The 55718-nt window shown below is 39.1% G+C and carries 71 protein-coding genes and 2 other annotated features (1 of these 73 running past the window's edge); of the genes, 69 read left to right on the top strand and 2 right to left on the bottom strand.

The window, feature by feature from the left end:
* From clpC to AC0L0O_RS28925, 67 genes are all read left to right on the top strand, one after another.
* Positions 1 to 2305, top strand: the 3' portion of a protein-coding gene (clpC, locus tag AC0L0O_RS29255) for an ATP-dependent protease ATP-binding subunit ClpC (RefSeq protein WP_000971179.1). 131 nt of this gene lie to the left of the window's left edge; only the last 2305 of its 2436 coding nucleotides appear in the window; its start codon lies off the left edge, out of view; it ends in the stop codon at positions 2303 to 2305.
* 96 nt (positions 2306 to 2401) lie between these two features.
* Positions 2402 to 3778: a DNA repair protein RadA gene (gene radA, locus AC0L0O_RS29250; protein ID WP_001085212.1), complete on the top strand. Its 1377-nt coding sequence runs from the start codon at positions 2402 to 2404 to the stop codon at positions 3776 to 3778.
* 3 nt (positions 3779 to 3781) lie between these two features.
* Positions 3782 to 4855 (top strand): DNA integrity scanning diadenylate cyclase DisA, encoded by a 1074-nt coding sequence (disA, locus tag AC0L0O_RS29245; RefSeq protein ID WP_428889997.1) that lies wholly within the window; start codon positions 3782 to 3784, stop codon positions 4853 to 4855.
* Between the two features lie 160 nt (positions 4856 to 5015).
* Positions 5016 to 6125: a PIN/TRAM domain-containing protein gene (locus AC0L0O_RS29240; RefSeq protein WP_000919684.1), complete on the top strand. Its 1110-nt coding sequence runs from the start codon at positions 5016 to 5018 to the stop codon at positions 6123 to 6125.
* 16 nt (positions 6126 to 6141) lie between these two features.
* Entirely contained in the window at positions 6142 to 6822 is a 681-nt protein-coding gene (ispD, locus tag AC0L0O_RS29235; protein ID WP_000288292.1) for a 2-C-methyl-D-erythritol 4-phosphate cytidylyltransferase, read from the top strand.
* A 114-nt stretch (positions 6823 to 6936) separates the two neighbouring features.
* The gene (ispF, locus tag AC0L0O_RS29230) at positions 6937 to 7413 is read left to right on the top strand and encodes a 2-C-methyl-D-erythritol 2,4-cyclodiphosphate synthase (protein ID WP_000488386.1); all 477 of its coding nucleotides are present in this window, start codon (positions 6937 to 6939) and stop codon (positions 7411 to 7413) included.
* Positions 7414 to 7502: 89 nt separating this feature from the next.
* Positions 7503 to 8960: a glutamate--tRNA ligase gene (gltX, locus tag AC0L0O_RS29225; RefSeq protein WP_000415156.1), complete on the top strand. Its 1458-nt coding sequence runs from the start codon at positions 7503 to 7505 to the stop codon at positions 8958 to 8960.
* A 47-nt stretch (positions 8961 to 9007) separates the two neighbouring features.
* Positions 9008 to 9255 (top strand) — a binding site (T-box leader).
* Positions 9256 to 9392: 137 nt separating this feature from the next.
* Positions 9393 to 10058 carry a serine O-acetyltransferase gene (gene cysE, locus AC0L0O_RS29220; protein ID WP_000476500.1) on the top strand — a complete coding sequence of 222 codons (666 nt, stop codon included), beginning with the start codon at positions 9393 to 9395 and terminating at the stop codon, positions 10056 to 10058.
* Entirely contained in the window at positions 10039 to 11436 is a 1398-nt protein-coding gene (gene cysS / locus AC0L0O_RS29215; RefSeq protein ID WP_000152268.1) for a cysteine--tRNA ligase, read from the top strand. The genes cysE and cysS overlap by 20 nt, the downstream gene beginning before the upstream one ends.
* Positions 11437 to 11438: 2 nt before the next feature.
* Entirely contained in the window at positions 11439 to 11846 is a 408-nt protein-coding gene (locus AC0L0O_RS29210; RefSeq protein WP_000564261.1) for a Mini-ribonuclease 3, read from the top strand.
* Positions 11843 to 12586, top strand: coding sequence for a 23S rRNA (guanosine(2251)-2'-O)-methyltransferase RlmB (gene rlmB / locus AC0L0O_RS29205; RefSeq protein WP_000093759.1), 744 nt, complete (start codon positions 11843 to 11845; stop codon positions 12584 to 12586). Before AC0L0O_RS29210 ends, rlmB begins: the two co-directional genes overlap by 4 nt.
* 3 nt (positions 12587 to 12589) lie before the next feature.
* The gene (locus AC0L0O_RS29200) at positions 12590 to 13102 is read left to right on the top strand and encodes an NYN domain-containing protein (protein WP_000997883.1); all 513 of its coding nucleotides are present in this window, start codon (positions 12590 to 12592) and stop codon (positions 13100 to 13102) included.
* Between the two features lie 67 nt (positions 13103 to 13169).
* Entirely contained in the window at positions 13170 to 13826 is a 657-nt protein-coding gene (locus AC0L0O_RS29195; RefSeq protein ID WP_000387199.1) for an RNA polymerase factor sigma-70, read from the top strand.
* Positions 13827 to 13957: 131 nt separating this feature from the next.
* Positions 13958 to 14104, top strand: coding sequence for a 50S ribosomal protein L33 (rpmG, locus tag AC0L0O_RS29190; protein WP_002070160.1), 147 nt, complete (start codon positions 13958 to 13960; stop codon positions 14102 to 14104).
* A 32-nt stretch (positions 14105 to 14136) separates the two neighbouring features.
* Positions 14137 to 14316 (top strand): preprotein translocase subunit SecE, encoded by a 180-nt coding sequence (gene secE, locus AC0L0O_RS29185; protein ID WP_001241321.1) that lies wholly within the window; start codon positions 14137 to 14139, stop codon positions 14314 to 14316.
* Positions 14317 to 14447: 131 nt separating this feature from the next.
* The gene (gene nusG, locus AC0L0O_RS29180) at positions 14448 to 14981 is read left to right on the top strand and encodes a transcription termination/antitermination protein NusG (RefSeq protein WP_000415794.1); all 534 of its coding nucleotides are present in this window, start codon (positions 14448 to 14450) and stop codon (positions 14979 to 14981) included.
* Between the two features lie 167 nt (positions 14982 to 15148).
* On the top strand, positions 15149 to 15574 hold the full coding sequence (rplK, locus tag AC0L0O_RS29175) for a 50S ribosomal protein L11 (RefSeq protein WP_001085872.1): 426 nt from the start codon (positions 15149 to 15151) through the stop codon (positions 15572 to 15574).
* Positions 15575 to 15751: 177 nt separating this feature from the next.
* Entirely contained in the window at positions 15752 to 16444 is a 693-nt protein-coding gene (gene rplA / locus AC0L0O_RS29170; protein ID WP_002020168.1) for a 50S ribosomal protein L1, read from the top strand.
* Between the two features lie 49 nt (positions 16445 to 16493).
* Positions 16494 to 16637 (top strand) — a sequence feature (ribosomal protein L10 leader region).
* Positions 16638 to 16676: 39 nt separating this feature from the next.
* A complete protein-coding gene (rplJ, locus tag AC0L0O_RS29165) occupies positions 16677 to 17177 on the top strand; it encodes a 50S ribosomal protein L10 (RefSeq protein ID WP_000048716.1) in 501 nt (166 codons plus the stop codon).
* Between the two features lie 67 nt (positions 17178 to 17244).
* Positions 17245 to 17604, top strand: a complete 360-nt coding sequence (gene rplL, locus AC0L0O_RS29160) for a 50S ribosomal protein L7/L12 (RefSeq protein WP_000159736.1) — start codon at positions 17245 to 17247, stop codon at positions 17602 to 17604.
* Between the two features lie 76 nt (positions 17605 to 17680).
* Positions 17681 to 18280 (top strand): class I SAM-dependent methyltransferase, encoded by a 600-nt coding sequence (locus tag AC0L0O_RS29155; RefSeq protein ID WP_000763279.1) that lies wholly within the window; start codon positions 17681 to 17683, stop codon positions 18278 to 18280.
* 293 nt (positions 18281 to 18573) lie between these two features.
* Positions 18574 to 22107 carry a DNA-directed RNA polymerase subunit beta gene (gene rpoB / locus AC0L0O_RS29150; RefSeq protein ID WP_000147554.1) on the top strand — a complete coding sequence of 1178 codons (3534 nt, stop codon included), beginning with the start codon at positions 18574 to 18576 and terminating at the stop codon, positions 22105 to 22107.
* Between the two features lie 37 nt (positions 22108 to 22144).
* On the top strand, positions 22145 to 25756 hold the full coding sequence (rpoC, locus tag AC0L0O_RS29145; RefSeq protein ID WP_000567936.1) for a DNA-directed RNA polymerase subunit beta': 3612 nt from the start codon (positions 22145 to 22147) through the stop codon (positions 25754 to 25756).
* A 113-nt stretch (positions 25757 to 25869) separates the two neighbouring features.
* Complete coding sequence (locus AC0L0O_RS29140) at positions 25870 to 26118, top strand: 50S ribosomal protein L7ae-like protein (protein WP_000121830.1); 249 nt, start codon at positions 25870 to 25872, stop codon at positions 26116 to 26118.
* Between the two features lie 114 nt (positions 26119 to 26232).
* A complete protein-coding gene (gene rpsL / locus AC0L0O_RS29135) occupies positions 26233 to 26655 on the top strand; it encodes a 30S ribosomal protein S12 (RefSeq protein WP_001142340.1) in 423 nt (140 codons plus the stop codon).
* A gap of 29 nt (positions 26656 to 26684) precedes the next feature.
* Positions 26685 to 27155 (top strand): 30S ribosomal protein S7, encoded by a 471-nt coding sequence (rpsG, locus tag AC0L0O_RS29130; protein WP_001137493.1) that lies wholly within the window; start codon positions 26685 to 26687, stop codon positions 27153 to 27155.
* Between the two features lie 207 nt (positions 27156 to 27362).
* Complete coding sequence (fusA, locus tag AC0L0O_RS29125; protein WP_000090364.1) at positions 27363 to 29441, top strand: elongation factor G; 2079 nt, start codon at positions 27363 to 27365, stop codon at positions 29439 to 29441.
* Between the two features lie 117 nt (positions 29442 to 29558).
* Complete coding sequence (gene tuf, locus AC0L0O_RS29120; protein WP_001029614.1) at positions 29559 to 30746, top strand: elongation factor Tu; 1188 nt, start codon at positions 29559 to 29561, stop codon at positions 30744 to 30746.
* Between the two features lie 398 nt (positions 30747 to 31144).
* On the top strand, positions 31145 to 31453 hold the full coding sequence (rpsJ, locus tag AC0L0O_RS29115; protein ID WP_001040596.1) for a 30S ribosomal protein S10: 309 nt from the start codon (positions 31145 to 31147) through the stop codon (positions 31451 to 31453).
* A gap of 34 nt (positions 31454 to 31487) precedes the next feature.
* Positions 31488 to 32120, top strand: coding sequence for a 50S ribosomal protein L3 (rplC, locus tag AC0L0O_RS29110; RefSeq protein ID WP_000160207.1), 633 nt, complete (start codon positions 31488 to 31490; stop codon positions 32118 to 32120).
* A gap of 25 nt (positions 32121 to 32145) precedes the next feature.
* Positions 32146 to 32769, top strand: a complete 624-nt coding sequence (gene rplD / locus AC0L0O_RS29105; protein WP_001127258.1) for a 50S ribosomal protein L4 — start codon at positions 32146 to 32148, stop codon at positions 32767 to 32769.
* Entirely contained in the window at positions 32769 to 33059 is a 291-nt protein-coding gene (rplW, locus tag AC0L0O_RS29100) for a 50S ribosomal protein L23 (RefSeq protein ID WP_001205558.1), read from the top strand. The genes rplD and rplW overlap by 1 nt, the downstream gene beginning before the upstream one ends.
* Positions 33060 to 33087: 28 nt before the next feature.
* The gene (rplB, locus tag AC0L0O_RS29095; protein WP_000511580.1) at positions 33088 to 33918 is read left to right on the top strand and encodes a 50S ribosomal protein L2; all 831 of its coding nucleotides are present in this window, start codon (positions 33088 to 33090) and stop codon (positions 33916 to 33918) included.
* A 60-nt stretch (positions 33919 to 33978) separates the two neighbouring features.
* Positions 33979 to 34257: a 30S ribosomal protein S19 gene (gene rpsS / locus AC0L0O_RS29090; protein ID WP_000124453.1), complete on the top strand. Its 279-nt coding sequence runs from the start codon at positions 33979 to 33981 to the stop codon at positions 34255 to 34257.
* A 17-nt stretch (positions 34258 to 34274) separates the two neighbouring features.
* Positions 34275 to 34616, top strand: coding sequence for a 50S ribosomal protein L22 (gene rplV / locus AC0L0O_RS29085; protein ID WP_001148025.1), 342 nt, complete (start codon positions 34275 to 34277; stop codon positions 34614 to 34616).
* A 3-nt stretch (positions 34617 to 34619) separates the two neighbouring features.
* Positions 34620 to 35279, top strand: coding sequence for a 30S ribosomal protein S3 (gene rpsC / locus AC0L0O_RS29080; protein WP_000529956.1), 660 nt, complete (start codon positions 34620 to 34622; stop codon positions 35277 to 35279).
* A 1-nt stretch (position 35280) separates the two neighbouring features.
* The gene (rplP, locus tag AC0L0O_RS29075) at positions 35281 to 35715 is read left to right on the top strand and encodes a 50S ribosomal protein L16 (RefSeq protein ID WP_000928969.1); all 435 of its coding nucleotides are present in this window, start codon (positions 35281 to 35283) and stop codon (positions 35713 to 35715) included.
* A complete protein-coding gene (gene rpmC, locus AC0L0O_RS29070) occupies positions 35705 to 35905 on the top strand; it encodes a 50S ribosomal protein L29 (RefSeq protein WP_000855718.1) in 201 nt (66 codons plus the stop codon). Before rplP ends, rpmC begins: the two co-directional genes overlap by 11 nt.
* Before the next feature lie 20 nt (positions 35906 to 35925).
* Positions 35926 to 36189, top strand: a complete 264-nt coding sequence (rpsQ, locus tag AC0L0O_RS29065; protein ID WP_000004106.1) for a 30S ribosomal protein S17 — start codon at positions 35926 to 35928, stop codon at positions 36187 to 36189.
* A gap of 43 nt (positions 36190 to 36232) precedes the next feature.
* Positions 36233 to 36601 (top strand): 50S ribosomal protein L14, encoded by a 369-nt coding sequence (gene rplN, locus AC0L0O_RS29060; RefSeq protein WP_000615912.1) that lies wholly within the window; start codon positions 36233 to 36235, stop codon positions 36599 to 36601.
* Between the two features lie 38 nt (positions 36602 to 36639).
* Entirely contained in the window at positions 36640 to 36951 is a 312-nt protein-coding gene (rplX, locus tag AC0L0O_RS29055) for a 50S ribosomal protein L24 (RefSeq protein WP_000558200.1), read from the top strand.
* Positions 36952 to 36977: 26 nt separating this feature from the next.
* On the top strand, positions 36978 to 37517 hold the full coding sequence (gene rplE / locus AC0L0O_RS29050) for a 50S ribosomal protein L5 (protein ID WP_001080831.1): 540 nt from the start codon (positions 36978 to 36980) through the stop codon (positions 37515 to 37517).
* 33 nt (positions 37518 to 37550) lie between these two features.
* Complete coding sequence (gene rpsN / locus AC0L0O_RS29045; protein WP_001085700.1) at positions 37551 to 37736, top strand: 30S ribosomal protein S14; 186 nt, start codon at positions 37551 to 37553, stop codon at positions 37734 to 37736.
* Between the two features lie 29 nt (positions 37737 to 37765).
* Entirely contained in the window at positions 37766 to 38164 is a 399-nt protein-coding gene (gene rpsH / locus AC0L0O_RS29040) for a 30S ribosomal protein S8 (RefSeq protein ID WP_000245511.1), read from the top strand.
* 32 nt (positions 38165 to 38196) lie between these two features.
* Complete coding sequence (rplF, locus tag AC0L0O_RS29035; protein WP_000086558.1) at positions 38197 to 38736, top strand: 50S ribosomal protein L6; 540 nt, start codon at positions 38197 to 38199, stop codon at positions 38734 to 38736.
* A gap of 31 nt (positions 38737 to 38767) precedes the next feature.
* Positions 38768 to 39130, top strand: a complete 363-nt coding sequence (gene rplR, locus AC0L0O_RS29030) for a 50S ribosomal protein L18 (RefSeq protein WP_000628816.1) — start codon at positions 38768 to 38770, stop codon at positions 39128 to 39130.
* Positions 39131 to 39151: 21 nt separating this feature from the next.
* Positions 39152 to 39652, top strand: a complete 501-nt coding sequence (rpsE, locus tag AC0L0O_RS29025) for a 30S ribosomal protein S5 (RefSeq protein ID WP_000554646.1) — start codon at positions 39152 to 39154, stop codon at positions 39650 to 39652.
* Between the two features lie 13 nt (positions 39653 to 39665).
* Positions 39666 to 39848, top strand: coding sequence for a 50S ribosomal protein L30 (gene rpmD / locus AC0L0O_RS29020; RefSeq protein WP_001085234.1), 183 nt, complete (start codon positions 39666 to 39668; stop codon positions 39846 to 39848).
* 33 nt (positions 39849 to 39881) lie between these two features.
* Positions 39882 to 40322: a 50S ribosomal protein L15 gene (gene rplO, locus AC0L0O_RS29015; RefSeq protein ID WP_000766080.1), complete on the top strand. Its 441-nt coding sequence runs from the start codon at positions 39882 to 39884 to the stop codon at positions 40320 to 40322.
* Entirely contained in the window at positions 40322 to 41623 is a 1302-nt protein-coding gene (gene secY, locus AC0L0O_RS29010) for a preprotein translocase subunit SecY (protein ID WP_000490114.1), read from the top strand. Before rplO ends, secY begins: the two co-directional genes overlap by 1 nt.
* 56 nt (positions 41624 to 41679) lie before the next feature.
* A complete protein-coding gene (locus tag AC0L0O_RS29005; RefSeq protein WP_001048992.1) occupies positions 41680 to 42330 on the top strand; it encodes an adenylate kinase in 651 nt (216 codons plus the stop codon).
* Positions 42330 to 43076: a type I methionyl aminopeptidase gene (gene map, locus AC0L0O_RS29000; protein WP_000582539.1), complete on the top strand. Its 747-nt coding sequence runs from the start codon at positions 42330 to 42332 to the stop codon at positions 43074 to 43076. Before AC0L0O_RS29005 ends, map begins: the two co-directional genes overlap by 1 nt.
* A gap of 68 nt (positions 43077 to 43144) precedes the next feature.
* Positions 43145 to 43363, top strand: coding sequence for a translation initiation factor IF-1 (infA, locus tag AC0L0O_RS28995; protein WP_001029884.1), 219 nt, complete (start codon positions 43145 to 43147; stop codon positions 43361 to 43363).
* 35 nt (positions 43364 to 43398) lie between these two features.
* Complete coding sequence (gene rpmJ, locus AC0L0O_RS28990) at positions 43399 to 43512, top strand: 50S ribosomal protein L36 (RefSeq protein ID WP_000868344.1); 114 nt, start codon at positions 43399 to 43401, stop codon at positions 43510 to 43512.
* A 21-nt stretch (positions 43513 to 43533) separates the two neighbouring features.
* On the top strand, positions 43534 to 43899 hold the full coding sequence (rpsM, locus tag AC0L0O_RS28985; protein WP_000090788.1) for a 30S ribosomal protein S13: 366 nt from the start codon (positions 43534 to 43536) through the stop codon (positions 43897 to 43899).
* A 24-nt stretch (positions 43900 to 43923) separates the two neighbouring features.
* A complete protein-coding gene (rpsK, locus tag AC0L0O_RS28980) occupies positions 43924 to 44313 on the top strand; it encodes a 30S ribosomal protein S11 (protein ID WP_000101799.1) in 390 nt (129 codons plus the stop codon).
* 180 nt (positions 44314 to 44493) lie between these two features.
* A complete protein-coding gene (locus AC0L0O_RS28975) occupies positions 44494 to 45438 on the top strand; it encodes a DNA-directed RNA polymerase subunit alpha (RefSeq protein WP_000569643.1) in 945 nt (314 codons plus the stop codon).
* 35 nt (positions 45439 to 45473) lie between these two features.
* The gene (rplQ, locus tag AC0L0O_RS28970; protein ID WP_000331490.1) at positions 45474 to 45836 is read left to right on the top strand and encodes a 50S ribosomal protein L17; all 363 of its coding nucleotides are present in this window, start codon (positions 45474 to 45476) and stop codon (positions 45834 to 45836) included.
* Between the two features lie 103 nt (positions 45837 to 45939).
* Positions 45940 to 46782 carry an energy-coupling factor ABC transporter ATP-binding protein gene (locus AC0L0O_RS28965; RefSeq protein ID WP_000711776.1) on the top strand — a complete coding sequence of 281 codons (843 nt, stop codon included), beginning with the start codon at positions 45940 to 45942 and terminating at the stop codon, positions 46780 to 46782.
* A complete protein-coding gene (locus tag AC0L0O_RS28960; protein WP_000406513.1) occupies positions 46758 to 47639 on the top strand; it encodes an energy-coupling factor ABC transporter ATP-binding protein in 882 nt (293 codons plus the stop codon). The genes AC0L0O_RS28965 and AC0L0O_RS28960 overlap by 25 nt, the downstream gene beginning before the upstream one ends.
* Positions 47627 to 48421: an energy-coupling factor transporter transmembrane component T family protein gene (locus AC0L0O_RS28955; protein WP_001186532.1), complete on the top strand. Its 795-nt coding sequence runs from the start codon at positions 47627 to 47629 to the stop codon at positions 48419 to 48421. The genes AC0L0O_RS28960 and AC0L0O_RS28955 overlap by 13 nt, the downstream gene beginning before the upstream one ends.
* A 14-nt stretch (positions 48422 to 48435) precedes the next feature.
* The gene (gene truA, locus AC0L0O_RS28950; RefSeq protein ID WP_001995175.1) at positions 48436 to 49179 is read left to right on the top strand and encodes a tRNA pseudouridine(38-40) synthase TruA; all 744 of its coding nucleotides are present in this window, start codon (positions 48436 to 48438) and stop codon (positions 49177 to 49179) included.
* A gap of 152 nt (positions 49180 to 49331) precedes the next feature.
* Positions 49332 to 49769 carry a 50S ribosomal protein L13 gene (gene rplM, locus AC0L0O_RS28945; RefSeq protein ID WP_001260793.1) on the top strand — a complete coding sequence of 146 codons (438 nt, stop codon included), beginning with the start codon at positions 49332 to 49334 and terminating at the stop codon, positions 49767 to 49769.
* A gap of 21 nt (positions 49770 to 49790) precedes the next feature.
* Positions 49791 to 50183 carry a 30S ribosomal protein S9 gene (rpsI, locus tag AC0L0O_RS28940; protein ID WP_000079986.1) on the top strand — a complete coding sequence of 131 codons (393 nt, stop codon included), beginning with the start codon at positions 49791 to 49793 and terminating at the stop codon, positions 50181 to 50183.
* Positions 50184 to 50345: 162 nt separating this feature from the next.
* The gene (locus AC0L0O_RS28935) at positions 50346 to 50774 is read left to right on the top strand and encodes a YbaK family protein (protein WP_001101006.1); all 429 of its coding nucleotides are present in this window, start codon (positions 50346 to 50348) and stop codon (positions 50772 to 50774) included.
* A 66-nt stretch (positions 50775 to 50840) separates the two neighbouring features.
* A complete protein-coding gene (cwlD, locus tag AC0L0O_RS28930) occupies positions 50841 to 51554 on the top strand; it encodes an N-acetylmuramoyl-L-alanine amidase CwlD (protein WP_000822436.1) in 714 nt (237 codons plus the stop codon).
* Between the two features lie 144 nt (positions 51555 to 51698).
* On the top strand, positions 51699 to 52763 hold the full coding sequence (locus AC0L0O_RS28925; RefSeq protein ID WP_000245068.1) for an Mrp/NBP35 family ATP-binding protein: 1065 nt from the start codon (positions 51699 to 51701) through the stop codon (positions 52761 to 52763).
* Between the two features lie 56 nt (positions 52764 to 52819).
* Here the strand turns inward: AC0L0O_RS28925 and gerD are convergent, their stop codons facing one another.
* Positions 52820 to 53437: a spore germination protein GerD gene (gene gerD / locus AC0L0O_RS28920; RefSeq protein ID WP_000827519.1), complete on the bottom strand. Its 618-nt coding sequence runs from the start codon at positions 53435 to 53437 to the stop codon at positions 52820 to 52822.
* A gap of 139 nt (positions 53438 to 53576) precedes the next feature.
* Here gerD and kbaA point away from each other — a divergent pair, with 139 nt between their 5' ends.
* On the top strand, positions 53577 to 54188 hold the full coding sequence (gene kbaA / locus AC0L0O_RS28915; protein ID WP_001088508.1) for a KinB signaling pathway activation protein KbaA: 612 nt from the start codon (positions 53577 to 53579) through the stop codon (positions 54186 to 54188).
* 104 nt (positions 54189 to 54292) lie between these two features.
* Here the strand turns inward: kbaA and pdaB are convergent, their stop codons facing one another.
* Positions 54293 to 55057 carry a polysaccharide deacetylase family sporulation protein PdaB gene (pdaB, locus tag AC0L0O_RS28910; RefSeq protein ID WP_000464710.1) on the bottom strand — a complete coding sequence of 255 codons (765 nt, stop codon included), beginning with the start codon at positions 55055 to 55057 and terminating at the stop codon, positions 54293 to 54295.
* A gap of 170 nt (positions 55058 to 55227) precedes the next feature.
* Between pdaB and AC0L0O_RS28905 the strand changes: the two genes are divergently transcribed.
* Positions 55228 to 55446, top strand: coding sequence for a hypothetical protein (locus AC0L0O_RS28905; RefSeq protein ID WP_000900295.1), 219 nt, complete (start codon positions 55228 to 55230; stop codon positions 55444 to 55446).
* Positions 55447 to 55718 lie beyond the last annotated feature (272 nt).

The raw sequence follows: 55718 nt of genomic DNA, 5'->3' as shown, positions 1-55718 counted from the left end.
AATTGCAGCAAAAGCGTTGATTGCTCTTGGATTAAGTCCAGAGAAGGTTCAAAAAGAAGTAGAAGCGTTAATCGGACGTGGAACAGAAGCTTCTCAAACTGTACATTATACACCGCGTGCTAAAAAGGTTATTGAGCTGTCTATGGATGAAGCTCGTAAATTAGGTCATTCTTACGTTGGAACAGAACATATTTTACTTGGTTTAATCCGCGAAGGTGAAGGGGTAGCGGCACGCGTTTTAAATAACTTAGGTGTTAGCCTAAATAAGGCAAGACAACAAGTATTGCAACTTCTTGGAAGTAATGAAGCAAGTTCAGGTCACCAAGGTGGTTCTTCAACAAATGCAAATACACCAACACTTGATAGCTTAGCACGTGATTTAACAGTTGTTGCACGTGAAAATCGTTTAGACCCTGTTATTGGACGTGGTAAAGAAATTCAACGTGTAATTGAAGTTTTAAGCCGTAGAACAAAAAACAATCCTGTATTAATCGGGGAGCCTGGTGTAGGTAAAACGGCAATTGCGGAAGGATTAGCACAACAAATCGTAAATAATGAAGTTCCTGAAACTTTACGAGATAAGCGTGTTATGACACTAGATATGGGTACAGTGGTAGCTGGAACGAAATACCGTGGTGAATTTGAAGACCGTTTGAAGAAAGTAATGGATGAAATTCGCCAAGCGGGAAATATCATTCTATTTATTGATGAACTTCATACATTAATCGGTGCAGGTGGAGCAGAAGGTGCTATTGACGCATCGAATATTTTAAAACCATCTTTAGCTCGTGGGGAATTACAATGTATCGGGGCGACAACGTTAGATGAATATCGCAAATATATTGAAAAAGACGCAGCTTTAGAGAGACGTTTCCAACCAATTCACGTTGATGAGCCAAGTTTAGATGAATCAACTCAAATTTTGAAAGGTTTACGCGATCGTTATGAGGCACATCACCGCGTATCTATTACAGATGATGCAATTGATGCAGCTGTAAAGCTTTCAGATCGTTATATTACAGATCGTTTCTTACCAGATAAAGCAATTGATTTAATTGATGAAGCTGCTTCAAAGGTTCGCTTACGCTCTTATACAACACCACCAAATCTAAAAGAGCTTGAAGTGAAGCTTGAGGAAATTAGAAAAGAAAAAGATGCAGCTGTACAAAGTCAAGAGTTTGAAAAAGCTGCTTCCTTACGTGATATGGAACAACGTTTACGCGAGAAGTTAGAAGATACGAAGCGTCAATGGAAAGAACAACAAGGAAAAGAAAACTCAGAAGTGACAGTAGAAGATATTGCAAATGTTGTTTCTACATGGACTCGTATCCCGGTTTCTAAACTTGCACAAACAGAGACTGATAAATTATTAAACTTAGAATCCATCCTTCACGATCGTGTTATTGGTCAAGATGAAGCGGTAGTAGCTGTAGCGAAAGCTGTTCGCCGTGCTAGAGCAGGATTGAAAGATCCGAAACGTCCAATTGGGTCATTTATTTTCTTAGGGCCAACAGGTGTAGGTAAAACGGAGCTAGCAAGAGCGTTAGCAGAATCTATGTTCGGTGATGAAGATGCAATGATTCGCATCGATATGTCTGAGTACATGGAGAAGCATTCTACTTCTCGTTTAGTTGGGTCTCCTCCAGGGTATGTTGGATATGAAGAAGGTGGACAATTAACAGAAAAGGTTCGCCGTAAGCCATATTCAGTTGTCCTATTAGACGAAGTAGAGAAAGCTCATCCTGATGTGTTTAACATTTTACTACAAGTATTAGAAGATGGTCGCTTAACAGATTCGAAAGGGCGTACGGTTGATTTCCGCAATACAATTGTTATTATGACATCTAACGTTGGTGCAGAGGCGTTAAAACGTAATAAGCATCTTGGATTTAACGTACAAGATGAGAGCCGCGATTATTCGGATATGAAAGGTAAAGTAATGGATGAGCTGAAAAAAGCCTTCCGTCCAGAATTCTTAAACCGTATTGATGAAATTATCGTGTTCCATATGCTTGAGAAAAAACATATTCAAGAGATTGTAACACTTATGGTAAATCAGTTAGTAAATCGCTTAAAAGAGCAAGAAATTGAATTGCATTTAACAGAAGGAGCAATTTCGGCTATTGCTGATAAAGGGTTTGATCGAGAGTACGGTGCTCGCCCGCTTCGTAGAGCGATTCAGAAACATGTAGAAGATAGACTATCCGAAGAACTGTTAAAAGGTGCTATTGAGAAAGGACAGAAAGTTATCTTTGATGTTGAAGGAGAATCATTTGTCATTCATAGTGCCGAAAAGGTAAAATAAGTATAGACAAACTAAGAGGGCTACGAGATAGCCCTCTTTCTTGTACGAGAAGGATAAACTGTCTATAGATGAAAGTGAAGTGAAATATAAAACGATATGGCTAAAAAGAAAACAAAATTCACATGTCAAGAGTGTGGTTATCAGTCACCAAAATATATGGGGAAATGTCCTGGATGTGGTCAATGGAATACGCTTGTTGAAGAGATGGAACCGGTTGTATCATCAAGACGCCTTAATTATGCCAATGCAATTCAAACAGAAGTAACAAAACCAAGGCGCCTAACCGAAGTGGAAACAAAGTCTGAGGCGCGTATTGAAACAAAATTCCAAGAATTTAACCGTGTACTTGGTGGTGGGATTGTAGATGGATCCTTAGTACTTATTGGTGGAGACCCCGGGATTGGAAAATCAACGTTACTATTACAAATATCATCGCAATTAGCGGATTCTTCATATGATGTACTATATATATCGGGTGAGGAATCAGCAAAACAGATTAAACTGCGTGCCGATCGTCTACATGTAAATGGTAGTAATCTATTTGTTGTATCAGAGACGGATTTACAGCGAATTGCAACACACATTGAAGAGGTGAACCCAGCCTTTGTTGTTATTGACTCTATTCAAACAATACATTTACCTGAGGTAACATCAGCGCCGGGAAGTGTGGCACAAGTTCGTGAATGTACAGCGGAATTAATGAAACTTGCAAAAACGAAAGGAATCCCTATTTTTATCGTTGGACATGTGACAAAAGAGGGAGCAATTGCAGGACCTCGTATGTTAGAACATATGGTCGATGCAGTTCTTTATTTTGAAGGAGACCGTCATCATACATACCGTATTTTGCGAGCAGTAAAGAATCGCTTTGGTTCTACGAATGAAATGGGTATTTTTGAAATGAAAGAACTTGGTCTTGCAGAAGTATTAAACCCTTCTGAGATTTTCCTCGAGGAAAGACCAGTGGGGGTTGCGGGATCAACAGTGGTTGCTTCAATGGAAGGAACAAGACCAGTTTTAGTAGAAATACAAGCATTAATCTCCCCTACTAGTTTTGGAAACCCTCGAAGAATGGCAACGGGAATTGATCATAACCGTGTATCGCTTATTATGGCGGTGTTAGAAAAAAGAACAGGCTTATTATTGCAAAATCAGGACGCATATTTAAAAGTAGCAGGTGGTTTGAAGTTAGATGAACCAGCTATTGATTTAGCTGTCGCTTTAAGTATAGCTTCAAGTTTCAGAGATAAATCTACAGCACCAACCGATGCAGTAATAGGAGAAGTAGGATTAACTGGAGAAATAAGAAGAGTATCAAGAATTGAACAACGTGTACAAGAAGCAGCTAAATTAGGATTTCAACGTGCTATTATTCCTAGAAAAAATTTGGGAGGATGGACAATTCCGGATGGGATTGAGGTAGTTGGTGTATCTAATTTAGGAGAAGCGCTTCGTTTGACATTAGGAGGCTAGGCTATGGAAGAAAACAAGCAACGTGTCAAAAGTATGATTAATATTTTACAACTTGTGGCCCCGGGAACACCACTGCGCGAAGGGATAGATAATGTACTTCGCGCACAAACAGGGGGATTAATTGTTCTTGGATATAATGAGCAGATTAAAAGTATTGTTGATGGAGGTTTTCATATTAATTGTGCATTCTCCCCGGCTAGTTTATACGAATTAGCAAAAATGGATGGGGCACTTATTTTAAATGAAACTGGAAGTAAAATTTTGATTGCGAATGCACAGTTAGTTCCAGATTCATCTATCGACTCTATCGAGACAGGTATGCGCCACCGAACGGCGGAGCGTGTAGCAAAGCAGACAGGCAGCCTTGTTGTGGCTATTTCACAAAGGCGTAACGTAATTACGCTATATCAAGGGAATTTACGTTATACACTAAAAGATATAGGTGTTATTTTAACAAAGGCAAACCAAGCTATCCAAACATTAGAAAAATATAAGGCTGTATGGAATGATGGGATTACGAATTTGGGCATTCTAGAATTTGAAGAGGTTGTTACAATGTCCGAGGTCGTTCATGTTTTACATAGTGTTGAAATGGTACTACGTATTAAAAATGAAATATTGAGCTATATTCATGAATTGGGAACAGAAGGTAGGTTAATTCGTTTACAACTTACGGAACTACTAGCCGATTTAGAAGCAGAAGCGGCGCTATTAATTAAAGATTACTATCAAGAAAAAACACAAGATCATCATCAAATTTTGAAAAAGTTACAAGAACTTGCGAATACACAACTTCTAGAGGATAGTGATTTAGTTAAATTGCTTGGATACCCGGGACAAACGAGTTTAGAAGAAAGTGTGACGCCGAGAGGATACCGAATCACAAGCAAAATTTCGCGTGTTCCACCACTTATCATTGAAAATTTAATTAATCGATTTAAAACTTTGCAAGGCGTTTGTCGTGCAACGATTAATGAATTAGATGATGTGGAAGGAATTGGGGAAGTCAGGGCGAAGAAAATACGAGAAGGCCTAAAAAGAATTCAAGAGCATCTCTATATGAGTAGACACAATTAAGAATATTACATTGATTCCATAATATAACGACACTAGCACATTTTTGGTATATGATATGATATATTGGTAAATAAAACTATTTATAAAAAAACACGTCCGCTTTTGCATTCGGCGTTTTGATTAGCGAAACAATGGTTAATAATGAGTAGGAGGTGGTTGGATGTTAAAACGGATTGTACAGCTCTTCTTTTTAGTAATCGGAGGAGCGTTAGGGATTTACTTAATCCCAAAAGTTATTAACGTATTAGACATCGGTGCCGTTCCTTTGTTGGAAGGATCGTATGTTCGTGCAATTATTGGTGCAATTATTTTATTTTTAACAACATTTTGGCTTGTAGATTATATTGTTCAACTTATTAAGCATATTGAAGAGGCTCTTGTAAAAGCGCCTGTAGCAGATGTTTTATTTGGTACATTAGGTTTAATCTCTGGGCTTATTGTTGCGTATTTAATTTTAATACCAATTCGTGAATTTACAATTCCAGTTATTAGTACAGTGTTGCAAGTGTTCTTTACTCTTTTACTAGGATATTTAGGATTCCAAGTAGGGTTTAAAAAGAGGAATGAATTGCTAGGGTTATTTACATTACCACAACGTGGGAAGAAGAAAAATAATAATAGCGAGAATGAAGAACCAGAAAATGAGGTAGAAGAATCTTTAGCACATTGGAAAATTCTCGATACAAGTGTAATTATCGATGGACGTATTGCTGATATTTGCCAAACAAAGTTTTTAGAAGGAACAATTGTCATTCCACAATTCGTGTTAGAAGAACTTCAGCACATTGCCGATTCTTCTGATGCTTTAAAACGTAATCGTGGTCGTAGAGGATTAGACATTTTAAATCGTATTCAAAAAGAGATGCCGATTCCGGTAGAAATTTATGAAGGCGATTTTGATGATATTCAGGAAGTGGATAGCAAACTTGTAAAGTTGGCGAAAATCACTGGTGGAACGGTAGTAACGAATGATTTCAACTTAAACAAAGTCTCTGAATTACAAGGAGTAACAGTGTTAAACATTAACGATTTAGCTAATGCAATTAAACCTGTTGTGCTCCCAGGTGAAGAATTAAGTGTTTATGTTGTAAAAGATGGAAAAGAACAAAATCAAGGTGTGGCATATTTAGATGACGGCACGATGATTGTAGTAGAAGATGGTAGAGAATATGTAGGCTCACAACTTGATGTACTCGTTACGAGTGTGTTACAAACATCGGCGGGGCGCATGATTTTTGCCAAACGTAAATTATTAGAAAAAGCATTGTAAGTAGAGGATTATTAATATGTATACATTAATTATTCCAGCAGCTGGTCAGGGAAAACGGATGGGTGCTGGCAAAAATAAGTTGTTCTTACTTATTAATGAAGTACCGATTATTGTGCATACGTTACGTGCTTTTGAAAAGGATAAAGCATGTAAAAATATTATTATGGCAATTAACGAAGAAGAGCGTCCATATTTTGAAGAGTTAATGCAGAAGTATCCGGTTGAAAAGCCAGTACAATTTATTCAAGGTGGAGCTGAAAGACAAGATAGTGTATATAATGCGATTCAGCATACGACTGATGTTGAGTATGTTCTTGTACATGACGGTGCGCGCCCGTTCGTAACGAATAAAGTAATCCAAGATGTATTAACTGCAGCAGAAAAATATGGAGCTTCCATTTGTGCGGTGCCAGTGAAAGATACTGTTAAGAAAGTAGAGCAGGGTGTTGTTGTCGAAACGGTAGAAAGATCGCAACTTAAAGCTGTACAAACACCGCAAGGGTTCTCTGTTTCGCTTTTGTTAGAAGCTCATAGAAGTGCGAAGCAGAGTTGTTTCCTTGGTACAGATGATGCAAGTCTCGTAGAACGTATCGGGAAGCAAGTAGGTGTAGTAGAGGGGAGTTACTATAATATTAAAGTGACGACCCCAGAGGATTTACTAATTGCTGAAAGTTTTCTTCACGTTCAAAAGAAATGATAGCAATGATTATAGCGAAGAAAAGCTCGGCAACGGCCGGGCTTTTCTTTATAAGGATAGCGATATAATATAGAATCATAAAGCTCAGTAGTTTAGCTCGAGGAGGATGTAAAAATGTTTCGAATTGGACAAGGTTTTGATGTGCATGAATTCGCGGAAGGTAGACCGTTAATTATTGGTGGAATTACAATTCCACATGAGAAAGGATTAATCGGTCACTCTGATGCAGACGTATTATTACATACAATCGCGGATGCGTGTTTAGGTGCAATTGCAGCAGGAGATATCGGGAAACATTTCCCTGATACAGACCCCGCCTTTAAAGATGCTGATTCAGCTGTATTGTTGCAAAAGGTTTGGGAGTTTGTGCGTGAACAAGGTTATGAATTAGGGAATTTAGATTGTACAATTATTGCTCAAAAGCCAAAAATGGCACCACATATTGAAAGTATGCGCAAACGCATTAGTGAGCTATTAGAAACGTCTATCGATAATATCAATGTAAAGGCAACAACAACAGAAAAATTAGGATTTACAGGTAGAGAAGAAGGAATTGCTTCTCAAGCAGTTGTTTTATTACAGAAAAAATAATGGTTTTTAATTCGTAAGATGGATAATCACATTTTTTTGGTGTACAATTATAGAATGTGTTGACATTAAGAATGGAAGGTGTACCAATTATGGAAAAGCAAGTGAGAGTGCGCTATGCGCCAAGTCCAACAGGACACTTACATATCGGAAATGCGCGTACGGCATTATTTAATTATTTATTTGCTCGTCATCAAGATGGTAAGTTTATTATTCGTATTGAAGATACTGATGTAAAACGTAATGTTGCTGGTGGAGAAGAAAGCCAATTAAAATACTTGAAATGGCTCGGTATGGACTGGGATGAAGGTGTTGATGTTGGTGGTGAATTTGGACCATATCGTCAAACAGAGCGTTTAGATATTTATAAAAAGTTATATGAAGATTTATTAGAGCGTGGTTTAGCTTACAAATGTTATATGACAGAAGAAGAGCTAGAAGCAGAACGCGAAGGGCAAATTGCTCGTGGTGAAACACCTCGTTACGCAGGTAACCACCGTGATTTAACTGAAGCGCAAGTGAAAGAATTTGAAGCTGAGGGACGTATTCCAAGTATTCGTTTCCGCGTACCAGCTGACCGTGATTACACATTTAAAGATATTGTAAAAGATGAAGTTGCATTCCATTCAAATGATTTCGGTGATTTCGTTATCGTGAAAAAAGATGGGATTCCAACTTATAACTTTGCAGTAGCAGTAGATGATCACTTAATGGAAATTACACACGTACTTCGTGGTGATGACCATATTTCAAACACGCCAAAACAAATGATGATTTATGAAGCTTTCGGTTGGGATATTCCGCAATTCGGTCATATGACTTTAATTGTAAATGAAAGCCGTAAAAAATTAAGTAAGCGTGATGAATCTATTATTCAATTTATTGAGCAATATAAAGAGCTTGGATATCTTCCAGAAGCAATCTTTAACTTTATTGCACTACTAGGTTGGTCGCCAGTAGGAGAAGAAGAAATTTTCTCTCAAGAAGAGTTTATCAAAATGTTTGATGCAGCTCGTTTATCGAAATCACCTGCATTATTTGATTCTCAAAAACTAAAATGGATGAACAACCAATATATGAAAAAGCAAGATTTAGATACGGTGGTAGAATTAAGCTTACCGCATTTAGTGAAGGCTGGACGTATAGGTGAAACTTTAAGTGAACAAGAACAAGCTTGGATTCGTGATGTAATTGCGTTATATCATGAACAAATGAGCTTTGGAGCTGAAATTGTAGAGCTTTCTGAAATGTTTTTCAAAGATCACGTTGATTATGAAGAAGAAGGACAAGAAGTATTAAAAGGTGAACAAGTACCGGAAGTACTTCGTGCATTTGCTGGTCAAGTAGAAGCACTAGAAGCTATGGAACCGGCAGCAATTAAGACGGCTATTAAAGCGGTTCAAAAGGAAACAGGTCATAAAGGTAAAAACTTATTTATGCCAATCCGTGTTGCAACTACTGGTCAAACACATGGCCCAGAGCTTCCTAATGCTATTGCACTTCTTGGAAAAGAAAAAGTTTTAAATCGTCTTCAAAAAGTAATTGGTTAACATTTTCTAGGTTTAGAAATATAATAAGTATACTTAAAACCTAATAAGGAAAAGCGACGAGAAGGAGAAGTAGAAAATCAGGCTTTTTACAGAGAGAACCACCTTTAGGCTGGAAGTGGTTTATAAGCGGATTTTTGAAATGCCCCTTCGAGTCTTCTGCTGAACAGCAAATTGCTTTGCAAAACGTCTTAGGGCGTAAAAAGTAAGCAGAAGCGGTGTATACCGTTATCAGAGATGAGTTTGAGGCTTTTTTAGCCTAAACAGAGTGGAACCGCGCTTATAAGGCGTCTCTGTCAATATGACAGAGGCGTCTTTTTTTATACCGTAAAATTGGTATGAGTATAAGTCTTATCCACGTGTATAAAGATTTAGGGGGATAAGTAGGGAGTTAGTTCACTCGAAAAAGCAGCCCATAAAGGGGAGGGAACGTCGATGTTTAAGAGGCTTCGGGAAGATATTGAAGTCGTTTTTGAACAGGATCCAGCGGCAAGAAGTTATTTCGAAGTCATTTTGACTTACTCTGGATTACATGCAGTTTGGGCCCATCGAATTGCACATGCTTTTTATAAAAAGAATTTCTTCTTTATTGCACGTTGGATCTCACAAGTTAGTCGTTTCTTTACTGGCATTGAGATTCATCCAGGAGCAACAATTGGTCGTCGTTTTTTCATTGACCATGGAATGGGGGTTGTAATTGGAGAAACGTGCGAAATTGGTGATAATGTAACGATCTACCAAGGAGTTACATTAGGTGGTACAGGTAAAGAAAAGGGAAAGAGGCACCCTACAATTCAAGATAATGTATTAATTGCAACGGGTGCTAAAGTACTAGGTTCTATTACAGTTGGAGAGAACTCTAAAATTGGAGCAGGTTCTGTCGTATTAAAAGAAGTCCCTGCACATTCTACAGTTGTAGGTATACCTGGCCGAGTCGTTATTCAAAATGGAGTAAAGATCGGTCAAGAATTAAATCATTCCGACCTTCCAGACCCAATTTTTGATAAATTAAAGGTCATGGAAGTAGAACTTGATAAATTGAAAAAACAACTTGAAGTAAAGGTAGAAAGGAAGGATAAAAATGACTATTCACATTTATAATACGTTAACACGTCAAAAGGAAGAGTTTACTCCATTAGAAGAAAATAAGGTAAAGATGTATGTATGCGGACCTACAGTTTATAACTATATTCACATTGGGAATGCAAGACCACCTATGGTATTTGATACGGTGCGTCGTTATTTAGAATATAAAGGGTACGATGTGCAGTATGTATCTAACTTTACTGACGTAGATGATAAATTAATTAAAGCAGCAAATGAATTAGGTGAAGATGTGCCGACAATTGCGGACCGTTTTGTAGAAGCGTATTTTGAAGATGTAACGGCACTAGGTTGCAAACATGCAACAGTTCACCCGCGTGTAACGGAAAATATGGATATCATTATTGAATTTATTCAAGAACTTGTGAATAAAGGATATGCATATGAATCCGAAGGGGATGTGTACTTTAGAACGAAGGAATTCGAAGGGTACGGTAAATTATCACATCAACCAATTGCGGACTTACGTCACGGCGCGCGTATTGAAGTAGGAGAAAAGAAACAAGACCCTCTTGATTTTGCTTTATGGAAAGCTGCGAAAGAAGGAGAAATCTTCTGGGAAAGCCCTTGGGGTCAAGGTCGCCCAGGCTGGCATATCGAGTGCTCGGCAATGGCGCGTAAATACTTAGGGGATACAATTGATATTCATGCTGGTGGTCAAGACTTAGCATTTCCTCATCATGAGAATGAAATCGCGCAGTCTGAGGCGTTAACAGGAAAAACATTTGCACGTTATTGGATGCACAATGGATATATTAATATTAATAATGAGAAAATGTCTAAGTCACTTGGGAACTTCATTTTAGTTCACGATATTATTAAGCAATATGATCCGCAGTTAATTAGATTCTTTATGCTATCAGTACATTATCGTCACCCAATTAATTTCAGTGAAGAGTTATTACAAAGCACAAATAACGGACTGGAAAGAATTAAAACGGCTTACGGTAATTTAAAACACCGTATGGAAAGTAGTACGGATTTAACAGATCATAATGAGAAATGGTTAGCTGACCTAGAAAAATTCCAAACTGCATTTGAAGAAGCGATGAATGATGACTTCAATACTGCTAATGCAATCACTGAGTTATATAATGTTGCAAATCATGCGAATCAATATTTACTGGAAGAACATACGTCAACAGTGGTAATTGAAGCATATGTAAAACAGCTTGAAACATTATTTGATATTTTAGGATTAGAATTAGCGCAAGAAGAGTTGCTTGATGAAGAAATTGAGGCACTTATTCAAAAACGCATTGAAGCTCGTAAAAATCGTGATTTTGCATTATCGGATCAAATTCGCGATGATTTAAAAGACCGCAACATTATTTTAGAAGATACCGCTCAAGGTACAAGATGGAAAAGAGGATAAGAATGATTGATGCAAAGCAATTAAACAGCTTAGCGTTAGCATATATGGGTGATGCGGTATATGAACAATATATCCGCTATCACCTACTTCAAAAAGGAAAAGTTCGTCCTAATCAGTTGCATCGATTAGGGACAAGCTTTGTTTCGGCAAAAGCACAGGCAAAAGTTGTTTATCATTTATTAGAGACAGCATTTTTAACTGAGGAAGAAGAAGCGGTACTGAGAAGAGGGCGTAATGCAAATTCAGGTACTGTTCCGAAAAATACGGATGTACAAACATACCGACATAGTACAGCCTTTGAAGCGCTGATTGGCTATCATCACTTATTAAATAATCGTGAAAGATTAGACGAAATTGTATATAAGGCAATTGCTGTTTTAGAAGAAAAGGAAGGGGGCACATCATCATGAGTAGTGAATATATTATTGGACGTAACCCTGTAATTGAAGCGTTACGATCAGGGAGAGATATTAATAAAATTTGGATCGCAGAAGGTGCTGCCAAAGGACAAGTACAAATTGTACTAGCGCTAGCGAAAGAAAATAAGATTATTTTACAACATGCACCAAAAAAGAAATTAGATCAATTAGTTGAGGGGAACCATCAAGGTGTAATTGCTCAAGTGGCCGCATATCAATATGCTGAGCTAGAAGATCTATTCAAAGTAGCAGAGAAGCGCAATGAAGATCCGTTCTTCTTAATTTTAGATGAAATTGAAGACCCGCATAACCTAGGTTCTATTATGCGTACTGCGGATGCAACAGGAGCTCATGGAATTATTATTCCGAAAAGAAGAGCTGTGGGACTTACAGCTTCAGTTGCGAAAGCATCTACCGGGGCAATTGAATATATTCCTGTTGCACGTGTAACGAATTTATCTCGTACAATCGATGAATTAAAAGAACGTGGACTTTGGATTGCTGGTACAGATGCAAAAGGGAAAACGGATTACCGTAATTTAGATGGTAAAATGCCAATTGGATTAGTAATTGGAAGTGAAGGAAAAGGTATGAGCCGTATTATTGGTGAAAAATGTGATTTCTTAATTACTTTACCGATGGTTGGTAAAGTTACATCCTTAAATGCTTCAGTGGCCGCAAGTTTGTTAATGTATGAGGTATATCGTAAACGTAACGAAATTGGTAAATAAAAAATGAACGATATTTTAATCGTTGACGGTTACAACATTATTGGAGCTTGGGGAGACTTGAAAAAACTACGGGATGTAGATTTGCAATCATCAAGAGATGCACTGATTGATAAGATGGCGGATTACCAAGGTTACACAGGTACAAAGGTAATGATAGTTTTTGATGCTTATACAGTCCACGGTATTGAAAAAAAGATGAAACAATCGCGTGTGGAAGTTATATTCACGAGGAAGAATCAAACTGCAGATGAAAAGATAGAGCAACTTGCAATTGAGCTTAGAAATATAAATACGCAAATATATGTTGCGACTTCTGATTATACGGAACAATGGGTTATATTTGCTCAAGGTGCGCTCCGGAAATCTGCACGGGAATTAGAGCTGGAAGTACAAGCGATGGAGCAACAAGTAAGAAGGCGTACACAAGACACAAAAGAAAAGCAACCTGCTATGCGAAAGATATTTAGTAAAGATATTACAGAAAAGTTAGAAAAATTAAGAAGAGGAGAGCGTTGAAGCATTGACGCTCTTTGTCTTTTTACTGTATAATATTTCTAAATAAATAGCGGTCGGAGGGATCAAGGTGGAAGCAGGCTTCGTAAGTGTAGGCGACGTTACATTTCGTGATTTAGAAGATGAGGCAATCGTTGAGTTAGTTCGAAAAGGTAATACTGACGCTCTAGAATATTTGATTCACAAATATAAGAACTTTGTTCGCGCGAAATCGAGATCTTATTTCTTAGTGGGTGCCGATCGAGAAGATATTGTTCAAGAAGGTATGATTGGATTGTTTAAAGCGATTCGTGATTATAAAGAGGACAAGCTGTCTTCATTCAAAGCATTTGCTGAACTGTGTATCACTCGACAAATTATTACCGCTATTAAAACAGCAACCAGGCAAAAGCATATTCCGTTAAATTCGTATGTGTCTTTAGATAAACCGATTTATGACGAGGAATCTGATCGGACATTATTAGATGTTATTTCGGAAGCGAAGGTAACTGATCCTGAAGAAATGATTATAAGTCAGGAAGAATATACCGACATAGAATCTAAAATATCTGAATTATTAAGCGATTTAGAAAGGAAAGTGCTTTCTTTATATCTAGACGGTCGTTCTTATCAAGAGATTTCGGAACAGTTAAATAGACATGTAAAATCTATTGATAACGCTTTACAGAGAGTGAAGCGGAAATTGGAACGATATATGGAAATGAGAGAGAGTACCACTTCAAATTAATAACAAGAGCTACAGGTGTAAAAAATCACCTGTTTTCTTTTTGTAGAGAGTACAAAAGGCATGTCATTGACATTGTCTTTTATTGTATGATACATTTTTAGGGACATAATGTTACAAGGTTGGTGTAACTAATGAGGAAAAAAGTTGTACTCTCATGTGAAGAGTGTAAAAATCGAAACTACTCTACGATGAAAGATACGAGCTCAGTAGAGCGACTTGAAATAAAGAAATTTTGTAAAACATGCAATCAGCATACAGTTCACAAGGAAACAAAATAAATAATTGAAATAATACACTGGAGGTCCCGTAGATGCGTTTAACGAACTTTTTCGGCGATGTAGGTCGCGAAATGAAAAAAGTAAGTTGGCCTAAAAAAGATGAATTACTCCGTTCAACAGCGACTGTTATCGCTACAGTTGTCTTCTTTGCGATTTTCTTCGCAGTAGTTGATATGGGCATTTCTTCTTTAATTCGGTTAATTCTTGGTTAATTCTTGAATAAGAAGCACTTATCCATGATATAATGTTATTTATAAGAACTGTGTAAAAGCCCGGTGAACGGGTTTTTTCATTTGCGCAAAAAAATGTACGTCAGGGAGGGAAGGACGCTCGTCCTAAATGAATGGAAAAAAGTTGGTATGTTGTCCATACTTATTCTGGATATGAAAATAAAGTAAAAGCAAACCTAGAGAAACGTGTAGAATCAATGGGTATGCAAGATAAAATTTTCCGTGTTGTTGTCCCGGAAGAAGTAGAAGTAGAAATGAAAAACGGTAAAGAAAAATTAATGAAAAGAAAAGTGTTCCCAGGTTATGTATTAGTAGAATTAATCATGACTGATGACTCTTGGTATGTTGTACGTAACACGCCGGGTGTAACTGGGTTCGTTGGCTCTTCTGGTTCTGGATCTAAACCATCACCTCTATTAGAAGAGGAAGTTGTTACCATTATGAAACATATGGGAATGGACAACGAAGTGGTTGATTTCGACTTTGAACTTCATGAGACAGTACGTGTAAATGAGGGACCATTCGCAGATTATACAGGTGCTATCGAAGAAATTGATGTGGAGAAGAAGAAGGTTAGCGTACTTGTGGACATGTTTGGTCGCGAGACTCCAGTTGAACTTGACTTCCATCAAATTGAAAAATTATAAAATGAAACTTGAAATGAATTGTAAAAAGTGATAATATCTTTTAAGTCAGTACGTCTTCGTTATCGGAGACGTTTTTTGAAAGATTTTATCCTTACAGATAAAATATGACGTGGGAGGGCAAATCACTGTCCAATTGACCACATCACGGACTTAAGGAGGTGTGTCTCGTGGCTAAAAAGGTAATTAAAATGGTAAAACTTCAAATTCCTGCAGGTAAAGCTAACCCAGCTCCACCAGTTGGTCCAGCATTAGGACAAGCAGGTGTTAACATCATGGGCTTCTGTAAAGAGTTTAACGCTCGTACAGCAGATCAAGCTGGTCTTATCATCCCTGTTGAAATTACGGTATTTGAGGACCGTTCATTCACTTTCATTACTAAAACTCCTCCTGCTGCTGTTCTTCTTAAGAAAGTAGCTGGTATTGAGTCTGGTTCTGGTGAACCAAACCGTAATAAAGTGGCAACTGTTAAGCGTGATAAAGTACGCGAAATCGCTGAAACTAAAATGCCTGACCTAAACGCTGCTAGCGTAGAAGCTGCAATGCGTATGGTTGAAGGTACTGCACGCAGTATGGGCATCGTTATCGAAGACTAATTCGATTTGTTTTTTAAAAAAGGTTGCGGGTCTGGAATTCCAATTCGCAACCTTTATTATCGTAAATGATTATCGTTTTTAAATAAATGGATGGCGCGCATCCTCAGGTTATACCTGAAAATAAGCGTAAACGTGGGAGGTTATTCCGCTAAAACCACATTCGAGGAGGAAATAAAAATGGCTAAAAGAGGTAAAAAGTACGTAGAAGCTGCAAAGCTTGTTGATCGTGCAGCTGCTTACTCTGCAACAGAAGCAGTAGAATTAGTAAAGAAAACAAACACAGCTAAATTTGATGCAACTGTAGAAGCTGCATTCCGTTTAGGTGTTGACCCTAAGAAAGCTGACCAACAAATCCGTGGTGCAGTTGTTCTTCCACACGGTACTGGTAAAGTACAACGTGTATTAGTATTCGCTAAAGGTGAAAAAGCTAAAGAAGCTGAAGCTGCTGGAGCTGACTTCGTAGGCGATGCTGATTACATCGGTAAAATCCAACAAGGTTGGTTCGATTTCGATGTAGTAGTAGCAACTCCTGACATGATGGGTGAAGTTGGTAAACTTGGTCGCGTATTAGGACCTAAAGGTTTAATGCCAAACCCTAAAACTGGAACAGTTACTTTCGATGTAACTAAAGCTGTTAACGAAATCAAAGCTGGTAAAGTTGAATACCGCGTTGATAAAGCTGGTAACATCCACGTTCCAATCGGTAAAGTATCTTTCGAAGATGCTAAATTAGTAGAAAACTTCAGAACAATTGCTGACACTTTACAAAAAGTTAAGCCAGCTGCTGCAAAAGGTACTTACATGAAGAACGTAACAGTTGCTTCTACAATGGGACCTGGCGTACGTGTAGACGTTTCTACATTAGCGTAAATTTTGGAAGTTGACTTCATAAAGAAGTTTTAATATAATCATTTATGTTGTGAATTTAATTAGTGTACCGTAGACAGTAGGTGTCAATAGACTTAATTTCCTACCTAGGTGTTAATATACGAAGCGGAATTTTTTTCTGTGACTATATGCCTCCATGTCTACAAGTTGGGCATGGAGGTTTTTAGTGCACTTTCGGTACATCTTCTATATAATCTACAGGAGGTGTAATAACATGAGCAAAGTAATCGAAACTAAACAACAAGTTGTAACTGAAATCGCGGACAAACTTCGCGCTAGTAAATCTACAATCGTTGTTGACTACCGTGGTTTAACAGTTTCTGAAGCAACAGAATTACGTAAGCAATTACGTGAAGCTGGCGTTGAGTTCAAAGTTTACAAAAACTCTCTAACTCGTCGTGCTGCAGAATCTGCTGAAATGGCTGAGTTAAATGAATTCTTAACAGGACCAAACGCAATCGCGTTCAGTAACGAGGATGTAGTTGCTCCTGCGAAAGTATTAAACGACTTCGCTAAAGATCATGAAGCTTTAGAAATTAAAGCGGGCGTAATCGAAGGTAAACTTGTAACACTTGATGAGGTTAAAGCTATCGCTACTCTTCCATCACGTGAAGGCTTACTTTCTATGCTTCTTAGCGTTCTTCAAGCTCCAATCCGTAACCTTGCACTTGCTACTAAAGCAGTTGCAGATCAAAAGGAAGAGCAAGGCGCTTAATTTTTTAAAAGATAATTACGTATTATCGATAAAACAATACAAACCTATTTAAGGGAGGATATTTACAATGACTAAAGAACAAATCATTGAAGCAGTTAAATCTATGACTGTATTAGAACTTAACGACTTAGTAAAAGCTATCGAGGAAGAATTCGGCGTAACTGCTGCTGCTCCTGTAGCTGTTGCTGGTGGCGCTGGAGAAGCTGCTGCTGAGAAAACTGAATTTGATGTGGAACTAACTAGCGCTGGTGCACAAAAAATCAAAGTTATCAAAGTTGTTCGTGAAATCACTGGTCTTGGCTTAAAAGAAGCTAAAGAATTAGTTGACAACACTCCAAAAGTAATCAAAGAAGCTGCTGCTAAAGAAGAAGCTGAAGAAATCAAAGCTAAACTTGAAGAAGTTGGCGCTGCTGTAGAAGTTAAGTAATTAACTTTTGATGCTTTAAAAAAAGCTCGCTCTCATGCGAGCTTTTTTTTTAACTGTAAAGAAAAGAGGTGGCCATATGGCAGACCATTATTTTTCTAACGACCCTTCTAGTAAAAGTGACCGTAAGCGGTGGGAATTTACCCTTCGTGGATCTCAATTTACTTTCTTATCTGACCGTGGGGTGTTCTCGAAAAACGAAGTGGACTTTGGTTCTCGTCTTTTAATTGAAGCGTTTCAAGTGCCAGATATTAAAGGTGATATATTAGACGTAGGTTGTGGATATGGACCAATCGGTTTATCGTTAGCGAAAGAGTTTCAAGACCGTAAAGTTCACATGGTGGATGTGAATGAAAGGGCGCTTGAGCTTGCGAAAGAAAATGCCGCTAACAATAAAATTGGAAATGTGCACATTTTTCAAAGTAGCGTCTATGAAAATGTAGATGGTATGTATGCTGCTATTCTATCTAATCCTCCAATTCGTGCAGGTAAAGATGTCGTGCATGAGATTTTAGAAAAAGCTGTAGAGCATTTAGTTCCGGGTGGAGAGTTGTGGATTGTTATTCAAAAGAAGCAAGGTGCACCATCTGCACTGAAGAAACTGGAAGAAGTGTTTTCTGAAGTCGAAGTTGTAGAAAAGAAAAAAGGATATTATATCATAAAATCAAAAAAACGTTGACGGTTATTTTTGGCTATGTTAACATTATACAATGCCAATATATGATTTTCTGCGTTGAGAAAGATGTATATTTTTGTTTCTCTTGGAAAAGATAGTAAAATCAGCAGATTATGAAACAGAATGATGGTTTTCTTATAGAAGCCATTTTTCTTTTTTGAGCAGGTAGAAAGACTCAACGTATTTATCTTTAAGAGAAAAAAGACTACGCTAAATAGCAGTAGTTGTATTTATTTGTGATTTTGCACAAATTTTTTTGTGCATTTATAATACTCATGATTTGAGGGGTGAAGCAGTTGACAGGTCAACTAGTTCAATACGGACGCCACCGCCAACGAAGAAGTTATGCCCGTATTAGTGAAGTATTAGAGTTACCAAATCTTATCGAAATTCAAACCTCTTCTTATCAGTGGTTTCTTGATGAGGGTTTGCGAGAAATGTTCCAAGACATTTCTCCGATTGAAGACTTTACGGGAAATCTATCGCTTGAATTTATCGACTACAGCTTAGGTGAACCTAAATACTCTGTAGACGAATGCAAAGAGCGTGATGTGACGTATGCAGCACCACTTCGTGTAAAAGTGCGTCTAATCAACAAGGAAACTGGTGAAGTAAAAGAACAAGATGTGTTCATGGGAGATTTCCCACTCATGACAGAGACTGGAACATTCGTAATTAACGGTGCAGAACGTGTTATCGTTTCCCAGTTAGTTCGCTCTCCAAGCGTATACTATAGTGGCAAAGTGGATAAAAACGGAAAACGTGGTTTTACTGCTACTGTAATTCCAAACCGCGGAGCTTGGTTAGAGTATGAGACAGATGCTAAGGATGTTGTATATGTGCGTATTGACCGTACGCGTAAACTTCCTGTAACTGTTTTGTTACGCGCATTAGGGTTTGGCTCTGATCAAGAAATCACCGAGCTTTTAGGTGATAACGAATACTTAAGCAACACATTAGAAAAAGACAACACAGATAGCACAGAAAAAGCATTGCTTGAAATTTATGAGCGTCTACGTCCTGGTGAACCACCAACAGTAGAAAATGCTAAGAGCTTACTTGTGTCTCGTTTCTTCGATCCAAAGCGCTACGATTTAGCGAATGTAGGTCGCTACAAGATCAACAAGAAGTTACACATTAAAAACAGATTGTTTAATCAACGTTTAGCTGAAACATTAGTGGATCCAGAAACTGGTGAAATTTTAGCGGCAGAAGGAACAATCTTAGATCGTCGTACACTTGATCGCATTTTACCTTACTTAGAGAAAAACATTGGATTCAAAACAGCGAAACCAATGGGTGGAGTGGTAGAAGGCGATGTTGAGCTGCAATCTATTAAGATTTATGCTCCTGAGTCAGAAGGCGAACGTGTAATTAATGTAATTGGTAATGCAAACATTACTCGTGATGTAAAACACATCACACCAGGTGATATCCTTGCTTCTATCAGTTACTTCTTCAACCTACTATACAAAGTAGGGGATACAGATGATATCGACCACTTAGGAAACCGTCGTCTGCGTTCTGTTGGAGAACTATTACAAAATCAATTCCGTATCGGTCTTTCTCGTATGGAACGTGTTGTTCGTGAGAGAATGTCGATCCAAGATACAAATGCAATTACACCACAGGCATTAATTAATATTCGTCCTGTTATTGCATCTATTAAAGAGTTCTTCGGAAGTTCTCAGTTATCTCAGTTCATGGACCAAACAAACCCATTAGCAGAGTTAACTCACAAACGAAGACTATCTGCATTAGGACCTGGTGGTTTAACGCGTGAGCGCGCAGGCTTTGAAGTACGTGACGTTCACTACTCTCACTATGGTCGTATGTGTCCGATTGAAACACCAGAGGGACCAAACATCGGTTTGATTAACTCATTATCTTCATTCGCGAAAGTAAATGAGTTTGGTTTCATTGAAACACCATACCGTCGTGTTGACCCAGAAACTGGTCTTGTAACAGGGCATGTTGATTATTTAACAGCAGATGAAGAAGATAATTATGTTGTAGCCCAAGCGAATATGAAATTATCTGAAGAAGGAGAATTCCTTGATGAAGATATCGTAGCTCGTTTCCGTGGTGAAAACATTGTCACAAATAAAGAACGCATCGACTACATGGATGTATCACCAAAACAAGTAGTGTCGGCAGCGACAGCTTGTATTCCGTTCTTAGAAAACGATGACTCTAACCGCGCACTTATGGGAGCGAACATGCAACGTCAGGCGGTTCCGTTAATGAATCCGGAATCACCGATTGTAGGTACAGGTATGGAGTACGTATCAGCAAAAGACTCAGGTGCTGCAGTAATCTGTAAACACCCTGGTATTGTTGAGCGCGTAGAAGCACGTGAAGTTTGGGTACGTCGCTATGTAGAAGTTGACGGTCAAACAGTAAAAGGCGACTTAGATCGCTACAAAATGCAAAAATTCATTCGTTCTAACCAAGGAACTTGCTACAACCAACGTCCAATCGTAAGTGTTGGAAATGAAGTTGTAAAAGGTGAAATCCTTGCGGATGGTCCTTCTATGGAATTAGGTGAACTAGCACTTGGACGTAACGTGCTTGTTGGCTTCATGACTTGGGACGGTTATAACTACGAGGATGCGATCATTATGAGTGAGCGCCTTGTAAAAGATGATGTGTACACTTCTATTCATATTGAAGAATATGAGTCAGAAGCTCGTGATACGAAGCTTGGACCAGAAGAAATTACACGTGACATTCCAAACGTTGGGGAAGATGCATTACGCAACCTTGACGAGCGCGGTATCATTCGCGTTGGTGCGGAAGTAAAAGATGGAGATTTACTTGTTGGTAAAGTAACGCCTAAAGGTGTAACAGAATTAACAGCTGAAGAACGTCTATTACATGCTATCTTTGGAGAAAAAGCGCGTGAAGTACGTGATACATCACTACGTGTACCACACGGTGGTGGCGGTATTATCTTAGACGTAAAAGTATTCAACCGTGAAGATGGCGATGAATTGCCACCAGGCGTGAATCAACTTGTACGTGCATATATCGTTCAAAAACGTAAAATTTCTGAAGGTGACAAGATGGCCGGACGTCACGGTAACAAAGGTGTTATCTCTCGTATTTTACCAGAAGAAGATATGCCTTACTTACCAGACGGTACGCCAATCGATATCATGTTAAACCCATTAGGGGTACCATCTCGTATGAATATCGGTCAGGTATTAGAGCTTCATCTTGGTATGGCAGCAAGATACCTTGGTATTCACATTGCAACACCAGTATTCGATGGTGCTCGTGAGGAAGATGTTTGGGGCACAATTGAAGAAGCTGGTATGGCAAATGACGCGAAAACAATCCTGTATGACGGACGTACTGGTGAACCATTCGATAACCGTGTATCTGTTGGTGTCATGTATATGATCAAACTTGCGCACATGGTTGACGATAAACTTCATGCTCGTTCTACTGGACCATACTCACTTGTAACGCAGCAGCCTCTTGGAGGTAAAGCTCAGTTCGGTGGACAGCGTTTCGGTGAGATGGAGGTTTGGGCACTTGAAGCTTACGGTGCTGCTTATACTCTTCAAGAAATCTTAACAGTGAAGTCTGATGATGTTGTTGGACGTGTTAAGACGTATGAAGCAATTGTTAAAGGCGAAAATGTTCCAGAACCAGGCGTTCCTGAATCATTCAAAGTATTGATTAAAGAGCTGCAAAGTTTAGGTATGGACGTTAAAATGATGTCTAGCGACGATACAGAAATTGAAATGCGTGATACGGAAGATGACGATGATCATCAATCAGCAGATAAATTGAATGTCGAAGTTGAGACAACTAAGGAATAATTGGGATAACCTGTAGACTAAAAGGGAGGTAGGCCCCTTGATAGATGTAAATAACTTTGAATATATGAAGATTGGACTTGCTTCACCTGACAAGATTCGTTCTTGGTCATACGGTGAAGTTAAGAAACCAGAAACAATTAACTATCGTACGTTAAAGCCTGAAAAAGATGGCTTGTTCTGTGAGCGTATTTTCGGACCACAAAAGGACTGGGAATGTCATTGCGGAAAATACAAACGTGTACGTTATAAAGGTGTAGTTTGTGATCGATGTGGCGTTGAAGTAACGCGTGCGAAAGTACGTCGTGAACGTATGGGTCATATCGAATTAGCTGCTCCTGTATCTCATATTTGGTATTTCAAAGGTATCCCGAGCCGCATGGGACTTGTCTTAGACATGTCCCCTCGCGCGCTTGAAGAAGTAATTTATTTCGCTTCTTATGTTGTAACAGAAAGTGGAGATACACCACTTGATAAGAAGCAATTACTTTCTGAAAAAGAATACCGTGCATATCGTGATCGATATGGTAGCACATTCCAAGCTGCTATGGGTGCAGAAGCGATTAAAAAGCTATTACAAGACATCGATTTAGATAAAGAAGTAGACTTCTTAAAAGAAGAATTAAAAACAGCACAAGGACAACGCCGTACTCGTGCTATTAAACGTCTAGAAGTATTAGAAGCATTCCGTAACTCTGGAAATGAGCCATCTTGGATGATCTTAGATGTTCTACCAGTAATCCCACCAGAACTACGACCAATGGTACAGTTAGATGGTGGACGTTTTGCTACTTCTGACTTAAACGACTTATACCGTCGTGTAATTAACCGTAACAACCGTTTAAAACGTCTATTGGACTTAGGTGCACCAAGCATTATCGTTCAAAACGAAAAACGTATGTTACAAGAAGCTGTAGACGCATTAATCGATAATGGTCGTCGTGGCCGTCCAGTTACTGGACCAGGTAACCGTCCATTAAAATCTCTATCTCACATGCTTAAAGGTAAACAAGGACGTTTCCGTCAAAACTTATTAGGTAAGCGTGTTGACTACTCTGGTCGTTCTGTAATCGTTGTAGGACCGAACTTAAAGATGTATCAATGTGGATTACCGAAAGAGATGGCGCTTGAACTGTTCAAACCTTTCGTAATGAAAGAGTTAGTTGAAAAAGGATTAGCACACAACATTAAGAGTGCGAAACGTAAAATCGAGCGTGTACAACCTGAAGTTTGGGACGTTTTAGAATCTGTGATTAAAGAACATCCAGTACTTCTAAACCGCGCACCAACACTTCACCGTCTTGGTATTCAGGCGTTTGAACCTACATTAGTAGAAGGTCGCGCAATCCGTCTTCACCCACTTGTATGTACTGCATACAACGCGGACTTTGACGGTGACCAAATGGCCGTTCACGTACCTTTATCATCAGAAGCGCAAGCAGAAGCTCGTCTTCTTATGTTAGCGGCACAAAACATCTTGAACCCGAAAGACGGTAAACCAGTTGTTACTCCATCTCAGGATATGGTATTAGGTAACTACTACTTAACACTTGAGCGTGAAGGTGCAATCGGTGAAGGTATGGTCTTCAAAGATGCGAACGAAGCATTACTTGCATATCAAAATGGATATGTACATCTTCATACGCGTGTTGCAGTAGCTGCAAGTGCAGTAAACAACGCAACATTTACTGAAGAGCAAAAGAATATGCTTCTATTAACAACAGTTGGTAAATTAATATTTAACGAAATCTTACCAGAGTCGTTCCCTTATATTAATGAACCAACAAATTCAAACCTTGAAAAAGAAACACCAGCGAAATATTTCGTTGAAAAAGGTGCGAACATTAAAGAGATTATTGCTAGTCGCGAAGAAGTGGCACCATTCAGCAAGAAAATCCTTGGTAACATCATTGCGGAAGTGTTTAAACGTTTCAAAATTACAGAAACGTCTCGTATGCTTGACCGTATGAAAAACTTAGGATTCAAGTACTCTACAAAAGCTGGTATTACAGTTGGGGTATCTGACATTCTTGTATTAGGTGAAAAAGATGAAATTCTCCACGAAGCACAAGCAAAAGTAGATAATGTAATTAAACAATTCCGTCGCGGTTTAATCACGGAAGAAGAACGTTACGATCGCGTTATCTCTATTTGGAGTAATGCAAAAGATGTTATCCAAGGAAAACTGATGAAGTCCTTGAATAAACGCAACCCAATCTTCATGATGAGTGATTCCGGTGCCCGTGGTAACGCATCGAACTTTACTCAGCTTGCTGGTATGCGTGGTCTGATGGCCAATCCATCTGGTCGTATCATTGAACTTCCAATCAAATCAAGTTTCCGTGAAGGTTTAACAGTACTTGAGTACTTCATCTCTACGCATGGTGCGCGTAAAGGTCTTGCCGATACAGCACTGAAAACTGCCGATTCTGGTTACTTAACACGTCGTCTTGTTGACGTTGCACAAGATGTAATCGTTCGTGAAGATGATTGTGGAACAGATCGCGGTTTATTAATTGGTGCGATTAAAGAGGGTAATGAAGTTATTGAGTCATTATATGATCGTCTTGTTGGACGTTTTGCAAGAAAAACTGTAAAACATCCTGAAACAGGTGAAGTATTAGTTGCTGAAAATCAATTAATTACTGAAGATATCGCTCATATTGTTGAAAACTCGGGTGTTGAAACTGTAAACATTCGTTCAGCGTTTACGTGTAACACTCGCCATGGTGTATGTAAGAAGTGTTACGGTCGTAACTTAGCAACTGGAACAGACGTAGAAGTAGGGGAAGCGGTAGGTATTATCGCAGCTCAATCTATCGGTGAGCCAGGTACACAGTTAACGATGCGTACGTTCCATACAGGTGGGGTTGCCGGAGATGATATCACTCAAGGTTTACCTCGTATCCAAGAGATCTTCGAAGCTCGTAATCCGAAAGGTCAGGCTGTTATCAGTGAAATCGACGGTGTTATCGCAGCGATCAACGATGTTAAAGATCGCCAAGAAGTAGTTGTACAGGGTGAAGTTGAAGCTCGTACGTATGCTATTCCTTATGGTGCTCGTCTGAAAGTAATTCCAGGACAGAAAATTAGCCACGGTAAAGAGTTAACAGAAGGTTCTATTGATCCGAAAGAATTACTAAAAGTAACAGACATTACGGCAGTTCAAGAATACTTATTACGTGAAGTTCAAAAAGTATACCGTATGCAAGGGGTAGAAATTGGTGACAAACACGTAGAAGTAATGGTACGCCAAATGTTACGTAAAGTACGTGTGAGTGATGCAGGTGAAACAGATGTATTACCAGGAACATTACTAGATATCCATCAGTTTACTGATGCGAATGCGAAGGTGTTACTGCAAGGTAAACAACCAGCAACAGCTAGACCTGTTCTACTTGGTATTACAAAAGCTTCACTTGAAACAGATTCATTCTTATCTGCAGCATCGTTCCAAGAAACAACTCGTGTCTTAACTGATGCAGCGATTAAGGGTAAACGCGATGAGCTTCTAGGATTGAAAGAAAATGTTATTATCGGTAAACTTGTTCCTGCTGGAACAGGTATGAATCGTTATCGCAAAGTGGATCTTGTTAAAACTACACAAGATGACATGAATGTAGAAAACGATGAAGTTTATGTGGAACAGTAAAATTTTCCGTCGTAAATTTTGTATAAAAACAGTTAATCCTAGTTGACATTGTATGAGTCAAAATGTTACTATAAGCAAGGTTGCTCCTGAACGATGCTTTGGAGGATATTTATATGTCTTATCAAAAAGTGTCAAATGCTGAAAATGTAGTCGTTGGTCATAAACGTACATTGGAAGCAATCAAAAATGGTATAGTTAAAGAAGTTGTCATTGCAGAAGATGCTGATATGCGGTTAACCCATGTTATCATTCGCACTGCATTGCAACATAACATACCCATAACCAAAGTTGAATCAGTTCGTAAACTTGGAAAAGTTGCGGGGATTCAAGTGGGAGCTTCAGCAATAGGAATAATAAGTTAAAACTGTTTTTGTGAGGAGAGAGCATTTGCTCTCCCTTGCAAAAACTTTGTTTTCAACTAATAATGAACCACCTGGATATGTGGTCATACAAACATGCGAAGGGAGGATAATCAAATGCCTACTATTAACCAATTAGTGAGAAATGGTCGTACTGATAAAGTATGGAAATCTAAATCACCTGCGTTAAACAAAGGTTTTAACTCTTTAAAGAAAAAATCAACTGATATCTCTGCACCTCAAAAACGTGGTGTATGTACTCGTGTTGGTACAATGACTCCAAAGAAACCTAACTCAGCGTTACGTAAATATGCTCGTGTTCGTTTAACAAATGGTATTGAGGTAACAGCATACATCCCAGGTATCGGTCACAACTTACAAGAGCACAGCGTAGTATTAATTCGCGGTGGTCGTGTAAAAGACTTACCAGGGGTACGTTACCACATCGTTCGTGGTGCGCTTGATACAGCTGGTGTTGACAAGCGTATGCAAGGCCGTTCTAAATACGGTACTAAAAAGCCTAAAGCGGCTAAGAAATAATAACTTTTTAATGAAAGGAGGAACTCAATATGCCTCGTAAAGGACCTGTTGCAAAACGTGACGTGTTACCAGATCCAATGTACAATTCGAAGCTAGTAACACGCCTTATCAACAAAATGATGGTTGACGGTAAAAAAGGTAAATCTCAAACAATTCTTTATAATGCGTTCGATATCGTAAGCGAACGTACTGGTAAAGAGCCAATGGAAGTATTCGAGCAAGCTCTTAAGAACATTATGCCTGTTCTTGAAGTACGCGCTCGTCGTGTTGGTGGTGCTAACTACCAAGTTCCAGTTGAGGTTCGTCCAGAACGCCGTACAACTTTAGGTCTTCGTTGGTTAGTAAACTACGCTCGTCTTCGTGGTGAAAAAACTATGGAAGAGCGTCTTGCTAACGAAATCTTAGATGCAGCTAACAACGCTGGTGCATCTGTTAAGAAACGTGAAGACACTCATAAAATGGCAGAAGCTAACAAAGCATTTGCTCATTACCGTTGGTAGGATTCAACGTAAAATAAATGTAAGCATAAACCGCTTTATTTGTCGCTTATGGAAGTGTGGAGAGGGAGAATGCCTCTCCCTTTCGTTGGGCGCTCGTTTTACATAATGAGGGTACTGGACATACTGACATGTGTAACAATATAAAGTGGCTTTTTTGCTACTTAAAATAAAAAATCCAATCCATATATGGAAGGAGCAAGACACCAAATGGCAAGAGAGTTCTCTTTAGAAAACACTCGTAATATTGGTATCATGGCTCACATCGATGCTGGTAAAACAACAGCTACTGAGCGTATTCTGTACTACACAGGACGTATTCACAAAATCGGTGAAACTCACGAAGGTGCATCTCAGATGGACTGGATGGAGCAAGAGCAAGAGCGTGGTATCACAATTACTTCTGCTGCAACTACAGCACAATGGAAAGGTCACCGTGTAAACATCATTGACACTCCAGGTCACGTAGATTTCACAGTAGAAGTAGAACGTTCTTTACGCGTACTTGATGGCGCAGTAGCAGTACTTGATGCACAATCTGGTGTAGAACCACAAACAGAAACTGTTTGGCGTCAGGCTACTACTTACGGCGTACCTCGTATCGTATTCGTTAACAAAATGGATAAAATCGGTGCAGATTTCTTATACTCTGTAGGAACAATCCACGATCGTTTACAAGCAAACGCACACCCAATTCAGTTACCAATCGGTGCTGAAGATGAGTTCAATGGTATCATTGACCTTGTTGAAGAATGTGCTTACATGTACGGTAACGATTTAGGAACAGACATTCAACGTGTTGAAATTCCTGAAGAGCATAAAGAACTAGCTGAAGAATACCGTGGAAAACTTATTGAAGCGGTAGCTGAGCTTGATGAAGAAATGATGATGAAGTACCTAGAAGGTGAAGAAATCACTGTAGAAGAGCTTAAAGCTGGTATCCGTAAGGCTACAACTTCTGTAGAATTCTTCCCAGTAATCTGTGGTTCTGCATTCAAAAACAAAGGTGTTCAAATTCTGTTAGACGCAGTTATCGACTACCTACCATCTCCATTAGACGTACCTGCTATTAAAGGTATCGTTCCTGATACAGATGAAGAAGTAGAACGTAAGTCTAGCGATGAAGAACCATTCGCAGCTCTAGCATTCAAAATCATGACTGACCCTTATGTTGGTAAGTTAACATTCTTCCGTGTGTACTCTGGTGTGTTAAACTCTGGATCATACGTGAAAAACTCAACTAAAGGTAAGCGTGAGCGTGTAGGTCGTATCCTACAAATGCACGCTAACAGCCGTGAAGAGATCTCAACAGTTTACGCTGGTGATATCGCTGCTGCTGTAGGTTTAAAAGATACTACTACTGGTGATACTCTTTGTGACGAGAAGAGCCTTGTTATCCTTGAGTCTATGGAATTCCCAGAGCCAGTTATCTCTGTAGCTATCGAACCAAAATCAAAAGCTGACCAAGATAAAATGGGTACAGCATTATCTAAGCTTTCTGAAGAAGATCCAACATTCCGTGCTCACACTGACCAAGAAACTGGCCAAACAATCATCGCTGGTATGGGTGAACTTCACCTTGATATCATCGTTGACCGTATGCGCCGTGAATTCAAAGTTGAAGCAAACGTTGGTGCTCCTCAGGTAGCATACCGTGAGACTTTCCGCGCTGCTGCGAAAGTTGAAGGTAAGTTCGCTCGTCAATCTGGTGGACGTGGACAATTCGGTCACGTTTGGATTGAGTTTGAACCTAATGAAGAAGGTAAAGGATTCGAATTCGAAAACAAGATCGTCGGTGGTGTTGTTCCACGTGAATACATCCCAGCTGTAGGCGCAGGTCTTGAAGATGCACTTAAAAATGGTGTACTTGCTGGATATCCAGTAGTAGACATTAAAGCTGCATTAGTTGACGGATCTTACCATGATGTCGATTCATCTGAGATGGCGTTCAAAATCGCTGCATCTATGGCACTTAAAGCTGCGGTTTCTAAATGTAACCCAGTAATTCTTGAGCCAATGATGAAAGTTGAAGTTGTAATTCCTGAAGAGTACATGGGTGACATTATGGGTGACGTAACATCTCGTCGTGGACGTGTAGAAGGTATGGAAGCTCGCGGTAACGCTCAAGTTGTTCGCGCTATGGTTCCACTTTCTGAAATGTTCGGTTATGCAACGTCATTACGTTCTAACACTCAAGGACGCGGAACATTCTCTATGGTGTTTGACCACTATGAAGAAGTACCAAAGTCTGTTTCTGAAGAAATTATCAAAAAAAATAAAGGTGAATAATTGATTTTTATCGATTCTTCACGTATAACTACTTATGTAAGCTTAGAAAGTGGGACGCAAGTTTCGCTTTCTAGCCTAAATATAAAATAACCTATATAAACTAAGGAGGAATTTAGAATGGCTAAAGCTAAATTCGAACGTTCTAAACCCCATGTTAACATCGGTACAATCGGCCACGTTGACCATGGTAAAACTACATTAACTGCTGCGATCACTACAGTACTTGCAAAAGCTGGTGGTGCTGAAGCACGCGGATACGATCAAATCGATGCTGCTCCAGAAGAAAGAGAGCGCGGTATCACAATCTCAACTGCACACGTTGAGTACGAAACTGAAACTCGTCACTATGCACACGTTGACTGCCCAGGTCACGCTGACTATGTTAAAAACATGATCACTGGTGCTGCTCAAATGGACGGCGGTATCTTAGTAGTATCTGCTGCTGATGGCCCAATGCCTCAAACTCGTGAGCACATCCTTCTTTCTCGTCAAGTAGGTGTACCTTACATCGTTGTATTCTTAAACAAATGCGACATGGTAGACGACGAAGAATTATTAGAATTAGTAGAAATGGAAGTTCGCGACCTATTATCTGAATACGGATTCCCAGGCGACGACATTCCTGTAATCAAAGGTTCTGCTCTTAAAGCTCTTCAAGGAGAAGCTGATTGGGAAGCAAAAATCATTGAATTAATGGCTGAAGTTGATGCTTACATCCCAACTCCAGAACGTGAAACTGACAAACCATTCTTAATGCCTGTAGAGGACGTATTCTCTATCACAGGTCGTGGTACAGTTGCTACTGGTCGTGTTGAGCGCGGTATCGTTAAAGTTGGTGACGTAGTAGAAATCATCGGTCTTGCTGAAGAAAATGCTTCTACAACTGTAACTGGTGTAGAGATGTTCCGTAAACTTCTTGACCAAGCTCAAGCTGGAGACAACATCGGTGCTTTACTTCGTGGGGTTGCTCGTGAAGACATCCAACGTGGACAAGTACTTGCAAAAAGCGGTTCTGTAAAAGCTCACGCTAAATTCAAAGCTGAAGTTTTCGTATTATCTAAAGAAGAAGGTGGACGTCACACTCCATTCTTCGCTAACTACCGTCCTCAGTTCTACTTCCGTACAACTGACGTAACTGGTATCATCCAATTACCAGAAGGTACTGAAATGGTAATGCCTGGTGACAACATCGAAATGACTATCGAACTTATCGCTCCAATCGCTATCGAAGAGGGAACTAAATTCTCTATTCGTGAAGGTGGACGTACAGTAGGTTACGGTGTAGTTGCTACTATCGTTGAGTAATCTTAACAGATATAAAAAACCCCGAGGGATTTTCCCTTGGGGTTTTTGTTTGCGTTTATATAATAAATGAAATCATATTTTTATGTTTTGACGAGTTTCTTCTATAATATATAAAAAGTAATAAACAAAACCCAGAAACTGTAAAATGAATTCTAGTAGATGAAAACTTGAAATTCTTTAAAGTGCCATGTATAATAGCAAAAGTAGAGAAAAGCAGATGCAAACAAAAAGATGCTTGCATCTAGACGAATAACATTGTATAATAGACAATGTTGGTCTTTGACTGCGATGAAGTGGAAGGTTGCTGACACACCCGGCCGCTTTGCCATGGCATGGTGTGGGGAAATTTCCATGGAGAAGGTCTATTTTAGAAATAGGCGAACGAAGGAGGGAAAATAATGGCAAAAGAAAAAATTCGTATCCGTTTAAAAGCTTACGATCACCGTATTCTTGATCAGTCTGCTGAGAAAATTGTAGAAACAGCTAAGCGTTCTGGGGCAACAGTTTCTGGTCCGATCCCATTACCAACTGAAAAAACTGTTTACACAATTCTTCGTGCTGTTCATAAGTACAAAGATTCTCGTGAGCAATTCGAAATGCGCACGCACAAACGTCTAATCGACATCGTGAGTCCTACTCCACAAACAGTAGATTCATTAATGCGTTTAGACTTACCATCTGGTGTAGATATCGAAATCAAACTATAATTTATATAACTTAAAAATGTAGGAGGTGTAACTCATGACCAAAGGAATCTTAGGAAGAAAGATCGGTATGACTCAAGTATTTGCTGAGAACGGTGAGTTAATCCCAGTAACAGTTATCGCTGCTAATCCAAACGTTGTTCTTCAAAAGAAAACAACTGAAACTGATGGCTACAACGCAATCCAGTTAGGATTTGAAGATAAACGTGAAAAGTTAACTAACAAACCTGAACAAGGCCACACTGCTAAAGCATCTACAACTCCTAAGCGCTTCATTCGCGAAATCCGCGATGCAGACGTGGACGGATTAGAGGTTGGTCAAGAGGTAAAAGTTGACGTATTCGCTACAGGTGAAATCGTTGATGTAACAGGAATTTCTAAAGGTAAAGGTTTCCAAGGTGTTATCAAACGCCACGGACAATCTCGCGGACCTATGTCTCATGGTTCTCGCTATCACCGTCGTCCAGGTTCAATGGGCCCAGTTGCTCCGAACCGTGTATTCAAAGGCAAAAAACTTGCTGGACGTATGGGTGGAGACCAAGTTACTATCCAAAACTTAGAAATCGTTCAAGTTGACACTGAGCGCAACTTATTATTAGTAAAAGGTAACGTTCCAGGTGCTAAGAAATCTCTTGTAGTTGTTCAAGGCGCTGTGAAGGTTAGCAAATAATTCACAATAGGAAGGAGGAATTCCAATGCCAAAAGTTACTGTATATAACCAAACTGGTTCACAGGTTGGTGAAATCGAATTAGCTGAAGCTATTTTCGGTATCGAACCAAATGAAGCTGTACTTTTCGAAGCTGTAATGATGCAACGTGCATCTTTACGTCAAGGTACACACAAAGTAAAAACTCGCTCTGAAGTTCGCGGTGGTGGTCGTAAACCATGGCGTCAAAAAGGAACTGGACGTGCTCGTCAAGGGTCTATCCGCTCTCCTCAATGGCGTGGTGGTGGTACGGTATTCGGACCTACACCAAGAAGCTATGCGTACAAACTTCCTAAGAAAGTTCGTCGTTTAGCAATCAAATCTGCATTAGCTACTAAAGTAGTTGAGAACAACATTGTAGTTCTTGAAGACCTAGTGTTAAATGCACCAAAAACAAAAGACATGCTAGCAGTACTTAAAGGATTAACTGTTGAGAAGAAAGCTCTTATCGTAACTGCTGATGCAAACGAATCTGTAGAGTTATCTGCTCGCAATATCCCTGGAGTAACAGTAATCACTGCTGATGGCGTAAACGTTTTAGACGTGCTTCATCATGATAAGCTAATCATGACAAAAGCGGCAGTGGAAAAAGTAGAGGAGGTGCTTGCATAATGAGAGATCCTCGTGATATCATTAAGCGCCCAGTTATCACTGAACGTTCTATGGAAATGATGGCTGAAAAAAAATACACGTTCGATGTGGACGTTAAATCTAATAAAACAGAAGTTAAAGATGCTCTTGAAGCGATCTTTGGTGTTAAAGTAGAAAAAGTGAACATCATGAACTACAAGCCGAAAGCAAAACGCGTTGGTCGTCACGCTGGTTTTACTAGCCGTCGTCGTAAAGCAATCGTTAAGCTAACTGCTGACAGCAAAGAAATCGAAATCTTCCAAGGCGTTTAATTCTTACTAAAGAAGGAGGGAAATTGAGATGGGAATTAAAAAGTATAATCCAACTACTAACGGTCGTCGTAACATGACTACGAATGATTTCGCTGAAATCACGACTGACAGACCCGAAAAGTCTTTACTTGCTCCTTTAAGCAAAAAGGCTGGTCGTAATAACCAAGGTAAAATCACTGTACGTCATCAAGGTGGCGGACATAAGCGTCAATACCGTATCATCGACTTCAAACGTAACAAAGATGGAATTCCAGGACGCGTTGCTACGATCGAATACGATCCAAACCGCTCTGCGAATATCGCATTAATTAACTACGTTGACGGTGAAAAACGTTACATTCTTGCTCCTAAGAACTTAGAAGTAGGTATGGAAATTATGTCTGGCGCTGAAGCTGACATTAAAATCGGTAACGCATTACCATTAATCAACATTCCAGTAGGTACTGTTGTTCATAACATCGAGCTTAAACCAGGTCGTGGTGGACAATTAGTTCGTTCTGCTGGTACATCTGCACAAGTACTTGGTAAAGAAGGTAAATACGTTCTTGTACGTTTAACTTCTGGTGAAGTGCGTCTTGTATTATCTGCTTGCCGTGCAACTGTAGGTCAAGTTGGTAACGAGTCACACGAACTTATCAAGATCGGTAAAGCTGGTCGCTCTCGCTGGTTAGGTAAGCGCCCAACTGTTCGTGGTTCTGTAATGAACCCAGTTGATCACCCACACGGTGGTGGTGAAGGACGTTCACCAATCGGACGTAAGTCTCCAATGTCTCCATGGGGTAAACCAACTCTTGGATTCAAAACTCGTAAGAAAAACAAAGCGTCTGACAAATTCATCGTTCGTCGTCGTAAAAAATAATGGGATTGTAGTACGGTTCACTTTGAGAACCGTACGGCAATCACGAAGGGAGGCACCAAAATGGCTCGTAGCTTGAAAAAAGGACCATTTGTCGATGATCATTTAATGAGTAAAATTGCAAAGCTAAATGAAACTGAGCAAAAGCAAGTTGTTAAAACTTGGTCTCGTCGTTCAACGATCTTCCCTCAGTTCATCGGTCACACAATCGCTGTATATGACGGTCGTAAACATGTACCTGTATATGTTACTGAAGACATGGTAGGCCACAAGTTAGGTGAATTCGCACCAACTCGTACGTATAAAGGTCATGATGCTGACGATAAGAAAACTAGAAGATAATGAGAGGAGGCACTTCAATGCAAGCTAAAGCAGTAGCGAGAACAGTTCGTATTGCTCCTCGTAAAGTTCGTTTAGTTGTAGACTTAATCCGAGGTAAGCAAGTGGGTGAAGCGATTGCTATCCTTAACCACACACCAAAAACTGCTTCTCCAGTTGTAGAAAAAGTTTTAAAATCTGCAATCGCAAATGCAGAGCACAATTATGAAATGGACATCAACAGCCTAGTTGTTGAGAAAGTTTTCGTTGACGAAGGTCCAACGTTAAAACGTTTCCGTCCACGTGCAATGGGTCGTGCAAGCCAAATTAACAAACGCACAAGCCACATCACAGTTGTGGTATCAGAAAAGAAGGAGGGATAATCGATGGGTCAAAAGGTTAATCCAATTGGTCTTCGTGTCGGCGTTATCCGTGACTGGGAATCTCGTTGGTTCGCTGAGAAAGATTACGCTACATTATTACATGAAGACATCAAAATCCGTGAGTACATTAATGTACGCTTAAAAGATTCTGCTGTTGCTAAAGTAGAAATCGAACGTGCAGCAAATCGTGTAAATGTTACAATTCACACAGCAAAACCTGGTATGGTAATTGGTAAAGGTGGTACTGAAGTTGAAGCACTTCGTAAAGCTCTTAACCAATTAACAGGCAAGCGTGTACACATCAACATTTTAGAAGTTAAGAGAGCTGATCTTAACGCTAAATTAGTAGGCGAAAACATTGCTCGTCAATTAGAAAACCGTGTATCATTCCGTCGTGCACAAAAGCAAGTTATTCAACGTGCTATGCGTGCAGGTGCTAAAGGTATTAAAACACAGGTTTCTGGTCGTCTTGGCGGAGCTGATATCGCTCGTGCAGAATCTTACAGTGAAGGAACTGTTCCACTTCATACACTTCGCGCTGATATTGACTATGCAGCAGTTGAAGCTGATACAACATACGGTAAATTAGGCGTAAAAGTATGGATCTACCGTGGAGAAGTCCTTCCTACAAAAAAGAAAGCTTCTGAGGAAGGAGGAAAATAATATGTTAATGCCAAAACGCGTAAAATATCGTAGAGAGCATCGTGGTAAAATGCGTGGTCGTGCAAAAGGTGGAACTGAAATTGCTTTCGGTGAATTCGGTTTACAAGCACAAGCTGCTTCATGGATTACAAACCGTCAAATCGAAGCTGCTCGTCGTGCAATGACTCGTTACATGAAACGTGGCGGTAAAGTATGGATTAAAATTTTCCCTTCTAAACCTTACACTGCAAAACCTCTAGAAGTACGTATGGGTTCCGGTAAAGGGGCACCAGAAGGCTGGGTAGCAGTAGTAAAACCTGGGAAAATTATGTTCGAAATCGCGGGTGTATCTGAAGAGGTAGCACGCGAAGCATTACGTCTTGCAGCTCACAAGTTACCTGTGAAATGTAAATTCGTAAAACGTGAAGAAAATGGTGGTGAATCTAATGAAAACTAATGATATTCGTGAATTAACCACTGCCGAAATCGAAACAAAAGTTAAAGCTTTAAAGGAAGAGTTGTTTAATCTTCGCTTCCAACTTGCTACAGGACAATTAGAGAATCCAACTCGCATTCGTGAAGTGCGTAAAGCAATTGCTCGTATGAAAACTGTAGTTCGTGAAAGAGAGATCGGAATTAATCGATAAATTGAGGGGAGGTTTGCATAGTGAGCGAACGTAACCAACGCAAAGTTTATACTGGTCGTGTAGTGTCTGACAAAATGGACAAAACGATTACAGTTTTAGTTGAAACTTACAAAACTCATTCCTTGTACGGAAAACGTGTTAAGTATTCTAAGAAGTACAAAGCCCATGATGAGCAAAACCAAGCGAAACTTGGCGATATCGTTAAAATCATGGAAACTCGCCCGCTTTCTGCTACTAAGCGTTTCCGTTTAGTTGAAATCGTTGAAGAAGCGGTTATTATCTAAATAGACGAATCGGAATTTTTAGTCCGAAGGGAGGTTTCATAACATGATCCAACAAGAATCTCGTTTGAAAGTTGCTGACAACTCTGGTGCACGTGAACTTTTAACAATTAAAGTATTAGGCGGCTCTGGTCGTAAATATGCTAACATTGGTGACATTATCGTTGCTACGGTAAAACAAGCAACACCAGGTGGCGTTGTTAAAAAAGGTGACGTTGTTAAAGCAGTAGTAGTACGTACGAAGAGCGGAGCTCGTCGTCCGGACGGTTCTTACATCAAATTTGATGAAAACGCAGCGGTTATCATTAAAGACGATAAGAGCCCACGTGGTACTCGTATCTTCGGACCAGTAGCTCGTGAATTACGTGATAGCAACTTCATGAAGATCGTTTCTTTAGCTCCAGAAGTTCTATAATTTAAGGTATTGCCTTGCTAAGGAGGTGCAGAATTAAGATGCATGTAAAAAAAGGTGATAAAGTACAGGTAATCACTGGTAAAGACAAAGGAAAACAAGGCGTTATCCTTGTGGCTTTCCCAAAGCAAAACCGTGTTATCGTTGAGGGTGTCAATATCGTTAAGAAGCACTCTAAGCCATCTCAATTAAATCCACAAGGTGGAATTATTACTAAAGAAGCACCTATTCACGTTTCTAACGTTATGATTTTAGATCCGAAAACAGGTGAACCTACTCGTGTAGGCTTCAAAGTAGAAGATGGTAAAAAAGTTCGTATTGCAAAAAAATCTGGTGAATTATTAGATAAATAATTTTCTTAAGAAAGGAGGTCACTTCATTGAATCGCCTTAAAGAGAAGTTCCAAAAGGAAATTACTCCTGCTCTAGTGAGCAAGTTTAACTATAAATCTGTAATGCAGGTACCAAAAATCGAAAAGATCGTAATCAACACTGGTGTTGGTGACGCGGTATCTAACTCAAAAGCGTTAGACAACGCAGTAGAAGAATTAACACAAATCACAGGTCAAAAACCTGTTGTAACTCGTGCTAAAAAATCAATCGCTGGTTTCCGTCTTCGTGAAGGTATGCCAATCGGTGCGAAAGTAACTTTACGCGGCGAGCAAATGTATGAGTTCTTCGACAAATTAGTATCAGTTTCTTTACCACGTGTACGTGATTTCCGTGGTGTTTCTAAGAAATCATTCGATGGTCGTGGAAACTACACATTAGGTGTTAAAGAGCAACTTATTTTCCCTGAGATTGATTATGATAAAGTAAGCAAAGTCCGCGGTATGGACATCGTAATCGTTACTACAGCGAAAACTGATGAAGAAGCTCGTGAACTGTTAACACAATTCGGTATGCCATTCCAAAAATAATGGAAGCCAACGCTAAGTAGAGGAGGCGAAAACGTGGCTAAAAAATCTATGATAGCGAAACAAAAGCGTACTCCTAAGTTTAAAGTACAAGAGTATACACGTTGCGAACGCTGCGGTCGTCCGCATTCTGTATACCGCAAATTTAAACTTTGCCGTATTTGTTTCCGTGAACTTGCATATAAAGGTCAAATTCCTGGTGTTAAAAAAGCTAGTTGGTAAAACCCACAAATGGGAAGGAGGTAAAACACATGGTGATGACAGATCCAATTGCAGACATGCTTACTCGCATCCGTAATGCGAACATGGTACGTCATGAGAAATTAGAGGTTCCTGCTTCTAAAATCAAAAAAGAGATCGCTGAACTTTTAAAACGTGAAGGTTTCATTCGTGATGTAGAATACATCGAGGATAACAAACAAGGTATCCTTCGTATTTTCCTGAAATATGGTGCAAACAATGAACGTGTAATCACTGGATTAAAACGTATCAGTAAACCTGGCTTACGCGTTTACGCTAAAGCTGACGAAGTACCACGTGTACTTAACGGATTAGGTATCGCTCTTGTTTCTACATCTAAGGGAGTAATGACAGACAAAGACGCTCGTCAATTACAAACTGGTGGAGAAGTAGTAGCATACGTTTGGTAATATATATTTAAAACGAACGGAGGTGTGACCACATGTCTCGTATTGGTAAAAAGATTCTTGAAATCCCTGCAGGTGTTACTATTACAGTTGCAGAAGACAATACTGTAACAGTAAAAGGCCCTAAAGGTGAATTAACTCGTACTTTCAATGCTGATATGCTTATCAAAATTGAAGAGAATACATTAACAGTTGAGCGTCCATCTGAACAGAAGGAACACCGTGCATTACACGGTACAACTCGTGCTTTAATCGGAAACATGGTTGAAGGTGTAACTGAAGGTTTCGCACGCGGACTTGAATTAGTCGGTGTTGGTTACCGTGCTCAAAAACAAGGTGATAAACTTGTATTAAGCGTAGGTTATTCTCATCCAGTAGAAATGACTCCGGAAGCAGGTCTTGAAGTTGAAGTACCTGCACCAACTAAGATCGTAATCAAAGGTATCGACAAGCAACGTGTTGGCGAATTTGCTGCTAACATCCGTGCTGTACGTGCTCCTGAGCCTTACAAAGGTAAAGGTATTCGTTACGAAGGCGAAGTTGTTCGTCGTAAAGAAGGTAAAACTGCTAAGTAAACCCGTTAGGTGAGAGAAAGGAGTGACAAGAATGATCACTAAAGCTGATAAAAATGCGACTCGTAAGAAAAGACATGCACGTGTACGTGCTAAACTTACTGGTACTGCAGAGCGTCCACGTTTAAACGTGTTCCGTTCTAACCAACATATTTACGCTCAAGTTATTGATGATGTGAATGGTGTAACGTTAGTAAGTGCATCTACTCTTGATAAAGACCTTGCTCTTAACGGTACTAGCAATATTGAAGCTGCTACGAAAGTTGGAGAATCAGTTGCTAAGCGTGCTGTAGAGAAAGGCGTTAAAGAAGTAGTATTTGATCGCGGTGGTTACTTATACCATGGCCGTGTTAAAGCTCTAGCTGAAGCTGCTCGTGAGGCTGGATTACAATTTTAATGGTCAAAGGAGGGAAAATTGATGCATCGCATTGACCCAAGTAAATTAGAACTTGAAGAACGTGTAGTTACGATAAATCGTGTCGCGAAAGTTGTTAAGGGTGGTCGTCGTTTCCGCTTTGCTGCACTAGTTGTAGTTGGCGATAAAAACGGTCATGTTGGATTCGGTACTGGTAAAGCACAAGAGGTACCAGACGCAATCCGCAAAGCTATCGAAGACGCTAAGAAAAACTTAATCGCTGTACCATTAGTTGGTACAACAATTCCACACACAATCAACGGTCATTTTGGCGCTGGTGAAGTATTCTTAAAACCTGCTGCTGAGGGTACTGGTGTTATTGCTGGTGGACCTGTTCGTGCGGTCCTTGAATTAGCAGGTGTACAAGATATTCTTTCGAAATCTCTTGGTTCTAACACACCAATCAACATGATTCGCGCTACTGTGAACGGATTAAGCGAACTTAAGCGCGCTGAAGATGTTGCAAAATTACGCGGTAAATCTGTAGAAGAGCTACTAGGTTAAGGAGGGAAAACAAATGGCGAAAAAGTTAGAAATTACCCTCACTCGTAGTGTAATTGGTCGTCCACAAGATCAACGTGCGACGGTAGAAGCTTTAGGTCTTAAAAAGTTGAATTCAACTGTAGTTAAGGAAGAAACTCCTGCTATTCTTGGTATGATCAACAAAGTTTCTCACCTTGTAACTGTAAAAGAAGCTTAAGGATAACTCATTAATATAAGGAGGTGCCTGGGAATGAAACTTCATGAATTAAAACCTGCAGAAGGTTCTCGTAAAGTACGTAACCGTGTCGGTCGTGGTATCGGTTCTGGTAACGGTAAAACTGCTGGTAAAGGTCATAAAGGACAAAACGCACGTTCTGGCGGCGGTGTTCGTCTTGGCTTCGAAGGTGGTCAAACTCCATTATTCCGTCGTTTACCAAAACGCGGCTTCACAAACATTAACCGTAAAGAGTTTGCTATTGTAAACTTATCAACGTTAAATCGTTTTGAAGATGGTACAGAAGTAACACCTGAATTATTGCTGGAAACTGGCGTTATCAGCAAATTAAACGACGGTGTTAAAATTCTTGCAAGCGGCGCAGTAGAGAAAAAACTAACTGTTAAAGCGCACAAGTTCTCTTCAAGTGCTAAAGAAGCAATTGAAGCAGCTGGCGGATCAGTTGAGGTGATCTAATGTTTCGTACAATCTCCAACTTTATGCGCGTTGCTGAGATAAGACGTAAAATATTATTCACTTTAGCGATGTTAATCGTATTCAGGATTGGCACGTTTATCCCCGTGCCATTTACAAATGGAGACGTACTGAAGGCACAAGATCAATTAAATGCTTTAGGTATTCTAAATACATTTGGCGGTGGAGCCTTGAAAAACTTCTCCATCTTTGCGATGGGAATCATGCCGTATATTACAGCATCCATCATCGTGCAATTATTGCAGATGGATGTTGTTCCTAAATTTTCGGAATGGGCGAAGCAAGGTGAAATGGGCCGTCGTAAATTAACGCAATTCACGCGTTATTTTACAATTGTTCTTGCGTTTATTCAGGGGTTTGGTATGTCAATCGGTTTTAACGGTATGGTAGGTGGACAATTAATTTTGAATCCTGGTTGGAGCACTTATTTATACATTGCTACGGTACTGACTGCTGGTACTGCATTTTTAATGTGGTTAGGTGAACAGATTACAGCTAAAGGTGTAGGTAATGGTATTTCCATTCTTATCTTTGGTGGTATTGCCGCAGCGATCCCAAGTGTTATATCTCAAGTGTATCAGCAACAGTTTCAAAATATCGGAGATCAATTGTTCATGAGTATCGTTAAAGTTGCATTGATCTTACTAGCTGTGCTAGCAGTTATTGTGGGTGTTATTTTCATTCAACAGGCTGTTAGAAAGATCCCAATTCAATATGCGAAGCGTGTAACAGGAGGAAATGGTGGTTATGCTGGAGCACAAAACACACATTTACCGCTTAAGGTAAATAGTGCTGGTGTTATTCCAGTAATTTTTGCTGTTTCATTCTTAATTACGCCTCCGACTATTGCACAGTTCTTCCCGAAACATGATGTATCGCAGTGGATTATTGCAAACTTTAACTATTCTCACCCAGTGGGAATGATCATATATGTTGCGCTCATTGTAGCCTTCACATATTTCTATGCATTTGTTCAGGTTAATCCAGAGCAAATGTCAGAGAATCTAAACAAACAAGGTGGATATGTTCCAGGTATTCGTCCGGGTAAGAATACGGAACAATATCTAACAAAAATCTTGTATCGTTTGACCTTTGTAGGATCAATTTTCCTAGCAGCGATTGCAATCTTACCAGTTATCTTTACGAAGCTGGGAAATCTTCCTCCATCTGCACAGATCGGTGGAACGAGTATGTTAATCGTTGTCGGCGTTGCTTTAGAAACAATGAAGCAGCTAGAAAGCCAACTGGTAAAACGCCATTACAAAGGGTTTATCAAGCAGTGAGTAAGTGGGAAGTATTGTCTTCCCTACATGCTCATGTACTCTGAGGGGGAACAAGGATGAACTTAATTTTAATGGGGCTTCCTGGTGCTGGTAAAGGTACACAAGCCGAACAGATTGTTGCCAAGTATAACATCCCTCACATCTCAACAGGAGATATGTTCCGTGCAGCTATGAAGGCTGAAACTGAAATGGGTTTACAAGCAAAATCTTTTATTGATAAAGGTGCACTTGTTCCAGATGAAGTTACAATCGGAATCGTTCGTGAACGTTTAAGCCAAGAAGACTGTGTAAGAGGCTTCTTATTAGATGGTTTCCCACGAACTGTTGCACAAGCATCAGCTCTTGAAGAGATTATGAAAGATCTTGGCAAAAAAATCGACTATGTTTTAAACATTAATGTGGATTCAGGGTTGTTATTAAAACGCCTTACAGGCCGTCGCATTTGTAAAGAGTGCGGTGCGACTTACCACTTAGAATTCAATGCGCCAGCAAAAGCTGACGTGTGCGATAAATGTGGTGGCGAATTATATCAACGCTCTGATGACAATGAAGAAACTGTAGCAAATCGCTTAGATGTAAATATTAAGCAAACTAAACCTTTGCTTGATTTCTACGAGGAGCTTGGTTACCTACAAAGCATTAATGGTGAGCAAGATATCAATAAAGTATTTGCTGATATCGATGTTCTCATCGGAGGCTTAGCGTAATGATAATCTGCAAAACTCCTCGCGAGATAGAAATCATGCGAGAAGCTGGCAGGATCGTTGCTTTAACTCATCAAGAGTTAAAACAACACATTACTCCAGGAATTACAACGAAAGAGCTCGATCAAATAGCGGAAAAGACGATTCAAAAATATGGTGCTACGCCATCTTTTAAAGGATACAACGGATTTCCGGGGAGCATATGTGCTTCTGTAAATGAAGAGCTTGTACACGGAATTCCAGGGAAGCGCAAGCTCAAAGAGGGCGATATCATCAGTATCGATATTGGTGCGAAATACAATGGGTACCATGGAGATTCTGCATGGACGTATCCAGTTGGAAACATTTCTGAATCTGTTCAAAAGCTACTTGATGTCACAGAAAAATCGTTGTATCTTGGTCTAGAACAAGTAAAACCAGGCGAGAGATTATCAAATATCTCACATGCGGTTCAAACCCATGCTGAAGAGAATGGATTCTCGATCGTTAGGGAGTATGTTGGTCACGGAATCGGGCAAGACTTACATGAGGACCCTCAAATCCCGCACTATGGTCCACCAAATAGAGGCCCTAGATTAAAGCCGGGAATGGTCATCTGTGTTGAGCCGATGGTGAATCAAGGAAGACGATATGTAAAAACACTATCTGATGACTGGACAGTGGTAACGGTAGATGGTAAATGGTGTGCCCATTTTGAGCACACGATTGCTCTTACAGAAGCAGGATACGAAATCCTTACCACTTTATAAGTAGCTGGCTCTCCGGGATTTCAGAGCAGTGTAAAATGTTACTGATTTGATGAAGGGAGAACTATTGAATGGCTAAAGATGATGTAATTGAAGTCGAAGGTACCGTTCTTGAAACGTTGCCAAATGCTATGTTCAAAGTAGAATTAGAGAATGGGCATGTCGTATTGGCTCACGTTTCTGGTAAAATCCGTATGAACTTCATTCGTATTTTACCAGGAGACAAAGTTACGGTAGAATTATCTCCGTACGATTTAAATCGTGGTCGTATTACGTACCGTTTTAAATAATATAGCACTCCGTAATCTTTAAGGAGGTTCGAGACATGAAAGTAAGACCGTCAGTTAAACCAATCTGCGAAAAATGTAAAGTTATTCGTAGACGTGGAAAAGTAATGGTTATTTGTGAAAACCCTAAACATAAACAAAAACAAGGTTAATCAGAAGGAGGTGCATTCGTAATGGCACGTATCGCAGGTGTAGATATTCCTCGAGACAAACGCGTTGTTATTTCTTTAACTTACGTATTCGGCATTGGTCGCACAACTGCTGAAAAAATTCTTGCTGAAGCAGGTATTTCTGAAGAAACACGAGTTCGTGATTTAACGGAAGACGAATTAGGACGTATCCGTGATATCATCGATCGTATTAAAGTTGAGGGAGACCTTCGTCGTGAAGTATCTCTTAACATCAAACGTCTAATGGAGATCGGTTCTTACCGTGGTCTTCGTCACCGTCGTGGTTTACCAGTTCGTGGTCAAAACTCTAAAAACAATGCTCGTACACGTAAAGGTCCACGTCGTACAGTAGCAAATAAAAAGAAATAATAAGTAAAGGAGGTTGAACTAACAATGGCACGTAAAACAAACACTCGTAAAAAACGTGTGAAAAAGAATATTGAAGCTGGTGTAGCTCATATTCGTTCTACTTTCAACAACACAATCGTAACACTTACAGATACTCACGGTAACGCACTTTCTTGGTCTAGTGCTGGTGCACTTGGTTTCCGTGGATCTCGTAAATCTACTCCATTCGCTGCACAAATGGCTGCTGAAACTGCTGCTAAAGCTGCAATGGAACACGGTTTAAAAACTTTAGAGGTTACTGTTAAAGGTCCTGGTGCTGGTCGTGAAGCTGCAATTCGTGCTCTTCAAGCTGCAGGTCTAGAAGTAACAGCAATTAGAGATGTTACTCCAGTTCCTCATAATGGATGTCGTCCACCAAAACGTCGTCGTGTGTAATTTTTCTGTATAGAATTTTCCCTTTTGTCTATAATGGATATGATGCATTATCGAGAAATTTCGTACAGAAACATCGCTTGTTGTGCACAATCGGGAACTGCCTAAGGGGGACTTTCGGTTAGACAGAGGTTATACCTTTGTTTAACCGGGGTTTCGACGTTTTGAAGGAGGGTTTAGTTAATGATTGAAATCGAAAAGCCGAAAATCGAAACGGTTGAACTTAACGAAGATGCTAAATATGGTAAATTCGTAATTGAACCGCTTGAGCGTGGATATGGTACTACGTTGGGTAACTCCTTACGTCGTATTCTTTTATCTTCACTCCCTGGTGCCGCTGTTACTGCTATCCAAATCGATGGCGTATTACATGAATTTTCAACAGTTGAGGGCGTAGTAGAAGACGTTACAACGATCATCTTAAACTTGAAAAAGTTAGCTCTTAAAATCTACTCTGAAGAAGAGAAGACGTTGGAAATTGATGTGCAGGGCGAAGGTATTGTCACAGCTGCTGATATTACTCACGATAGTGATGTAGAAATCTTAAATCCAGATTTACACATTGCAACGTTAGCAAAAGATGCGCATTTCCGCGTGCGTTTAACTGCAAAGCGTGGCCGTGGGTATACGCCAGCTGATGCAAATAAAAGCGAAGATCAACCAATAGGAGTAATTCCTATTGATTCTATTTATACTCCAGTATCACGTGTGACTTACCAAGTGGAAAAGACACGTGTCGGACAAGTGGCTAATTATGATAAGCTTACGCTTGATGTATGGACGGATGGAAGCATCGGGCCAAAAGAAGCTATCTCTTTAGGTGCCAAAATCTTAACTGAGCATTTAAATATCTTTGTTGGTTTAACTGATGAAGCACAAAATGCTGAGATTATGGTCGAGAAGGAAGAAGATCAAAAAGAGAAAGTTCTTGAGATGACTATCGAAGAACTAGACCTTTCTGTTCGTTCTTATAATTGCCTAAAACGTGCAGGAATTAATACTGTACAAGAGCTTGCGAACAAAACAGAAGAAGATATGATGAAAGTTCGTAACTTAGGACGTAAATCCTTAGAAGAAGTTAAACATAAACTTGAGGAATTAGGTTTAGGTTTACGTAAAGACGACTGAGGATTTAAACCCATCAACAAAGGAGGGAACTACGAATGGCATACAGAAAATTAGGCCGTACAAGTGCGCAACGTAAAGCTATGTTACGTGACTTAGCTACTGATTTAATTATCAACGAGCGCATCCAAACGACAGAAACTCGTGCAAAAGAACTTCGTTCTGTAGTGGAAAAAATGATCACTTTAGGTAAACGCGGAGATCTTCATGCTCGTCGTCAAGCAGCAGCTTTCATTCGCAATGAAGTAGCTAACGCTGAGACTGGTCAAGATGCACTTCAAAAACTATTCGCTGATGTAGCTCCACGCTATGCTGAGCGCCAAGGCGGATACACTCGTATTGCAAAAATTGGTCCACGTCGCGGAGACGCAGCACCAATGGTAATTATCGAGTTAGTATAATGATAATTAAAAGGGCAGGACAGTTCTTTTCAAGAAACTGGTCATGGCCCTTTTTTTTAAATATAAAAATAGGCTTACTTGGCGAAGGAAAGGGTGCCTTGTATTGAAAAAAGAGAAACTTCGGACAGAAAATATATCATTTCAATATCCTGGTGCAGCCACTTATGCATTAAAAGATGTTTCATTCTCCTTATTTGAAGGAGAATGGGTATCTGTTATTGGACAAAACGGTTCAGGGAAGTCTACACTTGCAAAATTATTGAATGGTTTGTTTTTGCCGGAAGCAGGGACAATTACAGTAAATGATACAATGATTTTGTCAGAGGAAACGGTATGGGATGTTCGAAAACAAATTGGGATGGTATTTCAAAATCCAGATAATCAATTTGTTGGAACGACAGTGCAAGATGACGTTGTCTTTGGGTTAGAGAATATTGGAATGCCAAGAGAACAAATGGTAGAAAGATTAAATCAGGCTTTACGACTAGTCCGTATGGAAGATTTTCTTAATGATGAGCCTCATTCGTTATCTGGTGGACAAAAGCAGCGAGTAGCAATAGCAGGCGTTTTAGCACTTCAGCCATCTATTTTGATATTAGATGAAGCAACGTCAATGCTAGACCCTCAAGGGAGACGTGAAGTAGTAGAAACGGTTAGACAACTTGTTAATGAAAAAGGTATTACTGTGTTATCAATTACGCACGATTTAGAAGAAGCGGCACAATCAGACCGTGTCATTATTTTAAATAAGGGAGAGATATTAGAGGAAGGGACTCCAGAACAAATTTTCAAGTCCTCTCATATGCTCCAAGAAATTGGATTAGATGTACCATTTTCAGTGAAAATAGCAGAATTATTAAAAAGAAATGAAATTCTCTTGCAAAATACGCATCTTACAATGGAAAGCTTGGTGAACGAACTTTGGAGATTACATTCCAAAAAGTAGAACATCGTTATCAATATAAAACTCCATTTGAAAGACGCGCACTTTATGATGTAGACGTGTCGTTTCCAAGTGGGGGCTATTATGCCATTATCGGTCATACTGGTTCAGGTAAGTCGACGATGATTCAACATTTAAATGGTTTATTGCAGCCGACAAATGGCACAGTTCAAATTGGTGAACATTTCATTTCGGCAGGAAAGAAAGAAAAAAAGCTAAAGCCACTACGTAAAAAGGTAGGGGTTGTCTTTCAATTCCCAGAACATCAGTTATTTGAAGAGACTGTGGAGAAAGATATTTGTTTCGGCCCTACTAATTTTGGGGTATCGGAAGAAGCAGCGAAGCAAAAGGCAAGAGAAGCAATTGAACTTGTAGGGTTAGAACCAGAACTGTTAGCGCGTTCACCATTTGAGTTAAGTGGTGGGCAAATGAGGCGTGTTGCGATAGCAGGCGTATTAGCGATGGAACCCGAAGTGCTTGTATTAGATGAACCTACAGCAGGACTAGATCCAAAAGGGCAAAATGAACTTATGGAGATGTTTTATAAGCTACATAAGGAGAAAGGCCTTACAGTTATCCTTGTAACGCATAATATGGAGGATGCTGCTAAATATGCCGAGCAGATTGTAGTCATGCATAAAGGAACGGTCTTTTTGCAAGGAAGTGCAGAGGAAGTATTTTCACATGCTGATGAACTAGAGAAAATTGGCGTGGATCTTCCTATGTCTTTAAAGTATAAACGTGCAATTGAAGAGAAGTTTGGCATTTCAATCCCAAAGGCTACCTTATCTTTAGAGGATCTTACTCATGAAGTTGTGCAGGTGTTACGAAAAGGTGGTCATGAATCATGCAGCAGTTGATTATTGGAAGGTATATTCCAGGGAATTCTCTTATTCATCAACTTGATCCACGCACGAAGCTGCTGATTGTCTTTTTATATGTATTTGTTGTTTTCTTAGCAAATAATGCGATTTCATATGGATTTTTATTTTTATATGCACTCATTGCTTTATTTTTTGCAAAAGTGCCGATTCGTTATGTACTTTCGGGCTTAAAACCAATTCTATGGATTTTTCTTTTTACATTTTTCCTGCATATTTTCACAAATAAAGAAGGGGAAGTATTATTCCAGCTTGGTTGGTTTTCGATACATGAAAAAGGATTAGAGCAAGGGATATACATTTCTATACGATTCTTCGTTATTATTTTAATGACGACATTATTAACGTTAACGACGACACCCATTGAGATTACAGATGGTTTGGAGACGTTATTAAAGCCGTTGAAGCGTATAAAAGTTCCTGTTCATGAAATCGCATTAATGATGTCAATTTCTCTTCGTTTTATTCCGACATTAATGGATGAGACGAGTAAAATAATGAAGGCACAATCGTCACGTGGTATTGATTTCGCAGGGGGACCGATAAAAGATAGAATGAAAGCTATCATTTCACTACTCGTTCCTCTATTTATCAGTGCTTTTAAGCGTGCAGAGGACTTAGCAATCGCTATGGAAGCTCGTGGATATCAAAGTGGCGAAGGGCGTACTAAATTTAGGCAACTACGCTGGAAAACAAGCGATACAGTAACGATTATAAGCTTACTTTGTTTAGCTTGTATTTTGGCATGGGTGCGATCGTAATGGAGAATAGAGAAATGGATAGAATAAAATGTACGGTTGCATATGATGGCATGCATTTTTGTGGTTATCAAATTCAACCGCAGCATCGTACTGTTCAACAAGAGATAGAGAAGGCTTTACAGAAATTGCATAAAGGAGAACTTGTTCGTGTTCAGGCATCAGGCAGAACGGATTCTACCGTTCACGCTAAAGGACAAGTGATACACTTTGATACACCGTTGTCTCTTGAAGAGTGGCAATGGAGTAATGCATTAAACACAATGCTACCAGATGATATTGTTATCACACAGGTAGAGAAAAAAACAGAAGAATTTCATGCTCGATACGGTGTTGAGAGAAAAGAATATCGTTATCGTGTACTAGTATCAAAGACTGCGGATGTATTCCGTAGAAATTATGTATATCAATATCCATATCCACTCGAAGTAAACTCTATAAGAAAAGCGATCCCTTATTTTATTGGAACGCATGATTTCACTTCTTTTTGTTCGGCAAAAACTGACAAAAAAGATAAAGTGAGAACAATTTATGAAATCGAGCTAATTGAGCAAGACGATGAATTAATTTTTCGTTTTGTAGGTAATGGATTTTTATATAATATGGTCAGGATTATTGTTGGTACGTTACTTAACGTAGGCCAAGGAAAGCTTGATCCGGATAGCATTCCAGAGATTTTAGCGAAACAAAATCGTCAGTTTGCTGGAAAGATGGCTCCTGGTCATGGGCTTTATTTATGGCAGGTAAACTATAACAACTAATCCTGGTGTAACATTTGCTTGACATTAGAAACTCAAAAGTATATCATAACATATGGTATTGTTTCTAAAACCACGATTAGCCCCGGAAGGAAATCGTGTTTAAGATAAACAATAGATTTTTTCTATGGAAAAGATAACGAGGAGGGAAACACATGCGTACGACTTTTATGGCAAAAGCTAACGAAGTTGAGCGTAAATGGTATGTGGTTGATGCTGAAGGTCAAACTTTAGGTCGCCTTGCTAGTGAAGTAGCATCCATTTTACGTGGTAAAAACAAACCTACATTTACACCACACGTTGACACGGGTGATCATGTAATTATTATTAACGCTGAGAAAATTCATTTAACAGGTAATAAATTAAACGATAAAATTTACTACCGTCACACTAACCACCCAGGTGGACTTAAACAAAGAACAGCTCTTGAAATGCGTACAAACTACCCTGTACAAATGTTAGAGCTTGCAATTAAAGGCATGCTTCCAAAAGGACGCTTAGGCCGTCAAGTTTCTAAGAAACTAAACGTGTATGCTGGAGCAGAGCATCCACACCAAGCACAAAAACCAGAAGTTTACGAACTTCGCGGATAATCAATTAAAGGAGGGCTTACTTTGGCACAGGTTCAATACTATGGCACTGGACGTCGTAAGAGTTCAGTAGCGCGCGTACGCCTAGTTCCAGGCGAAGGACGCGTTATCATTAACGGTCGTGATTTTGAAAACTATATCCCATTTGCTGCATTACGTGAAGTAGTGAAACAACCTCTAGTTGCAACAGAAACTTTAGGTAACTACGATGTACTTGTAAACGTAAATGGTGGTGGATACACTGGTCAAGCTGGTGCTATTCGTCACGGTATTTCTCGCGCTTTATTAAAAGCTGATCCAGAATACCGTCTAACACTAAAACGTGCAGGTCTATTAACTCGTGACGCACGTATGAAAGAGCGTAAAAAATACGGTCTTAAAGGCGCACGTCGTGCACCTCAGTTCTCAAAACGTTAATTTTTGCGAACTACAAACCCCAACCATTTTGGTTGGGGTTTTTTTATGTTTCATTCCTCTTTTGTAATTTTTGTAGTTTGGAATATTTTAGTGCTATCCTCTCGCGTATGCTTCTTCTTTAGAAGTTTAGACTAATACGTATTAGGGAGGTTTATAAGTACTATGAATGTCATTGTCAGCTTACAAGAAAAACAAAAAGAAAAGCAGTTGAAATATGAGCGGAAGATGCTGCGGGAATTATCATTAAAAACATTACGTTCAAATATTAGAGATGCCTTTCAGATGCAAGAACTTCATCGCCAGTATGAAGATTACTGCATTGAATTAGGGATAGAATCGTATTTATTAGGAGCAAGATATAGTAAATTTGGTTATTATGGCGAATCGTTCTTTGATGTGAAATATAGGGCTCTAGAAGAAGAGCAACAATTAACGGAAACGCTATTTCAATTTTTAACGAGCATGACTATGCGGGAAATTAAGTTACAAGATGAGGAATTGCTTTTTGAATCTTGTCAGCAGTTTATTGGTTTATGGTGGCAGGAAGGATATGAAAAAGGTGAAAGAAGATATCGATTAAAGCTTCATTAAGACAAGCATAAACTTTCCTCTTGTCCCATATAAGTAATTAGAGGGACTAGCTGGAGGAGGAAAGGTATGAAGAGAATTCGAATTATCTCTTTTGCACTCGCTGCGGTTATTTTGTTTTTTTTAGTCAAACAAGAATTTCAAATTACAAAATCGTGGCGAGCTTGGAATTTACCCTTATCAGGGAAAGTAATTGTATTAGATGCTGGGCATGGTGGACCAGATGGAGGAGCAGTTGGTGGCAAGGATATTGTAGAAAAAGATATTACGCTTGAGATTACAAAGAAGGTACAAGATTATTTACAAGAACAAGGTGCGTTAGTTATTTTAACGCGTGAGGGAGATTATGATTTAGCCCAGAAAGATACAAAGTCATATAGTAGACGTAAAGCAGAAGATTTAAAAAAGCGTGTAGAGATTATTAATAAACCTGATGTAGACTTCTTTGCGAGCATTCATTTAAATGCTTTGACTAGTAGTGGATCGAAGGGGGCACAAACGTTCTATTACCGTTCTTCAATTGAAAATGAACGTGCTGCGAAATTTATACAAGCTGAGTTGAGAACAAGTTTAGAGAATACAAATCGTTCTGCTAAAACAATTTCTCATGTGTATTTATTAAAGTATGCGAAAACACCAGGCGCTTTAATTGAAGCTGGCTTTTTATCGAATGTAAATGAAAGGTATATGTTAAATTCGGAGAAATATCAGCAAAAGGTAGCGGCTGCAGTATATCGTGGTATATTACGTTATTTCACGGAAAAAGGAAATCCTCCAGAATAAGGGGGATTTTTTTGAGTTTCTCTCGTTAACGAAGTTTTCCGAAAATATGTTATACTGGAAATGTAAACGCATTTATTTCAAAAGTGAAGAGAGATATATTTAATTAACATTATGTTATTTTTCATACAGGGGGCTGGGCTAATTATGGTAATGAAAGAGCAAGTAGTGGAAGCGTTAGAAGGGATTGTAGATCCGTTTTTACATAAAACGTTAAAAGAAACAGGGGCAATTAAAGAGGTAACAGTCAAGCCTGAGAAGAAACATGTAAGTGTTAAAATTGCAATCGTAAAAACCGGTACAGCGGAACAGATGCAATTGCAATCTGGAATTGTAAAGTTAGTAAAAGAATTAGGAGCAGCAACAGTAGGGCTTCGCTTTGCAGAATTTACAGAAGAGGAATTAGCTCAGTTTGCACCGGAACAAGAAGAGCAAACTGAATCTTTATTGTCACCAAATTCGAAAACGACATTTTTAGCAGTGGCGAGTGGAAAAGGTGGAGTAGGAAAATCAACAGTTTCTGTTAACCTTGCTATTGCTCTAGCACGTCTAGGGAAAAAAGTTGGTATCATTGATGCAGATATTTATGGTTTTAGCGTACCTGATATGATGGGGATAGAGAAACGACCTGTAGTAAGAGGAGATAAAATTATTCCAGTGGAGCGTCTAGGTGTAAAGGTAATCTCAATGGGGTTCTTTGTAGAAGATAATGCACCGGTTATTTGGAGAGGGCCTATGCTTGGGAAAATGTTAAATCACTTCTTTACGGAAGTAGAGTGGGGCGATTTAGATTATTTAGTTTTAGATTTACCACCAGGTACAGGTGATGTTGCGCTAGACTTACATTCGATGTTGCCGGCTTGTAAAGAGATTATTGTCACAACACCGCATCCCACAGCGGCATTTGTAGCAGCACGTGCTGGAGCAATGGCTTTACGTACAGAACATAGTATTCTTGGTGTTGTTGAAAATATGGCTTATTTCGAAAGTAAAACAACTGGTGAAAAAGAATATGTGTTTGGAAGAGGTGGAGGAGATAAGTTAGCTACAGAACTTCAAACAGAAGTACTTGGCCGAATCCCGCTTCAACAACCTGATTGGAATAAAGAAGATTTTGCGCCGTCAGTATATGAAGATACGCATACGACAGGTCTTATTTATCGCACGATAGCTGAAACAGTAATTGATAAAACAGCTTTTGCGCAAAAATAAAATAATAATGAGTGGACGATACATATATTGTCCACTCATTATTAGTGTTATTATTTTTACTGCTGTTCCTTTTTACCTTCTTGAGAACCACCTTCACCGCCTGCTTCCTTTTTATCGGAACCACTTTTTTCGGCTTTTTGGACACCTTTACTAATAATATCAATCATTTTAGCTTGGAAGAGTGGGCTTTCAGCAGTTTCTGTTAGTACTTGTTGTAAATATTGACGATATTCTTTGCTCTTCATCGTTTGTAACATCATTTTTTCTACTTCAGGGTTTTTCATAATTTCTATAACACCTGCTTGGTATTCAGGGTCTTTTAGTAATGTTTTCATTAAGGCTGTTTGTTCTTTTCCCATACTTTTAGCAAATTTCGATGAGAACTCAGGGTCTTTAAAGAGCTTTTCCCAGAATTGTTGCCCTTTGTCGGATACCATTGCATCTTCAATCGTTTTCTTTACTACTGTTTCATCTAGTATGAGTGCCTGTTTCATTTTTTCATCAGTTAACACATCTTGAATGGCTTTCTTACCTTGATCGGTTTTTAAAATATCAACAATCATTTTCTTCGTTTGATCATAATCAAGTTCGGACTTTGCTTCTTTTTCTTGTGCACATGCTACAAGTACAAGAAATAGAAAAGAAGAAGTCAAAACGAGCAGCATCCGTTTCATAAGTTGGAACTCCTTTCAGCACAGTTCTCTCTTTTTAATATAAATATCTTTAAGGAATTTATACATGAACATGGCTAGCTTTTTGAAATTGTCATTGATACAATTTAATTAGAAATATAAGGATAATGGGGGATGTGTTGTGAATAGCCGCAAGTGGGTACGACTATTTTTTACGACGTTGTTTCTTGGTGGGATTAGTACAGTCATTATTGGGTTTGTTTTAGAGTGGGACAAGTACGCGAAATTTTTTCAAAATTTCGACGGAAAGGAGATTTTGGCAGTTTCCTTCTGGTTGATGGGTGTAGGATTCATTTTTAGTGTAATAAGTCAAATGGGGTTCTTTGCTTATTTAACAATCCACCGTTTTGGACTAGGGATGTTCCGATCGTCTTCTTTATGGAATATAGTCCAGCTCTTCTTTATTGCATTCGTTTTATTTGATTTCGTGTATTTAAGATCGGTATTGATTGCAAATGGAGAAGTTTCATTAGGGAATAACATACTTGTTGCTGGTGTGTTATTTATGTTTGGGGCCATCGTTGCTTATATAAAAAGTAAAGAAACGAATAAAAAGGCATTTGTGCCAGCTTTGTTCTTTATGGTTGTTGTAACAATTCTGGAGTGGGTACCAGCGCTTCGGATTAATGATACAGATTGGTTATATTTAATGGTGATACCACTTTTATTATGTAATGCATATCAGTTACTTATATTACATCGTTTAATTGGAAAGACGAGTAAGTCGGCCTAATTAAGAGCGTTTTTACGCAGGATAGTTGTATGTATGAAAATATCGGGATGAAAAAAGCTCCATTACCTGAATGAAAGGTAATAGAGCTTTTTATGTGTAAAAAATTATTGAACATCTTTACTTTTCGTACTTGTGTTGGAAATAAGTTGTGATACGGATATTTGCTCATAGCCGTCACTCTTTAATTTCTGTAGAAGCAGTGGCAAAGCTTTATTTGTTTGAAGGGCAGAATCGGATGCATGTAATAAGACGATATCTCCACCTTTTAAATTATTAGAGACGGTGGAAACGATATTGTTTACGCCAGGGTTTTTCCAATCGTTTGAGTTATTACTCCAATGAACGACAGTGTATCCGAGTGATTCTGCTATTTTAAGTGTTGCTTTGTTAAAGTCTCCACTAGGTGGACGCAATAGCTTGATTTGTTTCACACCGAGTTTTGTAAAAACATCTTGTGCTCGCAGAAGATCTCTTCGTATTTCATTTGTCTCTAGAGAAGTGTAGGATGTGTAATTATAACCCATACTACCGATTTCATGTCCATCTTTTATGATGCGTTCAACAACATCAGGGTGTCTTTCTGCCCATGCAGCAGAAAGGAAGAAGGTTGCATTCTTAATATCTCTTTCTTTAAGTGTATCAAGGATTGGAATTGCTTTTTTGTCTCCCCAACTAATATCAAACGTGAATGCAACTTGTTTTTTAGAGGTGTCGCCTTTGTAAATAACTTTAGGCCCTGTAGCAGTTGAAAAAGCAGACTCGTGTGAATATGTTTTCAAAAAGAGTAGCCATGCGGTAAATAAGGAAAGTATCACTATTAAGCTAATGTGTTTAAAGTTTCTTTTACTCGTAATAAAAAAGAAAAACATAATATTACGCCCCTTTGTCCAATCCTTTTCAGTTACATATATGCTGTAAATATAAAAAAGAGAACAAGGGATTAATATCGTAAGTAGTGGATATAATGGATGGTAGGATTTTGTTAAATGAAAATCGGCATAATGTTTATTGCTCTGTAAGAAATGATTGAGGTGATGATTTGCTTGGGTTTATGTTAACGAAAGAAGAGAAAAAAGAAATGGAATACATATTGAAGAGAGAGTTAGAAGAACTTTTATTTGATTTTGAAGATGAACGTATTCATGACGTTGTAAAAAAGGCGATGGAAGAAAGATATAAAATCATTTTTTGTTTGTTTCGAAGAGTCGCTAATGCAGAGGACTGTATTCGTTACGTAAGAAAAAGAACTTTTTATTAAAAAGTGTTGACGTTCATGGTTATTATATGATAAATTAATAACCGTCGCTGATGCGGAAACGCAGAAAACGACAAAAAAGAAATTGAAAAACTTAGTTGACATTGAAAAACGAAGATGTTAACATAAGGAAGTCGCAAATGAGCGACCAAGTAGTTCTTTGAAAACTGAACGAAACAAACAACGTGAAACGTCAATTTTTATTTTAGATGCTAGACAAACTAACTTTATTGGAGAGTTTGATCCTGGCTCAGGATGAACGCTGGCGGCGTGCC

The organism is Bacillus sp. GS3m_15504 (genome assembly GCF_055825275.1).
Note: the sequence above shows the minus strand (reverse complement) of the source record. Positions and strands in the feature narration are given on the sequence as shown.

What these genes read in the sequence shown, in the direction of transcription:
- rplC (WP_000160207.1), top strand. Translation starts at nt 31,488, where the DNA reads ATGACCAAAGGAATCTTAGGAAGAAAGATCGGTATGACTCAAGTATTT.
- rpsH (WP_000245511.1), top strand. Translation starts at nt 37,766, where the DNA reads ATGGTGATGACAGATCCAATTGCAGACATGCTTACTCGCATCCGTAAT.
- disA (WP_428889997.1), top strand. Translation starts at nt 3,782, where the DNA reads ATGGAAGAAAACAAGCAACGTGTCAAAAGTATGATTAATATTTTACAA.
- rplW (WP_001205558.1), top strand. Translation starts at nt 32,769, where the DNA reads ATGAGAGATCCTCGTGATATCATTAAGCGCCCAGTTATCACTGAACGT.
- AC0L0O_RS28925 (WP_000245068.1), top strand. Translation starts at nt 51,699, where the DNA reads ATGGTAATGAAAGAGCAAGTAGTGGAAGCGTTAGAAGGGATTGTAGAT.
- AC0L0O_RS28975 (WP_000569643.1), top strand. Translation starts at nt 44,494, where the DNA reads ATGATTGAAATCGAAAAGCCGAAAATCGAAACGGTTGAACTTAACGAA.
- rpsL (WP_001142340.1), top strand. Translation starts at nt 26,233, where the DNA reads ATGCCTACTATTAACCAATTAGTGAGAAATGGTCGTACTGATAAAGTA.
- rpmC (WP_000855718.1), top strand. Translation starts at nt 35,705, where the DNA reads ATGAAAACTAATGATATTCGTGAATTAACCACTGCCGAAATCGAAACA.
- secE (WP_001241321.1), top strand. Translation starts at nt 14,137, where the DNA reads ATGCGTTTAACGAACTTTTTCGGCGATGTAGGTCGCGAAATGAAAAAA.
- AC0L0O_RS29240 (WP_000919684.1), top strand. Translation starts at nt 5,016, where the DNA reads ATGTTAAAACGGATTGTACAGCTCTTCTTTTTAGTAATCGGAGGAGCG.
- rplD (WP_001127258.1), top strand. Translation starts at nt 32,146, where the DNA reads ATGCCAAAAGTTACTGTATATAACCAAACTGGTTCACAGGTTGGTGAA.
- rplR (WP_000628816.1), top strand. Translation starts at nt 38,768, where the DNA reads ATGATCACTAAAGCTGATAAAAATGCGACTCGTAAGAAAAGACATGCA.
- pdaB (WP_000464710.1), bottom strand. Translation starts at nt 55,057, where the DNA reads ATGTTTTTCTTTTTTATTACGAGTAAAAGAAACTTTAAACACATTAGC.
- rpsE (WP_000554646.1), top strand. Translation starts at nt 39,152, where the DNA reads ATGCATCGCATTGACCCAAGTAAATTAGAACTTGAAGAACGTGTAGTT.
- rplJ (WP_000048716.1), top strand. Translation starts at nt 16,677, where the DNA reads ATGAGCAAAGTAATCGAAACTAAACAACAAGTTGTAACTGAAATCGCG.
- rpsG (WP_001137493.1), top strand. Translation starts at nt 26,685, where the DNA reads ATGCCTCGTAAAGGACCTGTTGCAAAACGTGACGTGTTACCAGATCCA.
- AC0L0O_RS29155 (WP_000763279.1), top strand. Translation starts at nt 17,681, where the DNA reads ATGGCAGACCATTATTTTTCTAACGACCCTTCTAGTAAAAGTGACCGT.
- rplV (WP_001148025.1), top strand. Translation starts at nt 34,275, where the DNA reads ATGCAAGCTAAAGCAGTAGCGAGAACAGTTCGTATTGCTCCTCGTAAA.
- gerD (WP_000827519.1), bottom strand. Translation starts at nt 53,437, where the DNA reads ATGAAACGGATGCTGCTCGTTTTGACTTCTTCTTTTCTATTTCTTGTA.
- AC0L0O_RS28955 (WP_001186532.1), top strand. Translation starts at nt 47,627, where the DNA reads ATGCAGCAGTTGATTATTGGAAGGTATATTCCAGGGAATTCTCTTATT.
- AC0L0O_RS29005 (WP_001048992.1), top strand. Translation starts at nt 41,680, where the DNA reads ATGAACTTAATTTTAATGGGGCTTCCTGGTGCTGGTAAAGGTACACAA.
- cysE (WP_000476500.1), top strand. Translation starts at nt 9,393, where the DNA reads ATGTTTAAGAGGCTTCGGGAAGATATTGAAGTCGTTTTTGAACAGGAT.
- rpsJ (WP_001040596.1), top strand. Translation starts at nt 31,145, where the DNA reads ATGGCAAAAGAAAAAATTCGTATCCGTTTAAAAGCTTACGATCACCGT.
- truA (WP_001995175.1), top strand. Translation starts at nt 48,436, where the DNA reads ATGGATAGAATAAAATGTACGGTTGCATATGATGGCATGCATTTTTGT.
- rplP (WP_000928969.1), top strand. Translation starts at nt 35,281, where the DNA reads ATGTTAATGCCAAAACGCGTAAAATATCGTAGAGAGCATCGTGGTAAA.
- ispD (WP_000288292.1), top strand. Translation starts at nt 6,142, where the DNA reads ATGTATACATTAATTATTCCAGCAGCTGGTCAGGGAAAACGGATGGGT.
- rpsM (WP_000090788.1), top strand. Translation starts at nt 43,534, where the DNA reads ATGGCACGTATCGCAGGTGTAGATATTCCTCGAGACAAACGCGTTGTT.
- rplX (WP_000558200.1), top strand. Translation starts at nt 36,640, where the DNA reads ATGCATGTAAAAAAAGGTGATAAAGTACAGGTAATCACTGGTAAAGAC.
- rplO (WP_000766080.1), top strand. Translation starts at nt 39,882, where the DNA reads ATGAAACTTCATGAATTAAAACCTGCAGAAGGTTCTCGTAAAGTACGT.
- map (WP_000582539.1), top strand. Translation starts at nt 42,330, where the DNA reads ATGATAATCTGCAAAACTCCTCGCGAGATAGAAATCATGCGAGAAGCT.
- radA (WP_001085212.1), top strand. Translation starts at nt 2,402, where the DNA reads ATGGCTAAAAAGAAAACAAAATTCACATGTCAAGAGTGTGGTTATCAG.
- ispF (WP_000488386.1), top strand. Translation starts at nt 6,937, where the DNA reads ATGTTTCGAATTGGACAAGGTTTTGATGTGCATGAATTCGCGGAAGGT.
- cwlD (WP_000822436.1), top strand. Translation starts at nt 50,841, where the DNA reads ATGAAGAGAATTCGAATTATCTCTTTTGCACTCGCTGCGGTTATTTTG.
- AC0L0O_RS29210 (WP_000564261.1), top strand. Translation starts at nt 11,439, where the DNA reads ATGATTGATGCAAAGCAATTAAACAGCTTAGCGTTAGCATATATGGGT.
- rplL (WP_000159736.1), top strand. Translation starts at nt 17,245, where the DNA reads ATGACTAAAGAACAAATCATTGAAGCAGTTAAATCTATGACTGTATTA.
- rlmB (WP_000093759.1), top strand. Translation starts at nt 11,843, where the DNA reads ATGAGTAGTGAATATATTATTGGACGTAACCCTGTAATTGAAGCGTTA.
- AC0L0O_RS29200 (WP_000997883.1), top strand. Translation starts at nt 12,590, where the DNA reads ATGAACGATATTTTAATCGTTGACGGTTACAACATTATTGGAGCTTGG.
- tuf (WP_001029614.1), top strand. Translation starts at nt 29,559, where the DNA reads ATGGCTAAAGCTAAATTCGAACGTTCTAAACCCCATGTTAACATCGGT.
- rplQ (WP_000331490.1), top strand. Translation starts at nt 45,474, where the DNA reads ATGGCATACAGAAAATTAGGCCGTACAAGTGCGCAACGTAAAGCTATG.
- rplM (WP_001260793.1), top strand. Translation starts at nt 49,332, where the DNA reads ATGCGTACGACTTTTATGGCAAAAGCTAACGAAGTTGAGCGTAAATGG.
- rplN (WP_000615912.1), top strand. Translation starts at nt 36,233, where the DNA reads ATGATCCAACAAGAATCTCGTTTGAAAGTTGCTGACAACTCTGGTGCA.
- rplB (WP_000511580.1), top strand. Translation starts at nt 33,088, where the DNA reads ATGGGAATTAAAAAGTATAATCCAACTACTAACGGTCGTCGTAACATG.
- gltX (WP_000415156.1), top strand. Translation starts at nt 7,503, where the DNA reads ATGGAAAAGCAAGTGAGAGTGCGCTATGCGCCAAGTCCAACAGGACAC.
- AC0L0O_RS28935 (WP_001101006.1), top strand. Translation starts at nt 50,346, where the DNA reads ATGAATGTCATTGTCAGCTTACAAGAAAAACAAAAAGAAAAGCAGTTG.
- rpmJ (WP_000868344.1), top strand. Translation starts at nt 43,399, where the DNA reads ATGAAAGTAAGACCGTCAGTTAAACCAATCTGCGAAAAATGTAAAGTT.
- nusG (WP_000415794.1), top strand. Translation starts at nt 14,448, where the DNA reads ATGGAAAAAAGTTGGTATGTTGTCCATACTTATTCTGGATATGAAAAT.
- rpsC (WP_000529956.1), top strand. Translation starts at nt 34,620, where the DNA reads ATGGGTCAAAAGGTTAATCCAATTGGTCTTCGTGTCGGCGTTATCCGT.
- rpsS (WP_000124453.1), top strand. Translation starts at nt 33,979, where the DNA reads ATGGCTCGTAGCTTGAAAAAAGGACCATTTGTCGATGATCATTTAATG.
- rpsK (WP_000101799.1), top strand. Translation starts at nt 43,924, where the DNA reads ATGGCACGTAAAACAAACACTCGTAAAAAACGTGTGAAAAAGAATATT.
- rpmG (WP_002070160.1), top strand. Translation starts at nt 13,958, where the DNA reads ATGAGGAAAAAAGTTGTACTCTCATGTGAAGAGTGTAAAAATCGAAAC.
- AC0L0O_RS29140 (WP_000121830.1), top strand. Translation starts at nt 25,870, where the DNA reads ATGTCTTATCAAAAAGTGTCAAATGCTGAAAATGTAGTCGTTGGTCAT.
- rplA (WP_002020168.1), top strand. Translation starts at nt 15,752, where the DNA reads ATGGCTAAAAGAGGTAAAAAGTACGTAGAAGCTGCAAAGCTTGTTGAT.
- secY (WP_000490114.1), top strand. Translation starts at nt 40,322, where the DNA reads ATGTTTCGTACAATCTCCAACTTTATGCGCGTTGCTGAGATAAGACGT.
- infA (WP_001029884.1), top strand. Translation starts at nt 43,145, where the DNA reads ATGGCTAAAGATGATGTAATTGAAGTCGAAGGTACCGTTCTTGAAACG.
- fusA (WP_000090364.1), top strand. Translation starts at nt 27,363, where the DNA reads ATGGCAAGAGAGTTCTCTTTAGAAAACACTCGTAATATTGGTATCATG.
- cysS (WP_000152268.1), top strand. Translation starts at nt 10,039, where the DNA reads ATGACTATTCACATTTATAATACGTTAACACGTCAAAAGGAAGAGTTT.
- rpmD (WP_001085234.1), top strand. Translation starts at nt 39,666, where the DNA reads ATGGCGAAAAAGTTAGAAATTACCCTCACTCGTAGTGTAATTGGTCGT.
- rplF (WP_000086558.1), top strand. Translation starts at nt 38,197, where the DNA reads ATGTCTCGTATTGGTAAAAAGATTCTTGAAATCCCTGCAGGTGTTACT.